The organism is Pararhizobium arenae, from assembly GCF_001931685.1.
GTDB classification, from domain to species: domain Bacteria; phylum Pseudomonadota; class Alphaproteobacteria; order Rhizobiales; family Rhizobiaceae; genus Pararhizobium; species Pararhizobium arenae.
Genome location: NZ_MOOY01000008.1, coordinates 1 through 57,671, shown reverse-complemented (window position 1 = coordinate 57,671; position 57,671 = coordinate 1). Strand labels below are relative to the sequence as shown.

The following is a 57,671-nucleotide window of genomic DNA, read 5'->3' as shown; positions in this document are numbered from 1 at the left end:
TACACACTGCACACCGCGGTCGGCGAATATATGTCGTCGGCCAACATGGCGCTCACCATGTATCCGGGCCTGACGCAGGGCGCGATCGCCGCGATCCTCGTTCACGGCACCGATGAGCAGAAGGCGACCTATCTGCCGAAGATGGTGGATGGCACCTGGACGGGCACGATGAACCTCACGGAGCCCCATTGCGGCACCGATCTCGGCCTGCTGCGCTCGAAGGCCGTGCCGCAGGGCGATGGTTCCTACAAGATTTCCGGCCAGAAGATTTTCATCTCCGCCGGCGAACACGATATGTCCGACAATATCGTGCATCTGGTTCTCGCCCGCATCGAAGGCGCACCGGAAGGTGTGAAGGGCATTTCGCTGTTCATCGTGCCGAAGTTCATGGTGGAAGCCGATGGCTCGCTCGGAAGCCGCAACGCCGTTACCTGCGGCGCGATCGAGCACAAGATGGGCATCCACGGCAACTCCACCTGCGTCATGAACTATGACGAGGCGACCGGCTATCTCATCGGCGCGGAGAACAAAGGCTTGAACGCCATGTTCGTGATGATGAACGAGGCCCGCCTGGGCGTCGGCCTGCAGGGTCTTTCGATCGCGGAAGTGGCCTATCAGAATGCCGCGAACTATGCCCGCGAGCGTATTCAGGGCCGTTCGCTGTCCGGCGCCAAGGCGCCGGACAAGAAGGCCGACCCGATCATCGTGCATCCCGACATCCGCCGGACGCTGATGACCATCAAGGCCTTCAACGAAGCCGGCCGCGCCTTCACCCTCTGGACCGCGCTGAAGTCCGATATCGCCCATCGCGGCGACAACGAGAAAGACCGGCAGGCAGCCGACGACATCCTCGGCCTGATGACGCCGATCCTCAAAGGCGTCCTGACCGACAAGGGCTTCGACCACGCCGTCATGGCGCAGCAGGTCTTCGGCGGCCACGGCTACATCGAAGAACACGGCATGAGCCAGTATGTGCGCGATGCGCGCATTGCGATGATCTACGAAGGCGCAAACGGCATCCAGGCGCTCGACCTCGTCGGCCGCAAGCTTGGCCTCAACGGCGGCCGTGCAATCATGGCGCTGTTCAAGGAAATCGGCGATTTCTGCGAGGAGAACCGTGGTGACGAGAAGCTGACGCTCTACACCAAGGCGCTGAAGAAGGGCCTGAACGACCTGCAGGCGGCGACCATGTGGTTCATGTCGAACGCGATGGCCAAGCCAGACAATGCCGGTGCCGGCTCGACCGACTACATGCACCTCTCGGGCCTCGTCGTTCTCGGCTATATGTGGGCGAAGATCGCCAAGGCGGCGGAAGATGCGCTCGCGGCTGGCGACACGGCGCGTGCGGACTACCTGCAGAACAAGCTGGTAACGGCAAAATTCTTCATGGAACGCATCCTGCCGGAAACGGCGCTGCGCAAGGCCCGCATCGAAGCTGGCGCCGATACGCTGATGGCACTGGACGCAGCTGCGTTCTAAGGCTGGTATAATCGGAGGGAAAGTTATATTTTGGTATAACTTTCCCATGGAGGCGTACATGCCCGTATCCACTTTGCGCAATGTCGGCGGCTCGGTGATGATGACCGTTCCGAAGCCCGTTCTGGATGAACTCGGTCTCAGCGCCAACACCAAGCTCGAGGTTACCGTCGAGGACGGCAAGCTCGTGGCGGTGCCGAGGAGCCGGCCGAAGTACACGCTGGAGGAACTTTTGGCACAGTGCGATCTCAGCGTGCCGATGTCCGATGAAGAGCGCGAATGGATGGATTCTCCCCCTGTCGGGCGAGAAATTATCTGATGGAACGAGGCGACATCTGGCATGTCGATCTGGAGCCGACCAGAGGGCGTGAGCAGGGCAAGGCGCGTTATGTGCTGATCCTGACCGCACGCTCTTTCAACCGGCTCGGCACGCCGATTGTCGCGCCGATCACCAGCGGCGGCGAGTTTATGCGGATGCAGGGCTTCACCGTATCGCTTTCCGGGGCCGGCACGAAAGCGACCGGCGTCGTTCTCTGCAATCAGGTTCGGGCGCTCGACCTGAGCGTTCGGGGTGCAAAATTTTCCGAAACCGTTCCCGACTTCATCGTCGATGAAGTTCTGGCGCGGGTTTCGACACTGTTTGAATAGATCGTGAACGGGAAGGTGCCGGAGAGCGCATTCCCAAGGGAGATGTAACAATGACCGAAGTCTTCATTTACGACCACGTGCGCACGCCGCGCGGGCGCGGCAAGAAGGATGGGGCGCTGCACGAAGTGCCCACACCTCGCCTCGCCGCAAAGGTGCTGGAAGCCCTGCGTGACCGCAACGGGCTCGACACATCGACCGTTGACGACATCATCATGGGCTGCGTCGATCCGGTGTTCGAAGCCGGTGCCGTCATTCCGAAGGCAGCTGCCTTTGAAGCGGGCTATTCCAACAAGGCGCCGGGCATGCAGATTTCGCGTTTCTGCGCCTCGGGCCTCGATGCCGTCAACTTCGCGGCCGGCAAGATCGCTCAGGGCGCCGATGACATCGTCATTGCCGGTGGCGTCGAAAGCATGTCGCGTGTCGGCATGGGCATGTCCGGCGGTGCCTGGTACATGGACCCGTCCGTCAACTTCCCCGGCTACTTCATGCCGCAGGGCGTTTCCGCCGACCTGATCGCCACGAAATACGGCTTCTCCCGCGATGATGTCGATGCCTATGCCGTCGAGAGCCAGAAGCGCGCCGGCCATTCCTGGGACAACGGCTATTTCGACCGCTCCGTCGTTCCGGTGAAGGACCAGAACGGTATCGTCATCCTCGCCAAGGACGAGCATATGCGTCCGACCACGACGATGCAGAACCTTGCCTCGCTCAACCCCTCCTTCCAGATGCCCGGCGAAATGGGCGGCTTCGAAGCCGTCGGCATTCAGGCGCATCCGGAAATCGAGCGCATCAACTACGTGCACCATGCCGGCAATTCCTCCGGCATCGTCGATGGCGCGGCCGGCGTGCTGCTCGGCTCCAAGGCTGGCGGTGAAAGCATGGGGCTGAAGCCGCGTGCCCGCATCAAGGCTTTTGCCAATATCGGCTCCGATCCGGCGCTGATGCTGACCGGTCCGGTCGATGTCACCGAAAAGCTTCTGAAGCGTTCGGGCATGTCGCTTGCCGATATCGATCTCTTCGAACTCAACGAAGCCTTCGCCGCCGTCGTGCTGCGCTACATGCAGGCCTTCGACATTCCGCATGACAAGATCAACGTCAATGGCGGCGCGATCGCGCTTGGCCATCCGCTCGGCGCGACCGGTGCGATGATCCTCGGCACGGTGCTCGACGAACTGGAGCGGCGCGACCTCAACACCGCGCTCGTCACGCTCTGCATCGGCGCCGGCATGGGCACCGCAACGATTATTGAGCGGGTTTAAGCCGAATGCGGCCTGAAGATGAACTCCAGCGCCTCTCGCACAATGAGATCGACCAGCAATTCGCGTTCCACAACATGGAGCGAAATATGGCCGAAGCTCATCGCAACTGGATGCGCCCGATCAGCGCCAAGGAGATGCGCGCCAAAAGGCAGGAAACTCTTTTTGGCTTGGCAGCAATACTCGTTGTCCTGACGGGTCTGGGTTTCATGCTCGCAGCCGCTTTCGGCCTCATCTGACAGATTGAAGAATTCAAGGGAGAGGAATTCCCACATGAGCAACTACACCAACTTCACCGTTGAAACCGACGCGGACGGCATTGCGCTCGTCACCTGGAACATGCCGGACAAGTCGATGAACGTGTTCACGGCCGATGTCCTGCGCGAACTTGATGCGATCGTCGACCAGACCGTTGCCGATGCCTCCATCAAGGGCGTGGTCGTGACATCCGGCAAGTCCACCTTCTCGGGCGGTGCAGACCTCTCGATGATTAAGGGCATGTTCACCTTCTACAACGAAGAGAAGGCCCGCGACCCGGACGGCGCTGCGCAGAAGCTGTTCGAACTCTGCGGCCAGATGACCGGTCTTTTCCGCAAGCTGGAAACCTCCGGCAAGCCGTGGGTTTCGGCGATCAACGGCACCTGCATGGGCGGCGCGTTCGAACTGTCGCTTGCCTGCCACGGCCGCGTGGCTTCCAACTCCAAGTCGGTCAAGATCGCCCTGCCGGAAGTCAAGGTCGGCATCTTCCCCGGTGCCGGCGGCACGCAGCGCGTTCCGCGCCTCACCAATGCACAGGATGCCCTGCAGATGATGACGACAGGCTCATCGCTGACGCCGCAGCGCGCCAAGGCGCTGGGCCTCGTGCATGAGCTTGCCGATCCCGACAAGCTGATCGATGCCGCCAAGACCATGCTGAAGAACGGCCTGAAGCCGGTCCAACCCTGGGATGAAAAGGGCTTCAAGGTGCCGGGCGGCGGTATCTGGACGCCGGCAGCGGCCCAGCTGTGGCCGGCCGCTTCCGCTATCCTGCGCCGCGAGACCAACGGCAATTTCCCCGGTGCGCTCGCAATTGTGAAATGCGTCTATGAAGGTCTGCAACTGCCGATCGATCTCGCGCTCAAGGTCGAGCAGCGCTACTTCACCGAAGTCCTGCAGACCACCGAAGCCTTCTCGATGATCCGCTCGCTGTTCATCTCGATGCAGGAACTCGGCAAGGGTGCCCGCCGCCCGGCTGGAGTGCCGAAGAGCGATCTGAAGACCGTCGGCGTTGTCGGCGCCGGTTTCATGGGTGCATCGATTGCCTATGTCACGGCCGCAGCCGGTATCCCCGTCACTCTCATCGACCGCGATATCGAAGCCGCCACCAAGGGCAAGACCCACTCCGAGGGTCTGGTCAAGGATTCGATCGGCAAGGGCAGGATGACGCAGGAACAGGGCGAAGCCCTGCTCGCCCTGATCACCCCGTCTGCCGACTACAACGACCTGAAGGACGTGAAGCTCGTCGTGGAGGCCGTGTTTGAAGACCGTCAGGTCAAGAAGGATGTGATCGAGAAGGTCGAGGCCGTGATCGGCGAAGACGCGATCTTCGCCTCCAACACCTCGACGCTGCCGATCACCGGTCTTGCGAAGAACTCCGAGCGCCCGAACCAGTTCATCGGCATCCACTTCTTCTCGCCGGTCGAGAAGATGATGCTGACGGAAGTGATCCTCGGCAAGGAAAGCGGCGACAAGGCGCTGGCGACCGCGCTCGATTTCGTCGCCGCGATCAAGAAGACGCCGATCGTCGTGAACGATACCCGCGGCTTCTACGTCAACCGCTGCGTCTTCCGCTACATCCACGAAGCCTATGACATGCTGATCGAAGGCGTGCCGGCGGCGATGATCGAAAATGCCGCCAAGATGGCCGGCATGCCCGTCGGCCCGCTGTCGCTCAACGACGAAGTGGCGATCGACCTCAGCCAGAAAATCCTCAAGGCCTCGATCGCCGATCTCGGCGAAGCGTCGGTCAACCCGGAGCACATGGCGCTGATCAACAAGCTGGTGGACGATCTCGATCGTCGCGGCCGCAAGAATGGCAAAGGCTTCTACGAGTATCCGGCAAAGCCCGCCAAGAAGTTCCTGTGGCCGGGCCTGAAGGATCTCTTCCCGCAGAAGCCGGCCGAAAACTTCGACGTCGAGACGCTGAAGCAGCGCTTCCTCGTCACCATCGCGCTGGAAGCAGCGCGCACAGTGGAGGAAGGCATCGTCACCGATCCGCGCGAGGCCGACGTCGGCTCGATCCTCGGCTTCGGTTTCGCACCATACACGGGCGGCACGTTGTCCTATATCGATGGCATGGGCGCGAAGGCCTTCGTCGAGCTTTGCGAGACGCTGGCCGCTTCCTATGGCGATCACTTCAAGCCGACGGCGCTGCTCAAGGACATGGCCGCCAAGGGCCAGACCTTCTACGGCCGCTTCGATCCTTACGCGACACAGGCTGCCGCCTAAACGCCACAAATATTACCAAATCGAAAAGCGGGCTTTCGCGGCCCGCTTTTTTTTGACGATTCCACAGCGGCGTGGCGATTCAGTCACTCTGTAAAGATTGCATTCAGTCTTTTTCGGTAAAACTCCGTTAGCAATTCGCGCCGAGGGAGCCTTCCGTGTCGCAAGTTGCCTCTCGGTTCTTGTTTTGCGTACGGGTTTGTCATGCGTTTATCGGCTGCCACAGCACTCCTTCTCTGCTGCGTTGCTCTGTCGGGCTGCACCTCAAGCTCAGGTCCCGAAAGCCTTTCGGCCGGCCTGACCACCTCCAAGGAAACGACAAGCTCCATCGTGCCGGCTGTCATTCCGTCGGCAGCTGTCGGCCAAACTGCCGAGGCCGCGCAGTCGGAAACCCATCAGGAAGTTCTCGCCTGGGCCGGCAAGATGCCCGAGCCGCAGCCTTTCGCCGACGTCGATCGGACCGCCGGTATGCCGATGCCCGAAAACCGCCCGGTCGCGATGCTGAGGCCAAACGTGCCTGACCTCGAAGCCGAACCCGCTATTCTCAAACCGCGCCGCGGTACGCGCATGCAGGTCTATGGCCAGAATTTCCGCGATGCGCACCCTATCAATTTCGGCAAGACATCGCCGCGCAAGCACGCCGTTCATGGCGTCGACGTCTCGCGCTGGCAGGGCAATATCGATTGGGTAAAGCTGCGCACCCAGGGCGCCAATTTCGCGTTCATCAAGGCAACGGACGGCGGCGATCACCTCGACCCGATGTTCAAGACCAACTGGCGCAAGGCCCGGGAAGCCGGCGTCCGGCGCGGCGCCTATCACTTCTTCTACTGGTGCCGTACTGCTGGCGAGCAGGCAGACTGGTTCATCCGCAACGTGCCGCGCGAAGCGGGCGCCCTGCCCCCGGTCATTGACGTGGAATATAACGGCGAATCCAAATGCCAGCGTCGCCTGTCGCGCGCCAAGGTGCTGGAAAAGATGCAGGTGTTCATGGACAAGCTGGAGGCCCATTACGGCCAGCGTCCGATCATCTACACCGCTCCGGATTTCTACGAGGACAATCTGAGCGGCGAGTTCCCGAACCATCCGTTCTGGCTGCGCTCGGTTGCTGCCCATCCGTCCGTTCGGTATCCGAACCGCAAGTGGGTCTTCTGGCAGTATTCGGGCTCGGGCCTTTCCCACGGTGTCGAGGGTCGCATCGACCTCAACGTCTTCCGCGGCAGCGAAGACGACTGGCACAAGTGGGTGGCCGCAAAGGCGGGCTGAGGCAGCGCCTCAGTTCCTGTTGATCCTGTAGAGCTTGGCGAAGCCCTCGTCGGCAATAAGCGTCAATTGGGGCAATTCCGGCATCGGACCCGTCATGTTCGGCAGGTCGGCATTCGAGACCAGAATATAGTCGAAGCGCGTGTTCCAGTCCTTGAGGTAAGGGTAGTCCGGCTGGTTTGCCGGATCGGCCAGCATGTCCACTGTCGGCGGGAGACCCTCCGGCACGGCAATCTCGTTCCAGGGCGGCAGAATCTTGATCGGCTGTTTTCCGGGCGCTGAGAACAGCGTCGGAATGAAGGCTTTCTGCCGGACGACGGCAAGGCTGCCGTAGTGCCAGTGGATCGGCATGTTGTTGCCGAGGAAGCGGCCGACAGGGGCCGTCCGGTTCAGCGCCGGATCAAGATGATGCTGCATCGGCAACAGCGCCGCACCTGCGGGAACCTGGGCAATCGCCCGCTCCACCGCCGCGATATTCTCCTCCCCGGCGATCCAGACCTTTTCGATCACCGCCACGCGGGACGCAACGACGACGCAGGCGAGGCAGCCGGCCACAACGGCAAGCATGCGCGTCGCGGTGAGGTTGGGACGCACGCCCGCAGCAAAGGCCAGCGCCATCATCGACGGCAGGCGTGTATCGATGCCGCCGGTCGCCATGAACTGGCGCGGCATGAACAGCGAGAGGATGCCGAGGACGACGGCGACCAGAAACAGGCCCCAGTGCACTTCAAGCTTTCGCCACACGGCCGCGGCGATCACCGGTACAGCGAAGGCCAGAACATAAAGAGCATCGATCTTCAGATTGTAGGTCTTGAAATAGGTCATCAGAACCGAGGCGAAATTATAAAGCGAAACCTCGTTCCAGACGATGCCGGAAAGATTGGCGGGAGCGGCCGTGCCCGGCAGGGACGGGCCGAACAATAACAGAGCGACGAGCGGCAGAAGGCAGGGAATGACATCAACAATGATGCGACCGATCAGCCGCGGCCAGACCGAGGGCTTGAGCAATGGATCGATTTCCCGCCCGAAGGCGAAAGCCGCCAGCAGGACCGTAAAGAACAGAAGCGCGAAAGGATGGGCAACCAGGATGACGGTCGCGGCAATGGCGCGGTAGAGAAAGAGCACCCCATAGGCCTGCGACCGCAGCTTGAGATCGCCGGCCACGAACAGAAGCGCCAGCCCCAGCCCGATCTCGAAGTTGAGGAAACCGGCGAGATAGACGAAATTCCAGCCCAGGATAAAACAAAGGGCATGCCACCAATGAAACCCGCCGAAGATCTCTCGGTTGAGAACGGCAATCCCGGTCGCCGGCAGCAGCAACGCCAGGGATAGAACCAGCGGACCGATCACCGCCATGGACAGAAACGGCCCCGTCAAAGCGGCGATCACGTCGATTATCACGTTGGTCCAGGCCGTCCCCCAATCCACCTGATAGATCGGTGCGATCATCGGGTCTTGGGTTCCACCCGCCAACAGCCAGAGGCGGGCATAATGGTTCGGATAATCCGGCATCGGCGGGATGTCGATCGTCAGGACGGGTATGAGCGAAATGGCGGCGGCGATCAGGATGAACAGCAACGACACGCGGCTGGCAGACTTTTCCATGGCGATCAGGGCCTGAAGGTAAGGTATTTGTTGAAAAGGAAACTGACGACGAATGTGAAAATGACGGATGCGAGTTTTGCCGCGAGCTCGGGCAATCCCAGTTGAAGCAGGCCATACAGCGAGGCTTGGGACACAGCCAGAGACAGAAGCGTGACCATTGAAAACGTAAGTATCAACTTACGCGAAAACGGCACACCGGCATCGCGGAATGTCAGGGTCTTGTTGAGGATCAGGCTGTTTGCCGCTCCCAGGCTGAAGCTGAAGACATTGGCGACCAGCGGGTGAAGCCCCAGCCATATGAGACCCATGAAGGCCAGGATATCGACGAGGGTATTTGCGACCCCCACGAGGGCGAAGGCAAAGGCCTGGACGATGCCTCCCATCCGCATGGCTTTGTCCACATGAAGCATACCGTGGCCTTCCGCGGTGTCCGGCCGCGTGCTCATCGACCCGGCATCTGCGCATGAAGGACGGCGTTCTGCTCCGCCACGCCGAGGCTATAATAGTTCGGCGGCAGAAGAGTGGAGGTTCCGTCGCGGCGCAGCGCACTGATGGTGAAGAGCGGGCGACGCTTCACCTCCTGCACGACACGACCGAGATACTCACCGAACACGCCCATGACAATGAGCTGGGTCCCGGAAAAGAAAGAGATCGCCACCAGCGAACTTGCCCAGCCGGGAACGACATTGCCTGTCGACCACTGGTGCAGCGCATAGATGAGAATGAGAAAGGCAAAGCCTGCCGCCAGCATACCGAGCCAGACGGCGAGCCGAAGCGGAACGGTGGAAAAACTGGTGATCGCGTCCGTCGCGAAGGCCAGCATCTTGCGCAGCGGATATTTTGTCTCGCCCGCGAAACGCGGTTCGCGGGCATAGGGCAAGGCGATCTGCTTGCCGCCGATCCAGCTGACCATGCCCCGGATGAAACGGTGCTGCTCGGGCATACCGCGCAGGATTTCGACCACCGTTCGCGTCATCAGCCGGAAATCGCCGGTATCCCGCGGGATCGGCACCGAGGAAAGGCCGTTCAGGATCTTGTAGAAGGCTGCGGCCGTTGCCAGCTTGAACTTGGTTTCGCCAGAGCGCGATGCACGCTTGCCATAAACGACGTCGGCACCGCCATCCATGATGGCCATCATCTGCTGCAGAAGTTCGGGCGGGTCCTGCAGGTCTGCATCGATGAGAAGCACGCGCTGCCCGGAAGCGATGGAAAGGCCGGCGGTCACAGCCAACTGGTGACCGTGGTTGCGAAAAAGCTGGACGCCGACGACATGCCTGTCCTGATCCGCCAGCTTTTCGATGATCGACCAAGTGGCATCCGAAGAGCCGTCGTCGATGAGAATGATCTCATGGTTCTCGCCGGCAGCGGCAAGACACGCCTTCGACATGCGTGTGTAAAACTCGGTGAGAACGGCTTCTTCGTTGTAACACGGCGCAACAACTGACAGTTCAATCTCGCTCATGAGACGATCCACCCCTGATATCAGATGTCTTCAGGAATAGGCGCTCAAAACTTTCAGGCAGGTTACGATGAAAAACAACCTGTTAACGAGGATAACCCCGCGAAAACGCAGTCGATAAAACTTTATATTTTTGAAAAGGAAAAGCCGGCGGTGAGTGGCCGCCGGCTCCAGAGAATGATTGCGGGCGCCTTGACTATGCCGCGCCCTGAATGGCCGAAACCTGCCATTCGCCGCCCGGACGGCGAACGAAAGTCCAGAGTTCGGCCGTCTCTGTCAGATTGTCCGGATCGCCTTCGACCACGCGGCCGGTGTTGCGGTCACGCATGACATCAATGCTTTCATAGCGCATCGCAACGGTTGCGTAGTCGCGGCCTTCCTCATGCCAAGCCTCTGCAACGTCGCCCTGTACGAGTTGCACATCGCGCACTTCGTTGCGCACGCCGCTCGTGGCGTTGTCGCTCAATTCTTCAGCCAGATAGGACATGGCTTCCGGCGTCGTCAGCTTGCGAAGAGCCGCATAATCCTCAGCCGCATAGGCAGCCTGTACCTCTTTCAACATCGCCTCGAAATGGTTGAGGTCGTCTTCGCCGATGCCGATTTCATCGGTATCCGCACCCGCGACAGCCTGCTTCGGGGCAGTCGAACCCCCACCGATCTGCGGGATCTTGAAGGACGGTTTAGCCGGAGAAGCATCGCCATGGGCCTGCTCACGATAAAGCGGACCATTCCCGGACGCTGCGCCGGCGGGACCCGAATAGGCAGGTTGCTGGCGACGACCGAAGAAGCGCATGGCAAGCATGATGGCGCCGAATATCAAGGCAACCTGCAACAGCATGCCCAGGAAGCCGATACCACCGCCGAGACCGTTGCCGAGCATCATGCCGATCAGGCCGCCCATCATCAGGCCACCGAGCATGGAGCCGCCAAAGCCGCCGAAGAATCCGCCCGGACGCTGGGCACCGGGACGGGTTTGCGTCATTCCCGGCTGGTTGATACCCGGCTGCGTGGCCGACTGGCCCTCGGGGCGCGGCGTCATGGTACGGTCGATGGAATTGGCATTATTGGGTGCGGTGCGGGTTACCGGCGGAGCGGAAAACGTGCGTGTGCCCCGGCTACCGAAACCGCTGCCGGCCCGGCGGGCTTCAGCCAGATCCACCACCGTCAGTGTGGTGATCATGGCAAGCGCCAGCATCGCAAGAGTTCTTCCAAAACGTCGCATCACAATCAATACCCCTTTGTTCCTGTGCGTGCGCGCGAGCGCCACGCCGTATGGAGGATATAGAGATGCAAGGCCACGACTTTAAGGCTTGCAAGCCGCTTTTCACGGTAAAGCATCTGCTTGCTGCCTGCACATCTCTTCATGGAGAGGAAAGCGTCAGCACTTTGTATTAGCGTTTTATCTTTTTCCTTCGAGTACACATTTTTCTTCGGAACCAATTATTGTAAGCGGCGTTTGGTAGTCTCGGTATGTTGCGGGGTTTTTATGGAGCAGGAATTGAGGCGCTGGCAAATGCGCGAGCGCACGGCAGAAGCGCACTCCCATGTGGATCAAGCAATTGGTGCTCTCGATACGATGGAAAGCTACCGCTCCTATCTCGCATCGCTCTATTGCTTTCGCAAATGCATCGAAGACCGTCTCACGGAATCACCGCTGCCTTCCGGACTAGGCTCGTGGCGTCCCCGGCTGATCGCGGATGCCATCGCGCAGGATCTGGACGATCTCGGCGTTCCGCGTCCGGGTGTTCCTGGTTTTCCCTTTCCACTGGAAGGCGATGCGCTTTTCGGGACACTTTACGTGCTGGAGGGCTCTTCGCTCGGTGCGCGTGTTCTGTTCAAACGCGCCCAAGCCCTGGGCTTGAGCGCATATTTCGGCGCCCGCCATCTGGCGCTTCAAAGCGATGATATCGAGGGCTGGCGGGGGTTTCTCTCTGTGCTCGAGGCTGTAGAGCCCTTCAACATTTCAAATGCCGTGACCGCAAGCAATACCGCCTTTGCCACAGCTCATAGTGCCTTCTCGAAAGCCGTTTGATGACGCAGCCCTATAAAGTCGATCTCACAAACTGCGATCAAGAACCTATTCATATCCCCGGCAGCATTCAGCCTTATGGCGCTCTGCTCGCCTTCGACATCAACCTGTCGGTTCTTCAACGCCATTCCGTCAATGCGTCGGAAATGCTCAGGCTGCAGATATCCAACGAAACCGCAGCGGATATCCTGCTCGGCGGCGAACTGGTTCACACATTGCGCAATGCCCTCGCTTCCATGACCGATGCGGGGCGGCCGGTTCTGGTTTTCAACGAGGTCCTGAGTTCCGGACGGGCCTTCGATATCTCGATCCACCGTCACCGCTCGAACGTGATCGTGGAATTCGAGCCCACCCATACAGATCTGGAATCGCCGCTGCGCCTCACGCGCTCGCTGATCAGCCGCATAAGGCGTATTGAAAGTACGGAAGCGCTGGTGCAACAGGCAGCCAGGCTTGTCCGCGGCATGCTGGGCTATGATCGCGTGATGATCTACCAGTTCGAGCGTGACGGCTCCGGCAAGGTGATCAGCGAGATGAAGCGCGCCGATCTCGAAAGCTTCCTAGGCCAGTATTTTCCCGCCACGGATATCCCGCAACAGGCGCGCACGCTTTATCTTCGCAACACCATCCGGGTCATTTCCGACGCAAACTACCAGAGCGTTCCGCTCGAACCGGTGTTCGATCTCTCCGGCGAAGCGCTCGATCTCACCTACAGTCACCTGCGCAGCGTCTCGCCGATCCATTGCGAATATTTGCGCAACATGGGTGTTGCAGCTTCGATGTCCATTTCGATCATCATCGATGGCGAACTTTGGGGACTGATTGCCTGTCACCACTACTCCCCGCGTGTGATGCCCATGTCGCTGCGGGTCGCTGCCGAGATGTTTGGCGAGTTTTTCTCGCTGCATCTTCACGCTCTGAAGCAGAAACGCAAACTGGATAACGCTGCGCGGGCCCGCTCCTACCTCGATGGCATGTTGCGGCTTGGAAGTAGCGGCGATGTCGGCGAATTCCTGCGCGACAACATGCTGGATCTCGGCCAGCTGTTGCCCAATGACGGCTTCGGCCTTTATGTCGACGGACACTGGCATGGCCACGGCGCCACGCCGCCGACCGCCGACATTCCAGCCCTCGCCCGTTTCGTGGCATCGATATCCGAAGGGCGAATCTGGGCCACCCATTCGCTACCGCGCGCTTTTCCCGAGGCGGAGAACTACTACCAGATATCCGCTGGTTTGCTTGCCATACCGCTTTCGCAGTTGCCACGGGATTATCTCTTCTTCTTCCGCAAGGAGCTCGTGCAAACGTTGAACTGGGCAGGCAACCCGGAAAAATCCTACGAAACCGGCTCTTTCGGCGAACGTCTGACGCCGCGCAAGAGCTTTGCGATCTGGAAGGAATCCGTACACCGCCAGGCAATGCCATGGACGGAAGACGAACGGGAAGTGGCGGAGGCAATCCGGTCTTCTCTGGTGGAAGTCGTGCTGCGTCACAGCGAGATCATGGCCGAGGAGCGCGCCAAGTCGGACGTTCGCCAACGCATGCTCAACGAGGAACTCAATCACCGCGTCAAGAACATCCTTGCCGTCATCAAGTCGCTGGTGGGCCAGCCGATCAAGGAGGGACGCAGCCTCAAGGATTACGTTGCGAGCCTGAAAGGACGCATCCAGGCACTTTCCTTTGCCCACGATCAGGTTATTCGTGGAGATGGCGGCGGTGCGCTGGTCGACCTCCTGAACGCGGAACTGACCCCGTATCGCGATAACGGCGCCACCATCACGTTCGACGGATATGGCCTCTGGCTCGATACGCGGGCCTTTTCGGTCATGGCGCTGGTCTTGCACGAACTGGCGACCAATGCCGCCAAATACGGCTCGCTCTCCACCTCCGGCGCCCGGCTATCGATAAGCTGGAAGATGACGACCAGCGGCGACTGCGTCATCGACTGGCGCGAAAGCGGTGGGCCCATCGTTCATGCCCCGAAACGCACGGGCTTCGGAACGGCGCTGCTCGACCGCAGCATTCCCTATGATCTGGGAGGACAAAGCGAGGTGACCTACGCAAGCGAGGGTCTTCAGGCGCGCTTCCTTCTGCCGGCAAAACACGTACGCCTGACACCCGACGCCACCGCTGCCTACGCGGCAACAAACGCAGGAGGACCGCAGCCTACTGCCGCGCCCCTGCCGATCGACAGCCGGATTCTCCTTCTTGAAGACCAGATGCTGATCGCGATGGATGTGGAAGGCATGCTGAGCGACCGGGGCTTTGCCAACGTCACGGTGACCAATTCGACCGATGAAGCCCTGATTTTCATGCGCGGGGTGACCCCTGATGCGGCAATCCTCGATATCAACCTCGGCAGGGACACCTCCATTCCTGTTGCGGAGGAACTGTTGAAGCGGGGCGTGCCCTTCATATTCGCGACCGGATACGGCGAAGGCTCCATCATTCCCGAAGCTCTGGGCTCGGCTCCCATCGTCCGTAAGCCCTACGAAGCGGAGACGCTGATCGCCGCACTATCGCGAGCGATGGCTGAAAAGCGATAGCTCCCGCCGATCATAAGACCCCGCCTGTCATCAGGCGAGGAATGTTTCGAACAGAAGCTTCAGGTTCAGCACGACGATGATCGAGGCAATCAGCCAGGCCGTGCGCGTCGGCCGAAGCGCTCCCCGGCCAGCACGATCATGCCTGCGGAGAAGATCAGCGCCGCGCCCATGACGACGCCGCTGCTCGGAATATCGCCCCAGATCAGGAAGCCGAAGATGAAGGCCCAGACAAGCGAGGAATATTCAAACGGCGCTAGCACTGAAACCGGCGCCCGGCGCATGCCTTCGAACATGGCGTACTGGCCGAGACCGGCAATCACACCGGTTCCGGCCATGAGAGCGAGATCGGTCCATGATGGCTCGACCCAGTAGACTGTCATTGCCATGCCGGTGAAGAGGATGAAGAAGCCGCTCGAAAGCGTCATCTGCACCAGCGTTCGCTCCTGCAGTGCCGTCTTGCGCAGCAGCACCGTGGAAATCGCCCAGAAAACCGCTGCCTGCAAGGCCAGCATGACCGGCAGGCTGAGCTTCATGCCGGTTCCCATCGGGTCGCAGGCGATAAGCACCCCGACGAAGCCGATGAAAACCGCGAACCACCGCAACAGCGGCACGTCTTCCTTGAGCATCGGCACTGCCAGAATGGTGATGAGGATGGGGGAGGCATAATAAAGCGTCGTCAACTCGGCGAGGCCGAGGTCCCGAGCCGCGCTATAGTAGGAAAGCCAGGCCGCAAGCAGCAGAAGATTACGGATAAACATCGGCTTCAGCACCGGCGAGCGCCATGCATCCGTAATGACGCGCCAGCGGCCGACCGCAAGGCAAAGACCGAAAATGGTGACGCTGCGGACAAACAGGATTTGCCATACCGGCAAGGCGACGACCAGCCATTTCACCGAGGCATCCTGCACGGAAAACAGGAAGTACGACAACATCGTCAGCAGGATGCCGGAAAGGACGGATCTGTTCATGGAAGCCTCTCGACGCGGGCGCGCGCCTCCCTGCTGATAGCGCGCCTTCAACGCGTGCGAAAGTGGGCGTACTGTGGCGAAAAATAGCGAGGCTTCAGAGGCCAAGTACCGACAGCATGACGAAGGTCGCAAACAGCACGAAATGGGTCATGCCTTCGATGGCATTGGTCTCGCCGTCGTTGAGGTTGATCGCAGCCACGATCAATGTGATGGCGATCATGACCGTCTGAACCGGGCTCATCGCCATGATGAAAGGCTGGCCCGTGTAGAGCGCGATCGCTTCCATGACAGGCACGGTCAGAATGACCGTTGACAGGGACGCTCCGAGCGCGATGTTGACAACCGCCTGCATGCGGTTTGCAAGTGCTGCCCGCATCGCCGTCATGATCTCGGGCGATGCCGAGATCGCCGCGACCACGATCGCGGCTATGGCTGGCGGTGCCTCGCTGCCTTTCAAGCCTTCCGTCAACAGTGCCGACATGACCTCCGCCAAAACGCCGATCACGATGACACCGAGCACCAGCGTTACGATCGAAGCCGTGAGAGGCTCATCTTCGGGATCGGCATCGGCGTTTTCCCGCGGCATGCTGCGTTTCGGATAACTGTAGCTGAAGAAGTAGCTGTGCACGCCCACCTGCATGCGCAGAAACAGGGTGTAGAGCATGATCATCGCGACGATGGTGAAGGCGGAATAGAGATGCCACTTCGCCTCGGGCACGAACTCGGGCACCACCATCGATATGCCCATCGCCGTCAGGATCATGACGCAGTAGGTGCGGCTGGAATCGTCGTTGTAGGCTTGCTCGCCATGCTTCAACCCACCCAGCAGGGCCGCAAGGCCGAGAATGCCGTTCACGTCCAGCATGACCGCCGAATAGATCGTGTCGCGCACCAGTGTCGGCGAGGACTCCTTGCCCATCATGATCGCCAGAATGATCACTTCCACCACGACGGCAGACAATGTGAGGATCATCGTGCCATAGGGATCCCCCACCTTGGCCGCCAGAATTTCGGCGTGATGGGCAACCCGCATCGAGGCGAACACTATGGCAAGGATCAGGCCTGCCGCCCCCAGCAGCGCCGCCGCCTGCCCAGCCGCAAGCAAACTCTGCTTGAAAACCAGCCCGGCAATGGCCGCTACGATGGCGACAAGCAGCAATAATTCGGTTCTGACGGAAGCGGGCAACGGATATTTCCAGACAAACACGACAAAACAGCGCCGGATACGAACGAGTATAGGAAGCATAAGCTTCATTTCAATCAGCATGGCGGCAGCCCGGAACAAAAGAGGATTATTTTCCTGTCCGCCTTTACTCGCCCACGCCCTTTCGCTAGACTGCAACAGTCCCAAGGAGAGCGTCCGGCTTAACGATTGCGGGAGGCACACCGATGTTTTCACATGACCGTATCTGGAGCGCGATAGACGCGCTGGCCGAACGGCACCAATTGTCGCCGTCGGGTCTCGCCCGTCGCGCCGGCCTCGACCCTACATCCTTCAACAAGTCCAAACGACATTCGGCAGACGGCCGCGAACGCTGGCCGTCAACGGAATCCATCGCCAAGGTTCTCGACGCCACCGGCTCGACGATCAATCAGTTCATGGAGTTCCTGCGTCCCGAGGTTCGAAGCAGCGGCATGCCGGAGGGCGCCTTTCCGCCGCAGGCCAGCACCATTCCCCTGCTGGGCTTCGCGCAAGCCGGAGCCGGCGGCTTTTTCGATGATGGCGGCTTTCCTGCCGGACAAGGCTGGGATGTCGTGGAATTTCCCGCAGGTCCGGATAGCCGCGCCGGCGTTTATGCGCTCGAAATCCAGGGGGACAGCATGCTCCCCCTCTACAGGGATGGCGATGTGCTGATCGTCGAGCCGGGGGCGCAGATCAGGCGCGGCGACCGTGTGGTGGTGAAGACAAGTGAAGGGGAGGTCATGGCCAAGGTCCTGATGCGCCAGACAGCCCGCAGCATAGAGCTTCTCTCCCTTAATCCCGAACATCCCAACCGAACCTTCGACATGAGCGAAATCGAGTGGATTGCGCGGATCATCTGGGCCAGCCAATAGGACAGTTTTCCTGCATGAAGCGACACCTGCTGACATCGGCCGGCGGTATTGGCGCCATTGGCCTTACTGCCCTCATCCTCCTTGCAGGCAATGCCGCCATCCGCGGCGTGGAAGACACGGCAACACCCGAGTTTACGCTCGATACGCCGACGATGGAGGAACTCGCCCCGGACGATGCGCAGCAGGATGACGCGGCGGCCGATCCGGTCCTGCCTGACCCTGAAGGTGGTATCGAAAGTCCGGCTGTCGAGGCGAAACCCTTGCGGAGCATCGAGCCTGACGCCTTTGCGGCTCCGGATACGCAGACGGGAGAACCGCTTGAGCGGGTCGAGGCACGGGCACCGCTGTCTCAGCCTGCATCAAGGCCCGAACCCAAGCCGCAGGTGTTGCGCCATCCGATCGCGATTTCGGCCGGGTCTATCCGTTTCGACAACGGCGTCGTGCAGTTGGAGGGCATCGAACCCCAATCCGCGGATCGCCAGTGTGGCACGGGCGCGGCCATGTGGCCATGCGGCATCGTCGCGCGGACTGCCTTTCGCAACTATTTGAGGGCCCGGGCCCTGACCTGCACCGTGCCGGGGACCACATGGCAGGGCACGGTGAATGCCCGGTGCAGCATCGGCAACGACGATCCGGCACGATGGCTTGCCGACAACGGATGGGCGGAGGCGACGGCAAACTCTCCCCTGTCGAGAAATATCGAGGTGGCCAAGGCCGGAAATCGCGGCTTCTACGGCAACGACCCCCGGCAACAGAAAATCGAACCGGGTGAACGAGCAGAGCCGTTTGACATGGCGCCCGAAACGGCACAATGACGCCGATATTGTCCATCCCCACCATTGCAATCGCCTGACGGGCGACTTACGTGCCAGCCGGTTGAACGGAAAGAGCAAGATGAACACGAGCCTCACGCAGCACGAAGCCCTCATTCATGTCATGGTAATGATGTCGGCCGTCGACAGGGTCATGACCGATGGCGAACTTGAGCGGATCGGGCGGCTGTCACGCTTCCTTCCCGTCTTTGAAGGCTTCGATGACGAGGCTCTCGTGGATATTGCCCGCGACTGCGCCCAGCTGCTTTCCGGCCCGGAAGGACTGGATATCGCGCTGGAGCTGGTCCGCGAAGCCTTGCCGAGCCGCCTCCACGATACGGCTTATGCGCTGGCCGTGGAAATCGCGGCCGCCGACCTGGCGCTGCGGCAGGAAGAAATCAGGCTGCTGCAATTGCTGCGCGACCGGCTGCAACTCGACAAGCTCACCTGTGCCGCGATCGAAAGGGCCGCAATCGCGCGTTTCCGCAGGTAAGGTTTTTGCAAAGCGCTCAATAGATGCCGGTGGGGAAATATCGGGTGTAGATCTCGTTCAGCCGGCCATTGCGGGACAGATCCAGCAGCGCATGATTGATCGCCTGGGTCAGGGCGGTATCGTCCCTGCGATTGAGAATGGCGAGCCCTTCGCCAAGATAGCGCTGGGAAAAATAGGCCCCATCCATAAGGGTGCAGCAACCGGCCGCATCGCTTCCGGCCACCCAGAACGCCAGTTGCACGCCATCTGAAAACACGCCCGCCGCATCGCCTTTCTTCAGCGCATCCAGCATCGCCTGCCTGCTTTCAAAGGGTTTGAACGCCATTTCAGGAAAGAAAGCCCGCGCCATCGCTTCATGGGTCGTTCCGGCGACGACCCCGACCGGCTTGCGGTCGAAAGCCGATAATGTCGTGCCATGACCAACAAGCTTGCGGTTGCCGACGAAGCGGGCGGGCAACGGCATATAAACCCGCGAAAACGAAAACCGCTGTCGCAGTTCCGGCGTGATGCCCAGACCGGCAATCACGGCCTCTCCCTGATCGCCCTCAAGCGCCGTCAGAAGATCCTTGTAGGCGACTGCTTGTATCTGACATTTGTCATCGATCTCGAGGGTACGGCAGATTTCGCGTACGAGATCGACGTGGAAGCCCGACAACCGTCCGGATTGATCGATGAAATTGAAGGGCGGAAAATCGACCGTCGTCAGGAAGCGCAGTCTCGCCAGCCCGCTCAGATCAGGCTTGGCGATCCGTTCGCGCGCGTCGAAAAGCAGCGGCATGCCGGCCGGCGTATTGCCTGCCCCATCCGTCGAAGCCGGCAACGATTGCGCTCGCGCAAAAGATGCAACCAAAAACACGCAAAGAGCGAAAATCCCATAAAATTTTAAGGATGCGAAACGGGCATGCCGCATTCATATTCTTCCCGGGGTCACAATCCACAACGACATAAAACGCGCCGGGTCCGGCCACGGGGGTTCATGCGCTTCGCAGAATATCCGGACAATTCGAGAATGGCTACCGCAAAGCGCGAGGATACGCTTGCGGTGGAAAAGCCGGGCGTGGAAAGGCGCTACTCAGCCGCCCTCATGGCGGAAGGCCGGCTGCTGCTGAAGATGGGTATCGGCAAGCCGACCATCGCCAAAGCCCTGCGTCACGCCGTGGCGAACAACACCTCGATCGAAGACGAGCTTTTGGCGAACAACCTTGTCGATGAAACGACGTATTTCGAGGCGCTCGCGGAGGAATTGGGGCTTGCCTTCCTGCAGCGGATCGACGGGACGCATGTCCACGACCTGCCAGGTCTGGACGCACAGCTCAGCCGACCGGAAGTGCTTCTGCTGCAACCACCGCTGGCTCGCCCTGTGCGGGCAATAGCTCCGAAAATTTCGCAGGTAGCTGGCCTGAAAAACCGATTGGAGCAAAGCCCGACGCTTCGCTCCCGGCTGGTCGTCACGTTACCCTCCGAAATCAAGCGCGCAGCCTGGCAGAGCGGGCGCCTGCGCCGTGTTGTCGAAACAACCCGCAGGCTTTCCGATCACATGCCGCTTTACAGCGCCCGCGTCACATTCTGGGGCAGACAAGGGTTTTACGGCGGCTTGCTGGCCGCAGGCCTGATCGCCTGCTTGCTTACGATGCCGATTTTGACGTTTATCGCTGTCCACATCCTCGTAACCTTGCTGTTTCTGGCGAATTTCGGTCTTCGTTTTGTGGCCCTCCTGTCGGCACAGGCGCGCGAACGGCGCCATCGATTTCGACGCCCGAGAAGCCCGCTGAAGGAGACGCCGCTGCCGATCTATTCCGTTCTGGTTGCGCTCTACCGGGAAGAGAGCGTCGTTCCACAACTGATCGCGGCCCTTGACCGTCTCGACTGGCCGCGATCCCGGCTGGATATCAAGCTGATCTGCGAGGACGATGACGAGGGCACGATAAGGCTCCTCGAAACGCTGAAACTGCCGGCCGAGTACGAAATCATCCGGGTTCCGGTACGCAACCCCAGGACAAAGCCGAAAGCCTTGACCTACGCCCTCAATGGAGCGCGCGGGAGCCTGCTCACGGTCTACGATGCCGAGGATCGTCCGTCTCCAGGGCAGTTGAAGCAGGCACACGCCGCCTTCTGCCGCATGAGCAGCCGCACGGTCTGCCTCCAGGCGCCTTTATCCATCACCAATGGCGAGCAATCCTGGTTGAGCGGCCTCTTTTCATTGGAGTACGCCGCCCTGTTTCGCGGCCTTCTGCCGATGCTTTCGGCAGCACGATTACCCCTGCCGCTGGGCGGCACGTCCAATCACTTCAGGACGGCGGCCTTGAAACAGGTCGGCGGCTGGGATCCCTACAATGTCACCGAGGATGCCGATCTCGGCATGCGCCTCTACCGTATGGGATATCGCTCCCGCGTTATCTCTATGCCCACCCTGGAGGATGCCCCGACCGATTTTGACGTCTGGTTGAAACAGCGCACGCGCTGGTACAAAGGTTGGCTGCAGACCTGGCTGGTACAGATGCGCAAACCTCGACGACTGCTGAGGGAACTTGGCTGGAGCGGCTTCCTCACCTTTCAGGTGCTGATTGGCGGCATGCTGCTCTCGTCGCTCTGCCACCCCGCCGTGATTGCCTTTGCCATCTATCTCGGCTGGCTGATGATGCAGGACGACAGCCATACGGTGGGCGCACTCTCCTTCTGGCTTTTCATTGCCGATATCATCAACATCTTCGGCAGTTACGTGATCTTCATCGCCCTTGGCCGTGTCCGGATGGAAGACAGAGAACGTCGCGCCGTCGGCTGGCGCTGGGTCCTAACCCCGGTCTACTGGCTCGCCCTCTCCTTCGCAGCGTGGCGAGCGATCCTGGAATTGCGCTTCAAGCCGTTCGTCTGGAACAAGACGCCGCACAAGCCTGCCAGAAATTTGTGAAAGAGTGGAGCGGGTAGCGGGAATCGAACCCGCGCGATCAGCTTGGGAAGCTGACAAGCTACCATTACATCATACCCGCGACAGGGCGGAGGTTTCCATTATGCGCGGCCGGGTGTCAAGGCAAAACACGTCCTGTAGGTCAGATGTAGAACTCCACAGCGAGTTGATTGGCGGTGATCGTCGGTGCTCCCTCCAGCAAGGCAATTGACACTATACCGCCAGCCGTCGAGCCATTCTTGTCCAGTTTGAGACCGCCAGTACCGGGATCGTACAGAAACTGTGCCAGGCCCGGGCGTGAGCCCTCGTCGGCATCACCGACGATCAGCTTGGTCGAATTGAATGTCAGATCGAGGCCTGTGTTTTCAAGCTGCTCGTAGATGATCATGTCGGCACTGGTAAAATCCTTGATCACCATGCTTCCGGCCATTTCGTAGGTGAACACCTGATCGGAGCCCTTCCCCAGCGTGATGAAGTCGCTGCCGGAATTGCGAATGATGTCGTCTCCGTCGCCACCGTTGAGCCGGTCGGAATAGGCCGACCCTGAGAGGTAGTCATTCCCACCGCGGCCGAAAATCGATCCTCCGTCCCCTTTGCTGTCGACGAGCGGCCCGCCCGTGGTCGGCGTAACTCCCAGCTGTAGCCTGTCGTCGCCGGATGTGCCGGAAAGCGATGAGCCTGGCTTCAGGCCGAAAAGAAAGACATCGACATTTTCAAACTGTCCCGCCGAGGTCGTGTCCATGCCGAATTGCAGCGCCTTGCTTCCGGTCACCTGGGCAAAATCGAGCTTGAGCAGCGGCGGTTCGCCCTTGTCAGAAAGGCGAGACTGGATCACCATCGTATCCATCCCGCTTCCACCGAGGGCAGTATCGCCCGTATCGATCACGACGCGATCGTTGCCCGCACCCGCGTCAACCGTATCTTTCGTCGTTTCGGCATAAAGATCGTAGTTATCCAGCCCGGCGACGCCCGTGCGAATAAAGTCGTTGCCCTTTCCGCCGATCAGCTTATCGCTGCCATACCCCCCGATCAGGCGGTCATCGCCATCGCCGCCATCGAGTGTGTCGTTGCCGTATCCGCCAAACAACAGGTCGCGGCCGCCCAGCCCCTTGAGCGTGTCGTTGCCGAGATTGCCAAAGAACTTGTTGGCAGCCGCCGTGCCGGTCACCGTATCGTTGCCGCTGGTGCCGGATTTCAACGTCGCGGCCGACGTGTCCGAGCTGATTTGTCCCGCAAGGCGCGGCAAGGTAAGGTAAGCGTCGGCCACCAGATTGGCAGCCGTCAGCACCGGCTTGGTGGTCAACGTGGCGATGTGGTAGATGCCGCCCTCAAGCTTGCCGTTCTTGTCGAAGGACAGTTTTCCGGTATCGGTCTCATACAGAAACTGACCGCCGGTTGCCGAGCTCGCGACAGGATTTTTGTTCGCAACAAGGGTGATCTTGTCGGTGGGCATCATCGTCGGACCAAGGGACCGCAGATTGAGCAGGAGAACATCCTGCTTCGGATTGAAATCGGTGATGTTGTCCGGGGTCGTTCCCCCTCCGCCGAGTGGATCGGTAGGGGTTATCTGCGTGATGAAAATATCCGCGCCCGTGCCTCCCTTGACGCTGTCGGTGCCAAGCCCGCTGCTGATCTCGTCATCGCCTGCACCACCATCGATCTTGTCGTCCTTGCTGAAGGAGCCGGTAATAACGTCATCGCCGCTGCCACCGTTGATCGTGACGCCGTACCGATAGGATTGCGGACCGACTTGCACGGCAGTGATGGCGGAAGCGCTCAGAACATCGTCCCCGGAACTGCCGATAATTTTCGACCCCGCAGAGATGAAGGACACACTTACCTCGACGCGCTCGAACTGCAGCGCCCGAGTGGTTCCCCATCCGAGAGATACCGCCGTGCTACCCCCGACCTTGGAAAAATCCAGCGTCAGGAGGACTTCCACTTTGGGAAGGACGGACCAGAAGAGCGTATCATAACCGCCGGCTCCACCATCGGCCTTGTCGTTCCTGCCGATATAAACCTTGTCGTTGCCGGCACCGGCGGTCAATGTGTCGCTGCTGCTATCGTCCCAGCTGCCTGCACTCGTCTGGGAAAAGAGTGCGACACTGCTGCCGTTGTAGAGCGTATCGTTGCCGTTGCCGCCTAAGATCGTATCGCTTCCTTCCCCACCCAGAAGCAGATCATTGCCATCGCCGCCATTGAGCTGGTCGTTGCCGAAACCGCCTGAGAGCAGGTCATTGCCGATTAGGCCTGTCAGAACGTCGTTCCCGCCCTGACCGAGCAGCGTGTCCGCGGCCCCCGTTCCAAGAAGACGATCGACAGAAGTCCATCCGAACTTGAATACCATTTCCAGCCCCCGCCGGCGAACTGCCGCCCATCCTACCGTTGATTAACGATTGGTAAAATGAGGCTACCGGACGGTTTTTACGCCCTCAACCCCCTATTCAGAGGGGGCAGAAATATGGGGCGAACGGCTTGTGACACGCACTCCGGGACGGTGATCATTGCGGCACGGGGCCTGATCTACTCAGACCGAAAATGCTTGGAGAGTTTCAGGCCCTGAGCCTGATAATTCGACGTGCCAAGCAGGCCGTAAAGGCCTTCGGGCCGCTCCATCATGTGCTCATAGACCAGCCGGCCGACGATCTGCCCGTGTTCCAGAATGAAAGGAACCTCATGGCTCCTGACTTCGAGAACCGCGCGGCTGCCGGTGCCGCCGGCAGAGGCGTGGCCGAAACCGGGGTCGAAGAAACCCGCGTAATGCACCCGGAACTCGCCGACCAGGGGATCGAACGGCGTCATCTCGGCGGCGTAGAGCGGCGGCACATGAACCGCTTCCCGCGAGACCAGAATATAGAATTCATCCGGATCGAGGATCAGTTCGTCGCGGCCACGGCTGTAGAGCGGCTCCCAGAAATCGAAAATGCCGTGTTCGGCCTTCTTGTCGACATCGACGACCGCCGTATGGTGCTTGCCGCGGTACCCGATGAGACCGTCGGCCCCCGTGCCCTTGAGGTCGATCGACAGCGCGATCCCGCCTCCCGAAACATTGGGCGTTTCGCTGGCGACGAGCACATCGCTCTCGTGCAGCGCCATCACTTCAGCTTCTGTCAGAAGCGCGTGGCCGATGCGGAAGCGTATCTGCGAGAGGCGCGAGCCGCGGCGCACGATGACCGGGAACGTGCGCGGGCTGATCTCGAGATAGAGCGGCCCCCGGTAACCAGCGGGGATCTTGTCGAATTCCTGGGCGCGGTCTGTGATGACGCGGGTGAAGATATCGAGACGGCCGGTAGAGCTCTTCGGGTTGGCGGATGCCGACATGATCGCCGGCAGATCGAGGCTCTCCATCAGCGGCACGATGTAGACGCAGCCCGTTTCCAGCACAGCGCCTTCGGTCAGGTCAATGACATGCAGCTTCAGCCGGTCCAGCTTGTCGGCAACCAGATGGCCGGGGCCTGGCATGAAGCTCGCCCGCACACGGAAAGCCCTGGACCCCAGACGCAGGTCGAGACTGGCCGGTTGGATCTGATCGACATCCAGCTCAGCCTCGCTTGCAAGGCGCCCCTCTTCGAAGAGAGCGGCGATCGCCCGATCCGCCAATATTCCAGTTTCGCGCGCCATAGACATTCCATCAGGTTTCCCTTCAGAGAAACCAAAACTCAGGAATTGACGCAAGTCGGGAACGGCAGTATTGCAATTTTATCCCGTGGTGATTTGGCCGGTCGGCTTGCAGCCACGTTAAACAAGTAGCTAAAAAGGCCGGGTTTCGAACCGGCCTGCTTTTGCGGCCGGTTTTTTTGTTTTGAAAGAGACAGACGATGAGCAAGAACTGGCGCCCGGCAACGCAGCTCGTACATGGCGGAACCACCCGCTCCAACCATGGTGAAACCTCCGAAGCGATCTTCCTCACCCAGGGCTTCGTCTATGACTCCTCCGAGGCCGCCGAGGCGCGCTTCAAGGGCGAGACCGACGGCTTCATCTATGCGCGTTACGGCAGCCCGACCAACGATATGTTCGAAAAGCGCATGTGCCTGCTGGAAGGCGCCGAGGATGCCCGTGCTACTGCATCGGGCATGGCCGCGGTCACCGCCGCCATCCTCTGCCAGGTCAAGGCCGGCGATCATATTGTCGCCGCCCGCGCGCTGTTTGGCTCCTGCCGCTACGTGGTCGAAACGCTGGCGCCCCGCTACGGCGTCGAATGCACCCTGGTCGATGGCCGTGATCTCAAGAACTGGGAAGCCGCCGTCCGTCCGAACACCAAGGTCTTTTTCCTGGAAAGCCCGACCAATCCGACACTCGAGGTCGTGGATATCGAAGGCGTCGCCAAGATCGCCAATGCAATCGGTGCGACCGTCGTCGTCGACAATGTCTTTGCCACTCCCCTCTTCCAGAAGCCACTGGAGCTTGGCGCGCATGTCGTCGTCTATTCCGCAACCAAGCATATCGACGGTCAGGGTCGCTGCCTTGGCGGCGTCGTTTTGTCGAGCAAGGACTGGATCAATGAAAACCTGCACGACTATTTCCGCCACACCGGTCCGGCACTGTCCCCGTTCAATGCGTGGACGCTGCTGAAGGGCATCGAGACGCTGCCGTTGCGCGTTCGCCAGCAGACGGAGAACGCCGCCCGCATCGCCGATTTCCTCTCCGAGCAGCCTCAGGTCGCCAAGGTGATCTATCCCGGCCGCAAGGATCATCCGCAGGCGGACATCATCGCCCGCCAGATGACCGGTGGCTCGACGCTCGTCTGCTTTGAACTGAAGGGCGGCAAGGAAGCGGCGTTTGCGTTGCAGAACGCGCTCGATGTCGTCGTGATCTCCAACAATCTTGGCGATTCCAAGAGCCTGATCACGCACCCCGCGACAACGACGCACAAGAACCTCTCGGACGAGGCCCGCACCGAACTCGGCATTTCGCCCGGCACCGTGCGCTTCTCCGCCGGTATCGAGGATGGCGCCGATCTTCTGGATGACTTCGCCCGGGCGCTGCGCTCCGTCAAAGCCTGATCCGTTCCTTCACAGCCTTGCCGAACGCCCGCCTTTCCCGGCGGGCGTTTTTCGTTTCCGGCGAGCGCAAGGGGGAACCAAGCGTACCATCTCCCGTTTCTCCCACAGATATATCTATAACAGGAGATCTCCATGCAGGTGGTTGGCACACAGGTTATTCCGGAACAGGGCGGTAAAGCAGGGTTCACAGTCGAGTTCGTCGGCGACCATGGAGAGGTGGTCTCCGTGACGCTGCCAAACGATGCGGAAGAAAACCTCAACCGGCTGAACGCGATTGAAAAGGCGAAGTCCGTCCTGAAGGACGCTGCAGGCTCCGCAGGAGACAGCGAAACGGACGCCGAGACATTCAGGACGTTGCGTAGCGCTCGCGCGGCCGGCGACACGGCGACGATGGAGGAGCAGCTTGACGAAGGATTGGAAGGCACGTTTCCGGCCAGCGATCCCGTTTCGATCACCACGTCGGCCATTCCCACGGATCGGCGCCAGTAACGGCGCTCGGTTTACGGTAAGCGGGTTGCATATTGACCAGTTACCGACAAACTCGTCAGGCTCGTTGAATTCGAACGCTCCGGGCAAATTTAAGGCCCCATCCCTTCGCGGTTGGGGCCTTTCTCATGCCAGGGATCATACCAAAACCTGCGAACTCGGTCAGAGCGTGGTCGCCGCATTCTCCGGCGTTGCCATCGGCACGTCGTTGGCGAGCGTATTGTTCGCATATTTGACGGCGAGGATGCTCAGGACCGAACCGAGCAGGACTATAAAAATCGAACGCATGTTGCATATCCTGTTGCTTCGTCAATCAAACGCTCAAGCACCTGCGAAGTTCCTGAAATAAGATCGACGGGGCGGCTTAACATCGGGAGGTGACAATGGCCTGCAGAGGGGTCATGATCTGTTACGCCGCATGCTCGCATGCCCTATCGAACCCAAGGGCTCACCTTTGACAGCTTCTCAAACAGTGTTGCCGGGTTCGGCGACGGGACCGGTCATAAACTCCGCGGAGGGTCTGAGTTTCTGGGGCGGGGTCGATCCCGAAACGGGCGGCGTCATCGATGTGCATCACCCTTTGCACGGTGTTTGCCTGTCGGGCAGCATTCTGTTCATGCCGACCAGCCGCGGTTCCTGTTCGGGCTCGGGTGTGCTGCTCGACCTGATCCTCACGGGACGGGCGCCCGCAGCCCTTGTCTTCCGTGAAGCAGAAGACGTCTTGACGCTTGGCGCCCTCGTGGCAATGGAAATGTTCGGCAAGAACCTTCCGGTCATCCGGCTGGCACAGCGCGATTTCGAGATGCTTTCGGCAGCGGGCACGATTACCATCACCACCAAGGCGATCACGTCGGGCACGATCAACCTTCCGCTGTTGCCGCCTGGCGTCAACAGCCTGAGCCTGACGGATCAGGATCGGGCGATGCTCGCGGGACAAGAGGGCAAGGCGGTCGCTCAGGCGATGCGGATCATCTGCGCCATGGCCGCTCAACAGGGCGCGACGTCCCTGATCGATGTCACCCAGGGGCATATCGATGGCTGCATCTATGCAAGCCCGGCCAACCTGACGTTCGCCGAAGCCATGGCGGCAAACGGCGCGCGGGTGCGTATTCCCACGACCATGAACGCCATTTCGGTGGATTATGGCAACTGGCAGCAGCAAGGGGTCGCGCCAAGCTTTGGCGCACCGGCAGCGCGGCTTGCGGATGCCTATGTGCGCATGGGCTGTCGCCCGACCTTTACGTGTTCGCCCTATCTGCTCGACAGCGCCCCGCACCAGGGCGATGCCATCGCCTGGGCGGAATCGAATGCCGTGGTTTTTGCAAACAGCGTCCTGGGGGCCCGAACGGCAAAACATCCTGATTTTCTCGATCTCTGCATAGCACTGACCGGCCGCGCACCGCGGACCGGCGTCTATCTCGATGAAAACCGTGTGGCGACACGGATTATAAAGATCGAAATGCCGGATGCCATCGACGATGCTTTTTGGCCGCTGCTCGGCTACCTCGCCGGCAAGGCTGCGCCGGATCGGATCGGCATTATCGTCGGCCTTTGCGGCAATCCGCCCTCGCGCACCGATCTGAAGGCCCTGTGCGCCGCATTCGGCACCACATCCGCAGCGCCGATGCTGCATATCGAGGGCGTCACACCCGAAGCCGCAACAGCGATTGCACCTGACGCCGATACGGTGACAATTTCGCGGGATGACATGATTTCAGCCTGGAATATCCTCAACGACGGACCCGAAGACATCCAGCTCGTCGCCATCGGCAGTCCTCACGCATCGCTTGAAGAGTGCTGCTTGCTTGCTAATGCCCTTGATGGCCGGCAGCTTCATCCTGACGTCGGGCTTATCGTAACGGCCGGTCAGCACATCATCGACGAAGCTCGTAAAGACGGTACGCTCGCTCGCCTCCATACGTCCGGCGTTCAGGTTCTTCCCGATCTGTGCTGGTGCTCGATTTCCGAGCCCGTCTTTCCGACACGCACCCGTTCCGTCATGACGAACTCAGCGAAATACGCACATTACGGACCAGGCCTGTCCGGCCGCACAGTTCGTTTCGGCAACATTGCTGCCTGCGCCGAAGCGGCCTTGACTGGAAGGGCCGAGACCGGATTGCCCTTATGGCTCTCATGACCCGAGACATTTGGTTCTGGCTGGCGGAATCGAAAGGCTCGTTTGGATCAAGGCTGTAACGCCAATTTGTCATCAGAACGCCAGTTCTGCGAAAATCTCGCATTTTCTTCGACATCGCGAAACCGATCGGTTTCCTCCTGCGTATACCCGCAGGATGCTTCACCTTTGGCCTGCGCCGAGAGTTCTTTGCGTGGACCCTGCAGAGGTGACAAAGACTTAGAGGAGATCGCCATGCCGCTACATAGAAGCACACGCCTTCTGCTAGCCCTGATGTTTGCTCTGATAATCGGCGCCGCAAGCGGAGCGCACGCCGCACCGAAAGTCGTCCAGGTTGGACCCGATCATTATACGGGAACCTGGCTGGAGATCGGGCGGACGCCAATGTGGCTCACCGATGGCTGCGTGGCGGGTTACTCGACATACCGGAAGGGCAAGACACCTGACCAGGTTTTGGTCGAGGACGGCTGCCGTGTCGGCACTCCGGAAGGCCGTTTGAAGACCGTCGAAGGTACGGGAAAGATTTTGGACTTCGGTGCGACCAACGCAAAAATGCGTGTGCGATATCCTCTGCTGATCACGTTCAATTACTGGGTTCTCTACAAGTCCCCGGACAAAAGCTGGTTCATCAGTGCCAATCCATCGATGACGGATCTTTGGATATATTCGAGGACGGTGCCTTCGAAGGCACAATTGAGACGGATGGTACGCAAGGCGAGCGAGCTTGGCTACGACGTGCGGAAACTTGAGTTTCCGGAGGCTCGCTAGCAGAGTTAGCGACGCGACAGCGTCGTATCTCGCGATCATCATTCGAAAACGGGAGAGGATCGGTGAAGGCACTGGTGATCGGATCGTCGGGCGGCATCGGCGCAGCCCTTGTTGAGCGTTTGCACGCGGATCCCGGCTTCGAAACAATCGCAACGCTCTCGCGAAGCGAGCACGGCTTCGACATCGGTGACGAAAAGTCGATTGCGGACGCTGCGCAGGCGTTTCGTGTCGAGCATGGCGCGTTCGATCTGATCATCAACGCAGCGGGTGCGCTCGTGATAGACGGCAAATCCCCTGAAAAGACGATCAAGACGCTCGACGCCGACGGTATGATGGCGCAGTTTCGAGTGAACGCCGTTGGTCCAGCGCTTCTGCTCAAACATTTCCACCATCTGCTGCCTCGTCAGACACGCGGCGTATTCGCATCCTTGTCCGCCCGTGTGGGCTCGATCGGCGACAATCGTCTGGGCGGATGGATTTCCTATCGGGCTGCTAAAGCGGCGCAGAACCAGATCGTCAGGACGGCGGCGATCGAGATCGCGCGAACGCATCCGGAGGCAATCGTGCTCACACTTCATCCCGGAACGGTCGCGACCCGGTTGTCACAACCATATTCCAAAGGTCATGAAACCTTTACACCGGACTTTGCGGCGGCAAGCCTTCTCAAGGTCATCGCGAACCTTCAGCCTTCACAAACGGGCGGGTTCTTTTCGTACAGCGGGCAGTCGATCGACTGGTAGCATGACATCTCGCCAGCCGTCATGACACGCCCTCCAACGGTTTCTATGAGACGTGACTGATGCGGTGATAGCCGCGCTGGTAATAGATCAGCGCCTCGCCGGGGCCGCCTTCGTGGATGGCCACCACCCGGCAGAACAGGACCTTGTGGGTACCGACATCGACGCTGTCATTGACGACGCAATCGAAGGAGACCACGGAATCGGTCAGCCGGGGCGCACCCGTCAAACCACGTTCCCAACGTGCGGCGGCAAAGCGTTCCTCGACAGGCGTCTTGCCGCCGAAAAGGCCGGAGAGCTTTTCATGATCGCCGCTCAGCGTGTTGACGCAGAGCGCCTTGTTGGTCTCAAAGGTTTCGAACACGGAACTGGAACGGTTCAGGCAGATCAGCAGGGTCGGCGGCGTGTCCGTGACGCTGCAGACGGCGGAGGCGGCAAAGCCCGCCCTACCGCCCGCTCCGTCCGTCGTGATGATGTTGACCGCAGCCCCCATCTTGGCCATGGCATTGCGAAAATCGGCCTGGCTGAGTTCGTCGGCGATGTCGGTCTCTGCGGTGATGGCGGTCATGGCGTTCATGGATCACTCCTTAGCAAATAACGGCTGCATCATGCGGCCGGGCGGATGGTTTCAAGGGGTTGGAAACGGCCAACGGCCAGCACGGTTTCGAGCTTGCGGGCGACGGAGGCGGCGATGTCCTCGCGCCAGGGCCGCGCTACGATCTGGATCGCAACCGGCAGGCCGTTGCTGTTCTTGACCGGCAGCGTCACGACCGGCAGCCCGAGAAACGAGAACGGCCGGGTAAACACCGTCATGCCCGCCAGCACCGCATTCATGCGCGGACCGGCGCCGACATTCACCTCGGCATCGAGCGGCGCAACGAACGGCATGACGGGAACGACGATCGCATCGCAGGCGGCGAAAGCGACTTGCAGAAACTCCTCCAGCATGCGCGCCCGGATTTGCAACGCCCTGAGATAGATCGGCGCCGGCACGGCAAGCGCCTGCGCAAGGCGCGACTGCAGCTGCGGGCCATAATCGTCAGGCCGCTCCCGCATCCAGTCGAAATGCACCGCCGCCGCCTCGCTCATCGCGACGACATTGGCAAGTTCAGCGATGCCACCGAAGTCGGGCATGTCGATGTCGGAGACCGATGAGACATGCGGACCAAGCGCTGCGATCGTTTCGTCCATTGCAGCGCCGACCTCTGCCGTCAGGCCGTCGAGGAACATGCCGCCACCGAGGCCGATCCGGATCGCGGAGACATCCTCCGAGAGGGGCGAGAGGCCTGCGTCGACACAGGTGCCATCCTTGCCATCTGGGCCGCTGATCACCTTGAGGATCGTGAACGCATCCTCGACCGTGCGGGCAAGGGGGCCAACGCAATCCTGCGAGAAGGACAGCGGCATGACGCCGGTGCGGGGCACGCGGCCTTGCGTGGGCTTGATGCCGACGACACCGCAGCAGGCCGCTGGCAGGCGGATGGAACCGCCTGTATCCGACCCAAGCGCCGCAAGCACCACGCCGCCACCCACCGCGGCACCCGATCCACTCGACGAGCCACCGGTGATGCGGGTGGAATCGATCGGGTTGATCGCGCGACCATGATGGTGGTTGTGGCCCGTCGGGCCCATGGCGAATTCGGACATGTTCAGTCGGCCAATGGAAAACGTGCCGGCCGCCTGAAGACGATCGATGACCGAGGCATTTGCTGTGGCGACGTGACCTGCCCGGATTTTCGAGCCGCAGCCGGTGATCTTGCCTGCGTGGTCGTACATATCCTTGTGCGCCAGCGGCACGCCATGCAGCGATCCGAGCGGCCGCCCTTCGGCAACGGCCGTGTCCGCAGCCCGAGCAGCCATGAGTACCCGGTCCCGGTCGATCTCGATGAAGGCATTGAGGCGGGCATGGGTGGCCTCGGCCCGCTCCAGCGCTGCCAGCGTCAGATCGACGGAGGAGACTTTGCCGCTTCGCACGAGGCTTGCCGCCTCGACAAGCGTTGCCGGATCGAGATCGCTCATTCCGGCACCTCCGCATTCAGGATGGCGTAAAAGCTGTTCGTCTCCAGATGAAACATCCCGCCATCACGACCAAAGGCATGGGGCGCGATCCACGCGGCGTCCCGCGCCATTTCCTGCCCCATGGCCGAGAGTTCCTCTTCGCTTGCCTCGCGGCCGAGATAGGTTCGGGCGAGAAGACCCATGGCTTCGCGTATCTTGTCCATCAGCTGAAATCCTGTGGCTGGCGATTGCGAACAAGCTGGCTGAGCGACACAGCGATCACCAGTGCGCCCCCGTAAAACAGGTTCTGCACATAGGCCTGCGCGCCCAGCATGGTGAGGCCGGTAATGCCGGTGACAAGGAAGTAGACGCTGATGATCGCGCCGAAGGAATTGAAACGGCCGGGCGAGATCGTGGTGGCGCCGAGGAAAGCCGCGGCGAAGGCCGGCAGCAGCAGGTTGAGGCCGGAAAGCGGATCGGCAGAGCCTGTCATGCCGGAATAAAACACACCGGCAAGGGCGGCGATCAGGCCGGAGACTATGAAGGACACCGCCCGCACCTTGTCGACATTGATGCCGTTGAGCCGCGAGACTTCACGACCGCGCCCGACGAACAGAAGCTTGCGGCCAGGGATCGTATATTCGAGCACGTACCAGATCACTGCCGCCAGGATCAGCGCATAAAAGAACGCCAGCGGAATGCCGAAGAGACGGTTGATGATCACCCATTCGACCAGCGTCATCGAGACGCCCGAAATGGTCTGCGACTGGCTGACCCAGAGGATCATGCCATTGACGAAGGTGCCGACGCCCAGCGTCACGATCAGCGAATGAATGCGGAAATAGAGCACGAAGAACGCATTGATCGCTCCGATGACCGCGCCCGAGACCAGCGCCACGATGATCACGGGGCCGATCGACCAGCCATGCTTGACGTTGAGCACCGCGATCAGCATCGAGCTCATGGTGAGGATGGATGCGCCGGAAAGATCGAAGTCGCCTGAGGTCAGCGGAATGATAATCGCCAGCGTCAGCACCACGAGCACCGCCTGCGAGCCGAACATGGTGGAGAAATTGCGCCAGCTCAGAAACGAATCCGGCATCAGGGTGCCGAAGATAACGATCAGCAGCAGCCAGGCCGCGACGAGGGCGAAACGCTCGCCTTCACGCTTGATGTTGAAGGCGGGTCGCGACGCCTTTGCGGGCATATCGATCGTCGTCATTCTGCGGCCTCCGCTTGATGGGTGTCAGAATAGAAGCAGGCTTCTGTGATAGCCTTGCGCGTGATGTCGTCGCCCTTGAGCTCCATGACCGGCCGCCCCTTGGAAAAGACGATGATGCGGTCGCAGATCTGTTCGAGCTGTTCGTTGTCGGTGGAGGCGCAGAGGATGGACGTGCCTTGTGCCGTCGCCCGGTCCAGCGCCTTGAAAATCTGCTGGCGGGCGCCGAAATCGACGCCCTGCGTCGGCTCATCAAGCATCAGCAGCTTCGGCTTGATCTGTAGCCATTTTGCCAGCAGCACCTTCTGCTGGTTGCCGCCCGAGAGCGAACCCAGCATCATTTCCGGACGCGGCGGGCGCACGTCGTAGATTTCGGAAAGCCGCGCGGCCTCCCGCGCCATGCTGCCGCGATCAAGGCCCAGCGGCTTGAGATGCTGTCCGAGCACCGGCAACGTGATGTTGTCGGTGACGGAAAGACTGCCGACACCGGCTGCACCCAGCCGGTCTCCCGGAAGGAAGGCGATCCCCATCATCTGGGCCTTTGCGGGCGTTATCTTCGCCAGATCGACAACCTGCCCACTGAGCGTGATCCGCCCTGCCCCCTTGCGGGCGCCACAGAGCAGGTAAGGCAGGGCCGCGAAGCCGGAGCCGATCAGGCCCGTGACCCCCAGCGTTTCGCCCTCGGCGATATCGAGATCGAACGCCGGGCTTGCGCCATCCGTCACGCCCCGCACAGTGACCGCCGCCGGCCGCGCCTCGGCCTTCCGGGTCTTCACAAAAGCATCGATGCGGCTGCCGACGATCGTATCGAGGATTGTCTGGCGTTCCGAGGTTTTGGTGTCGAGAATATCGACGAGTTCCCCGTCGCGCAGAATGGCGACACGATCGGTGATCTCGCGAACCTCGTCGATATCATGGGTGACGATGACCACGGACGCGCCAGTCTTGACGATCGAGCGGATGAGCGAGAACAGTCGTTTGACATCTTCTGCCGGCAGGAAGGGAGTGGGCTCGTCCAATACGAGAATGCCTTCACCGCCATAGCCTGCATCCGAGGCGCGCAGATCTTCAAAGGCACGAATGATCGCGACAAAGGCGCGTTCCACCGGCGGCAGCTCCGCAATCGTTGCGAAGGGATCGATCGCAAGATCGAACTCGGCAAACAGCCGGGCAACCCGCTGCCCCTCGCTTTTCCAGGAAACGAACCAGGGATTTTTCCGACCAAGGGCCGTGACCCGCATGTTCTCGACCACCGTCAGCGAAGGCACGAGGCCGAGATGCTGGTGGACGAAGGCGACACCGCGCGTCTTGATGTCCATCTGGTTTAAGGGGAGCGGCATCTTCTGCCCCCACAGGATGACTTCGCTGCCCTCTTCGGGCTGGTGAAACCCGGCAAGCACCTTGATCATGGTGGACTTGCCGGATCCGTTCTGGCCAAGGAGCCCGAACACCTCGCCACGCCGGATCGAGAGCGACACGCCCTTCAGCGCATAATGGCTACCGAAGCGCATGCGGATGTTGTTCATCTGAAGCACGGCGTTGTCGGACATGGCGGGCTCCTGTCGGCGGCCGGTTACTGCAGTTTCCAGAGCTTGCGGAAGCCTTCGAGATGGGCGTCGCCATAACCATCATCAAATGTGGCCGGCACGCCCGCCGTCTCGATGTTCTTTTCATCGAAGACCAGAAGCGGCGAGTTGAGTTTCTTGACGGAAGGCAGGCCGCAGAGCATGCGCATCATGTTGTCGACGGCGGCATAACCGGACCAGCCGAGGCTTTCGCCGATATCCATGTGCACCTGCCCCTCGCGCACCATATCCAGCACGAAGGGCGTGCCGTTGTAGCTGGCGATCTTGACGGTGCCTTCAGCGCCGGTGATACGCAGCGCCGGCACGACGAACTGCGACATGGAATCGTAGATCGGCAGGACGAAGTTAATGCCGGGATCGGCGAGGATGGCGGACTGCACACCGGGCTGGATTTTCGTTGCCCATTCCGACACCGGAACGTCGAGATGCTTCTGGGTGCATTCCGGGCACAGCGCCGTCAGCTGGTCCTGGATTGATTTCACGAAGGGGATCGATGGCAGGACGTCGGAGGAGCCGACGATCAGCACATTCGGCTTGCCTTCGGTCTTGGCGAAGGCCCAGGCGGCTAAGAGCTTGCCAGCGCCGGTATAGTCGACAGCGCCGGAGTAATCGACGCTCGCATGCTGCTCCTGCGTCACGTCGTAGAAATGGGTCGTGGTGATCTTCAGGCCCTCGGCGCGGGCTTCGGCGAGCTGCGGGCCGAGCCATTCGGGATTGAGGCCGCCGGCGATGTCGAGCACATCGTATTTCTGGCTGATCGCCTGCGAAACGCCCTGAATCCACTGGTCGCTTTTCAGCTGGTTGTCCCAGGTGGTGTAGGTGAAGCCAACTTCAGCGGCCGCCTTGGCCATGGCCTTCTGCAATTCGACATTGAAGGGGATCGTCATCGAGATCGGGATCGACAGGACCTTCTTGCCGGCCATGCAGGCCTTGGCATCAAAGGCTTCGCCCGGCGGGTCGAAGACCGGCATTTTTTCGTGTTCGGCAATGATCGCATTGGCATCGGCCATCGGATCGGCCTGAGCCGCCGCAGAAAACGCTGCAGTGGCAGCCAGGGTCATGAGGGAGGTGAGCAGGAGCTTGCGCATTCGGAAACGTTCCCCTTCGTGATCCTCCGTCGTCGGAGGCACCGTCGTTAACGCGGTCTTTTTCGCCAACCGCTGACGGTAATGTACGTACATAAACAAAAACTCGTCAACGGGTTCTTGCCTATTTTTTTGCACTGCACATTAATGCGGCAAACGCTGAAAAGCCTGATATTCCGGTGATTGTTTATTGTTCAAAGATCAACGTACGGCGCACAACCCGAGCGGGAACACCGCATAATTTCCGCAATGCGAAATAATTTATGCGTTAGTATGTATGTACATAAGTAATGGAACAAATGGCCGAACAGCCTCAGTTTTTCGCCCAGTGCATCCGCCACGCACTCACCATACCGGCAAAACCGAAGAGCGAAAAAACAAGAAAGCTCGCGCCGTATTGACCGGCAAACGCATAGATCATGGCGAAGGTGGATGGCCCGACTATTACGCCGATAAACGTATAGACCAGCGCGCCGCCGGTGATGGCGCCGACCCGCGCCTCGGGCGCATTGTGGGCGACCTCGGCCAGCAGCACGCCGTTCCAGCCGATCGAGACGCAACCCAGAACGATAAAGAGGCCCGCCTGCAGAAAGGTCGGCAAATCGGGCAACCAGTAGAGGGCGGTAAAGCCGAGCCCGCTGATCAGACCGAGCAGGCCGAGCGTCAGGAAGCCACCGCCAATCCGGTCCGCGACTGCGCCCCAGAAGATGCGGCCGAACGCACCACCAAACTGCATTACCGCCGCCACCGTGCCGGCGGACAGCAGCGACCATCCGGCATCATGGACCAGCGCTACGACGGCAAAGGCGGAGACGGAGAGTTGCATGGCGGAATAGGCAAAACCGAGCCCGCTCAAAACCCTCAGCTTGCGGCTTTTCCAGATGATGGATTGTTCATCGATGAAACCCTTGCGCAGGGAGGGAAGCTTGCGAACCGTTGCCGGTTCCGCCGCATGGGTCATGGCCAGCAGTCCCATGGCCAGGAGCGGCGCCACCGCACCGGTGAGCAGCGCCATATGCCAGCCGAATTGCCCAGACAGGAACGGAAAGGCGAAACTGGCGAGGATGCCGCCGAGCGGAACGCCGGTCTGCTTCAGCGAAAAGACGATGTTGCGCTTGTTGTGGGGCGTGATGCGGCTCAGCATTTCCGAGGAGGCTGGATTGTTCAAACCGTAACCGATGCCGATCAGCAGGGACGCGAGAATGATGAGAGGGATCAGCGCCGTGGCGATCCCGGCAAAACCCAATGTAAAGCAGACGAGCGCGATCTGCTCGATCTTCACCGGACCGAAGCGCTGCACCAGCGTGCCAGCGACAGCCGACGAGAACATGCCGGACGCATAGATCAGACTGATCTGGTAGCCGATCCAATGGGCGCCGATACCGAGATCCGCCGCGACCGCGGGCGCGATTGCCGTCAGCGCCAGCACGCTGGCCGTCGCAACGATCTGGATCAATGTTGCAGCCGTCAAAGTCTGGGGAAGCGAGGACGCGCGCGCGGCGCGCGACCCTCCAGCCGTTGCATCCGACATCTGAAAGGGAACCTTGGAAAGAAACCAATATCTAGTATTTGTACGTACTAATTGATTTGATCTCACGACGCAATATCAGCGGGAGCAAAACGGCACGGCACCGATTTTGTTTGCTTCATCGAGAGAAAATCTGTTCATAGAGTAACGAGAATGGGAAATATAATGAGCGCACCTCAGTCAGCCATTGACGACACCCGAAGCGAACAGGAAGAGACGACCTGGAAGCCCGAGCTTGCGACGGCGCCGCTCTATCTGCAGGTAGCCCACCATCTCGAAGCCCGTATTCGCAGCGGCGAGTTTCCCGTAGGTTCGTTGCTGCCGACGGAAAACGAACTCGCGGCATCGCTCAGCGTCAGCCGCCAAACGGTTCGGCAGGCGATCGCAACGATGCGAAGCGGCGGGAGGCTTTCAGCCCGCAAGGGCGTCGGCACCCGCGTCGAGGCCGGGCCGGACATTGCCCGACGCCACTTCATCGCCCACTCCCGCTCGGAACTGTTCGAGGTCGCAAGCGAGACCGAATTCGTCATTTCCCATAAAGAAGAGATTTCGGCACAGGGGAAACTCGCCGTCGAGCTCGGCTGCAGACCTGGGCGCCGCTTCTATCATATCAGCGGCATTCGCTACCCGGCCACGCGCCAGAAGGCGTTTTCGTGGAACGAGGTCTACATCGACGCCCGCGTCGCGGCGGCGGTGCGCGACGTCACCGTCGCCAAGTCGGCGATCTTTCACCTCATCGAGGAATATACCGGCGAAAAGATCCATGAGATCCAGCAGGACATCAAGCCCGTCACGCTGACGCCGGAGATCGCCGAGAAGATCGGATGCCAGGGCGGCGATCTCGCCCTGCAGGTGACCCGCCGTTACTACGGCTCCGGTAGGCGCCTCATCGAATACGCCTTCCAGATTCTGCCTGCGGATCGCTTCACCTACACGACGACGCTGCGCGCCGGCAGCTAAACCCGCTCCCTTCAGCATATTGACCATGACCGATCGGTAGCCGCCCCGGCTGCCGATTTTTTTGTGCTTTCGCCAGCTATTTCATCACCCCGGATGCATCGAAATCGATGAATTGCCCAACGTTTAGGCAAGCTCAAAAATAGGTCATTTTCCGTCTGGACAGCTTTTTCAAAATTTGCATTAGTTCGTACATACTGACTTCGCATCCTCCCAAAACCAAGCATAGGGGAACTCAAAAATGGATATCGGCGTCTTCATTCCCATCGGAAACAATGGCTGGCTGATCTCGACCGCGTCGCCGCAGTACAAGCCCAGTTTCGAACTCAACAAGCAGATCGTTCAGAAGGCGGAGAAATACGGCCTCGACTTCGCGCTCTCGATGATCAAGTTGCGCGGCTTCGGCGGCAAGGCGGAGTTCTGGGATTACAATCTCGAATCCTTCACGCTGATGGCGAGCCTTGCGGCCGTTACCGAGAAGATCAAACTGTTTGCCTCCACAGCCGTCCTCACACTGCCTCCGGCGATCGTCGCGCGTATGGCCACCACCATCGACAGCGTTGCGCCAGGCCGTTTCGGCGTGAACATCGTCTCCGGCTGGCAGATGGCCGAATACGACCAGATGGGCATCTGGCCCGGCGACGCCTATTTCGGCTACCGCTACGACTATTCGAGCGAATACGTTCACATCATGAAGGAACTCTGGGCGAACGGCGAATGCACCTTCGAAGGCAAGCACTTCACCATGAAGGACTGCATGATGAAGCCGATGCCGGAGAACAAGATCGAGATCGTCGCCGCTGGTCAGAGCCCGCGCGGCGTCGAGTTCGCAGCCGAGTATGCCGACTACAACTTCGTCATGGGTTCCGGCATCAACACGCCGTCCGCCTATGCGCCCAACAACAAGCCGCTGATCGAGGCCTCCGCCAGGACCGGCCGTGACGTCGGCGCCTATGTGCTGTTCATGGTCATCGCCGATGAAACCGACGAACTCGCCATGGCCAAGTGGCAGAAGTATCGCGAAGGCGCCGATGTCGATGCGCTGGCGTGGATGGCCGATCAGGGCAGCAAGGACCAGTCGGCGGCCGATAACTCCACGGCGCGCCACATCAACCTTCCGGAAGGCGCCGTCAACTTCAACATGGGCACGCTCGTCGGCTCCTATGCTAAGGTTGCCGCCATGCTGGATGAAGCAGCCGACGTCGAAGGCACCAAGGGCATCATGCTGACCTTCGACGATTTCCTCGTCGGTCTCGACCAGTTCGGCGAGCGCATCCAGCCGCTGATGGCCTCGCGCAACAGCATTCAGATTGCTGCGGAATAACGCATGAACATGACGATGCCGCTCCCGGCTGGAGAGGTGCTGGACCCGCTGACTTTGGTGGACCCGGCCCTGGCGGACCTTCCATTCCGGCGGCGGCATAGTCCCGCACTTCTGCCCGGGCTTGCCCGGGTGGAAGCCCGGCCATTGCCGATGGACATACCCTTTGCCGGCATCGGCGACCTGCTCGCCGCCTACAGGCATGGAGCCGTCACCCCGATCGATGTGATCGCCCGGCTGCGGGACAGCATCTCGAAAAGTGTCGCTGGCGCGCAAGCCGTGCTCCGCTTCGTTCCCGATCTCGACAGGGCGGCGCAAGAGAGCGCCAGACGCTGGGCGGATGGCTCGGCGCGGCCGCTCGAAGGTATCCCTTTCGGTGTCAAGGACATCATCGATGTCGCCGGCACCCTCACCACCTCGGGCTCCTGGTTCACCGGCGATCGGGTGGCGCCTGCCGATGCCGATGTCGTCGGCAGGCTTCGCGCCGCTGGCGCGATCCCGTTTGCCATGCTCGCCACGACGGAATTTGCCAGCGGCTCGCCGCACAATCCGCGCTATGGCACGGTCACCAACCCCTGGGATGCCAGCCGCTGGACGGGAGGCTCCTCCACCGGGTCGGGCGCGGCCCTCGCCGCGCGCTTCATGCCCTTCGCCCTTGGCACCGACACTGGCGGCTCGATCCGCGTTCCCTCCTGCTGGTGCGGAACGACAGGCTTGAAGCCAAGCCGCGAACTGGTCTCCCGTCAGGGTGTTGCTCCCCTCTCCTGGACACTCGACCACATCGGACCGATGACCCGCAGCGCGAGCGATATCGCGCGGGTCCTGCCCTTCATGGCAGTCGAGCCGGACATCTCCCTGATTGCCGATTGCGAAACGGCCCTTTCGACGACCACACTCGCCGGCCTGCGCATCGGCGTGCCGGTCAACTGGTTTACTGAGGTGGTCGATACCACCGTGCTTACCAACTGGATGGCATCGGTGGATGTCCTGCGGTCGCTCGGATGTGTGGTGACGCCCCTGCCCGCCCTCGATATCGCTCCGTTCCATGCCGATGGCTGGACGGTTTTGTTGTCGGAGCTTACAGCCCACCAGTCGGAGCGCCTTGACCGCGCTTCTCTTTTCGACCGTGGCCTGCTCGCCCGGCTGGAGCAGGGTTTGGCGATCTCGGCAGGCGATTACGGCCGCGCGTTGCAGCGACGCAAGGCGGCACAGGACATGATGCTGTCGGCGATGGGCGATGTCGACCTGATCGTCACCCCCGGCCTCGGCGGCGAGGCAGGCTCGCTCAAGACCCTGACGGTCGATGTCGACGGGCAGGCTTATGCCTTCGGCGAGATCATTTCGCGCAACACCATGATCTTCGACTACACCGGTTTTCCTGCCCTGATGCTGCCCTCGGGCCTCGGCCGGTCGGGCCTGCCGACGGGCATGCAGATCGTCGGGCGTCCAGGCGCGGACGCGCTCTGCCTCAAGGCAGGCGTCGCTTTCCAGACGGCCACCACGCATCATCTCAATGCACCCGCGGGAATTCCGGCATGAAGGGTATTGCCCCCAACCAGTTGACGGCATCGCAAGCCCGCACACTGCTTGCCGAGGATCGCCTCACGGCGCGCGCGCTTGTTGCAACATACCTCAGCCGCATTCGCGAACGTGATCCCGATATCCGGGCGTGGCTTGCGATCAATGAAAACGCACTTTCCGAAGCCGAGCGCCTCGACGCCCTGCCGAAAGACCAGCGCGGCCGGCTGCATGGCCTGCCGATTGCCGTCAAGGATGTGTTCGACACGTTCGACCTGCCGACGACGCACAACTCGCCGCTCTATCGTGGCTTTCAGCCGGCTTCGGATGCGCCCGCCGTCGAGCTTCTGCGGCTGGAAGGCGCCATCATCCTCGGCAAGACAGACACCACGGAATTTGCCGCCTGCGGCAACGATGCGGCGACCGCCAATCCGCATGATGTCGCGCGAACGCCCGGCGGTTCCTCGGCCGGCTCCGCCGCAGCGGTCGCCGATTTTCAGGCGCCTCTTGCGCTTGCCACCCAGACCGGCGGCTCGACGATCCGCCCCGCCTCCTTCTGCGGCATCTATGGCATGAAGCCGAGCGCCGGGCTTGTCAGCCGCGAGGGCGTCAAGCTCTATTCCGTGAGCTTCGATACGGTCGGCTGGTACGGCCGCTCCGTCGAGGATCTGGCCCTGGTGGCCGATGTCTACGGCATCACCGAAAGGCTCGAAGCGAGCCGGGAAAGCACCGACAGCCTGAAAATCGGCATCACCTTCGGCCCTTACCGCGACCGGCTTGAGCCGGAATCGGTTGTCGCGCTCGAAACCGCCGCGACGCGACTGCGTGAGGGCGGCCACGACGTGACACTCCTCGACCTTCCCGATGAATTCGAAGCGCTCGACCTCTATCATCGCACGATCCTGCACCGCGAGGGCGCGGCCGCATTTCGCAATCTCGCCCGCCGCGCCGGCAGCGACCTGCACGACGAGTTCCATCACCGCGTCGAAAACCGCGACGACAGGACGCTCGCCGACTGGACGGCCGCACAGGATGGCGCGGCACGAGCGCAGGTGGCTTTTGACGCCATCGCATCCGGCTTCGACATGATCGTCGCACCGAGCGCCCCCGGCATCGCGCCGCTCGGCCGCAAGCCCGGAGATCCGGTTTTCAACGCGATGTGGACCCTGCTGCGCGTGCCGTGCATCAACGTTCCCGTCCCCATGGCTGGTGTGGCGATGCCCATCGGCGTGACGCTGACTTCCATGCGCTACAATGACGTGGCGCTCCTTATGGCCGCGGCAAAGGTCGCGCCTCTCCTCGATCCCCGAATGGACAATGCATGGCAGATCCCGCTCTGAAGACGGCGCTTGCGAACGGCGACTTTATCCTCGCCCCCGGCGTCTACGACCTCATCTCGGCGCTGATCGCCGACCGCATGGATTTCAAGGCGCTCTACGTCACCGGCTACGGCACCATCGCCTCCTATCTCGGCATTCCCGATGCCGGCATCGCCACCTATCGCGACATGATCGAGCGCATCGCCCAGATCGTGAAGATGACGAAAACGCCTGTGATCGCCGATGCCGATACCGGCTATGGCGGCCTGCTCAATGCGCGCCACACCGTGCGTGGCTATGAGGATGCCGGCGTCAGCGCCATCCAGATCGAAGACCAGGAGTTTCCGAAGAAATGCGGCCACACGCCCAATCGCCGGGCCGTGCCGATGGAAGACATGGTCCGCAAGATCGCGGTTGCGGTCGACAGCCGCAAGAGCGACGATTTCCTCGTCATCGCCCGCACCGATGCGCGCACGGGGCTTGGCCTTGACGAAGCCATCCGGCGGGGCAAGGCTTATGCACAGGCCGGCGCCGACATCATCTTCGTCGAATCCCCGGAAAGCGCCGACGAAGTGCGCCGGATCGCGGCGGAAATCGACCGGCCGCTGCTCGCCAACATGGTCAATGGCGGGCGGACGCCCCTTGTCCAGGCGAGTGAACTGGCGTCGCTCGGCTACAACATCGCCATCTATCCGGCACTCGGCTTCCTCGCCCATGGCCATGCCGTTCGCCATGCCTATCAGGACTTGAAGGACAATGGCGTCACCACCGATGCCGTGCCGCTTTACCCGTTCAAGGATTTCAACAGCCTGCTGGGCTTCGAGGATGTCTGGTCCTTCGAGCGCAAATTCGCGGAAAACTGAGGCAAGAGATGACTGAAGCCGATCTTCTGGAAAACTACAAGAAAGCCTACGACAACCGCGTAGGGTACGGGAAACGCCCGGCGCTGCTGCTGGTCGATTTCGTGCAGGCCTATTTCGAGCCCGGCAATGCGCTCTATGCCGGCGTCGATGACGCACTAGCAAGCGCGCTCCGCATTCGCCAAGTCGCGCGAGAGAAAGACATCCCGGTCATCCTCACGGGAATGCAACTGCACAAAAGCGGCAAGGATGGCGGGCGCTTTTTCCAGAAGGCCAAGCCGCTTGAGAATTTCACGATCGGCAATCCCATGGCCGCTTGGCCCAAGGGGCTGACACCGGAGGATGACGAGTTCATTGTCACCAAGCAGTATCCGAGCGCCTTTTTCGGCACTTCGCTCGCACCGCTGCTGACCTCGATGGGCATCGACAATGTGATCATCACCGGGCTCACCACGAGCGGCTGCATCCGTGCGACCTGCGTGGATTCTATGTCGCATGGGTTCATCACGACGGTAGTTCGCGATGCCTGCGGCGATCGCCATCCGGCGCCGCACGAGGCCAACCTCTTCGACATGAATGCCAAATATGCCGATGTGGTCTCCGAAGACGAAATCATCGCCCATATCGCAACACTCTGACTTTGGAGGACCAGCCAATGCTTGCCGAAAAGATCGAACAGGGCCTGTCGATGGAGCAAATTCTTTTTACCGAGGCGAGAAGCTTCAACAAATGGCAGGACCGCCCGGTCAGCGATGCCCAGATCGAAAAGCTCTACGACCTGACCCGGCTTGGCCCGACCTCCGGCAACTGCTGCCCGGCCCGTTTCGTTTTCGTCCGCTCCGTGGAGGGCAAGGAAAAGCTGAAACCGGCTTTGTCGCGCGGCAATCTGGAAAAGACGATGACAGCGCCGGTCACGGTGATCGTCGGCTATGACGAGGAATTCTACGAGAAACTTCCCTATCTCTTTCCGCACAACGACGCGCGCGCATGGTTTACCTCGAGCCCGGCGCTTGCCCATGAAACCGCGTTTCGCAACAGCTCGCTGCAGGGCGCCTACCTGATCATGGCGGCGCGATCCATGGGGCTCGACTGCGGGCCGATGTCGGGTTTCAAGAACGATATCGTCGATGAAGCGTTCTTCGCCGGCACGAAGATCAAATCGAACTTCCTCGTCAATATCGGCTACGGCGATGCGTCGGGCAATTTCGACCGCCTGCCCCGGCTGAGCTTCGCCGATGCCGCACGGTTGGCTTGAGCCTTTGACGTGACATGAACTGGGGTTTTGGAAGCCATTCGGTCATTCATTTTCTCTGCGTTAACCCTGAGATTTCGAACACGGTATAAATGTCTGAAAAATCCTCAGCAGCCGGTTGAAAACGGGAAGCCGCACACCATCTGACAGGCAACCCGCTGGTCCGGGCCCCTCTGGCGAGTGCCCGGCGCGCTTGCGATGTCGGACCGTTTTCCGACAATGCACGCCGGTGGAGAGCTCCCAGTGGAAGTGTCTTTTCTCTTTTTTGAATGGATGGGTAAACCCGTCTGGATGTGGGCCAGCTTCTTGACGCTGGTCATTGCGATCCTGTCCTTCGATCTCGGCGTCCTGCACAAGGAAAACAAGGAGATCGAGGTCGGCGAGAGCATCAAACTCTCAGCGCTCTACATTACCCTCGGCCTCGCGTTCGGCGGCTGGGTCTGGTGGTATCTCGGCGCCGATGCAGGCCTTGCCTATTTGACAGGCTTCGTCGTCGAAAAGACGCTCGCGCTCGACAACGTCTTCGTTACCGCCCTGATATTCTCCTTTTTTGCGGTTCCCCGCGTATACCAGCACCGCGTGCTGTTCTGGGGCATTCTGGGCGTCATCGTGCTGCGCGCCATCATGATTGGCGTTGGCGCAACGCTGGTCGCAGAATTCGGGTGGCTGCTCTACATCTTTGCCGCGTTTCTGATCGTCACCGGCCTGAAGATGCTGGTAATGAAGGAAGCCGAGCCGGATATTTCCAACAATGCGCTGGTGCGGTTCATGCGCCGCCGGTTCAACGTGACGGAAACCCACCATGGCGAACGCTTCTTCGTGCGGCAGCCCGATCCGAAATCCGGCAAGCTTGTCTGGTTCATCACCCCGCTCTTCATGGCGCTCGTGCTGATCGAGGTTGCCGACGTCATCTTCGCCGTCGATTCCGTTCCCGCTATTTTCGCGATCACCACCGACCCGTTCCTGGTCTACACGTCCAACATCTTCGCGATCCTTGGCCTCCGGGCGCTTTATTTCGCGCTTGCCGCCATGATCCATCGCTTCCGATATCTGAAGCCTGCGCTGGCCATCGTCCTGGTCTTCATCGGCTCGAAGATTTTCGTCGCCGATATGCTGGGCCTGGAAAAATTCCCCGCCGCCCTGTCGCTGGGCGTTACCTTCGCGATCATCACCGGCGGCGTGGTGTGGAGCCTGCTTAAAACCCGCGATGAGGCCAAGGCATGACGCAAGACACTGCAGACGCATGCGAAGGCGGCGCGACCACGTCGGTCCATCTGCAGCAAATGAACGAGGAGGCTGCCCGAAAGGGCGGCCTCTCCGTCGCCGAGATGGTCGAGACGATGGGTTCATCCAGCATAGCCTTCGCAATTCTGGTGCTCTCCCTGCCCGCCCTGACGCCCATTCCGGGTCCCTTCGGCATGGTGTTCGGCAGTTGCCTGGCTGTTGTGTCCCTGCAGATCATGGCGGGCGCCCGTCACCTCAACCTTCCCGACTTTGTCGGTAATCGCCGCATGTCGGCCGAGACGATCGCGCTGATCGTTCGCTATACGGCCCCTGTCGTGAGCAAGGTGGAAAAACTTCTTCGTCCGGGCCGGATGCCGCAATTGGCGGGACCGGCCGCTCAGAGGCTTCTCGGCTTTCCCGTGCTCCTGCTCGCCGTCGCCGTCGCGCTGCCCATTCCTTTCGGCAATCTGCTGCCGGTCATCGCGCTGATCATTATCGCAATGGCGCTGCTGGAACGGGATGGCCTGGCCGTCCTTATGGGCCTCGCCGCAGCGGTGCTGGCGCTGGGGGTCACCGTCGGCCTGCTTTACGGCGTGTTTTCCGCCTCGACCTGGGTCCTGGGATAACAGCTGATTTTGGTTCTGAAGGGATCAAATCATCGCCGTGATCAACAGGAGCGACACCAAGCCCGGTAACGTCACGCGTCTCAAAGCTTCTTCTCTTGGCCCCAGGCAACCCGACTACAAGCAAATAAACAGCGCCCAGATGCCGCCGCTCTACTTTCCATATGCGGATTTATGATCATATTCGTCGCAACGTGTTTGCGGATTTGTTTTATGAGCCTTCCTTCGATACCCAACAGCGAAATGAGCCGACTTGTTTCGGCGTTTGATTGGAAAACCCACGGGTTTGACGAGCCATCCCAATGGCCACCGGAACTGCGGATGGCCCTCAATCTCTGTCTCAATACATCCCTCCCGACCGCTATTTATTGGGGAAACGACCTTCGGCTTCTCTACAACGACGCCTGGGCGCCGATTGCCGGGGAGAAACATCCCTGGGCTCTGGGCCGGCCGGCGCGTGAGGTGTGGGCTGATATCTGGCATGTCATAGAGCCGCAACTCAGTGCGGTCATGGCAACCGGAGAGGGCTTTTCGGTGACCGATCAGGTGCTTCCGATGAAGCGAGGCGGGCGCGTCCAGCAGACCCATTGGGACTACAGCTTTGCGCCTATTTTCGATGCCAACGATCGGGTTCTGGGTATCTTCAATCAGGGAAACGAGACAACCGCACGTCTTTCAGCCGAACGCGCCTTGCGCGCCAGCGAGGAACGTCTCGAGTTTGCACTCGGCGCCTCCAACACCGTCGGGACGTGGGATTGGGACGTGCCGAACGACAAGATCATCGCCGATGCACGATTTGCCAACCTGTACGGGGTCTCCCGCGAAAAGGCGGCGGCAGGTGCGCCCATAGCCGAATTTTTTGCCGGCCTGCATCCCGACGATCTTCCTGCGGTCCGTGACGCAATCGAAACGGCGATGCGGACCGGCAACACATTCTCGCAAGAGTACCGCCTCTTGCGACCGGACGGCTCGATCCGCTGGGTCATGGCGGAAGGCAGACCGACGCTGGCGCCGGATGGAACCGTGCTGCGTTTTCCCGGCGTGAGCTTTGACATCACCGAACGAAAGCAAGCCGAAGCAGCCCTGCGTGACAGCGAGGAACGGTTTCGCGCTATCACGAATTCCATTGATCAGATGCTCTGGTCCACCCTGCCGGACGGGCATCACGACTACTACAATCAACGTTGGTATGATTTCACCGGTGTTCCCGTCGGCTCCACCGACGGCGAGGGCTGGAACGGCATGTTCCATCCCGACGATCAGGAGCGCGCCTGGGCCGTGTGGCGACATTGCCTCGCCACGGGCGAGCCCTATCACATCGAATACCGGCTTCGCCATCGAAGCGGGGTTTACCGCTGGGTGCTGGGTCGCGCGCAAGCCGTTCGCGATACCGAAGGCAACATCACCCGTTGGTTCGGATCATGCACCGACATCCAGGATATTGTCGATGCACGCGAAGTTCTTGCCCGCTCGCGGGAAGACTTGGAAAAGGCGGTGGAAGAGCGCACAGCCAAACTGATGGAGGCCGAAGCCCAACTGCGCCAGGCGCAGAAGATGGAAGCGGTCGGGCAGCTTACGGGCGGCGTGGCCCATGATTTCAACAACATGCTGGCGGTGATCATCAGCGCACTCAACCTGCTGGAACGGCGTCTTGCCCGCGGCGAGACGGATTTCAGCCGTTACATCGAGGCAGCGAAGGACGGGGCGAACCGGGCCGCCGCCCTCACCCAGCGTCTCCTTGCCTTTTCCCGCCGGCAGCCTCTCCAGCCGGAAGTGATCGAACCGAACCGCATGGTGACGGGCATGACGGAACTGCTGTCGCGAGCGCTCGGCGAGCAGGTTCAGATTGAAACCGTGATGGCTGCCGGGGTCTGGCGCATCAATGCCGACGCGAGCCAACTTGAAAACGCCATCCTCAATCTTGCCGTCAACGGTCGCGATGCGATGCCGCAGGGCGGCAAGATCACCGTGGAAACGGCCAATATGTTCATTTCCGAGGAGTATGGAAAAGAGCATTCCATGGCCGTCGGGCAATATGTGATGATTGCGGTCACCGACACCGGAACCGGTATGACGGCCGACACGCTTTCACGGGCGTTCGATCCGTTTTTCACGACAAAGGAAGTCGGCAAGGGATCGGGTCTCGGCCTCAGCCAGGTTTTTGGTTTTGTCCGGCAGTCGGGCGGACACGTCAAGATTTACTCGGAACTGGGCCATGGCACGAGCGTCAAGATCTATCTGCCCCGGCACTACGGCACGGGCGAGATCAAGGGCGCCCGGCCCCTCAGCAACGAACCGGCACGCGGCACGCGCGACGAACTGATCCTCGTGGTTGAGGACGACGCCCGCGTTCGCCACTTCTCGACGGAATCGCTGCGTGAACTCGGCTACGCCGTCGCAGAGGCGGCAAGCGGGCCCGCAGCTCTTGCCTTGCTGGATGCCGGCCTGAAGCCGACGCTTCTGTTCACCGACGTCGTGATGCCGGGAATGAGCGGCAGGGAACTCGCCGATCTCGCCGCATCCAAGATCGCCAATCTCAAGATCCTCTACACGACGGGGTATACCCGCAATGCCGTCGTGCACAACGGCATACTCGATCCCGGCACCCATCTGCTGCAGAAGCCGTTCAGTCTTGACCAACTGGCCGAGAAAATCCGCCAGGTGATCGACGGCTAGAACGTTTCGGAGCGCGCACCGATGCGCTCGCAGAGTTCCAAGAATGATACAGGCTGCCGTCTGATGAGCAGGAGCTAAAATGTCCAGGCTTGTTCTCATTCTGGGTGACCAACTGACACCAGATATCTCGTCCCTCGACGGTGCCGACAAAGAGCATGACACCGTGCTGATGTGCGAGGTCATGGCCGAGGCGACCTATGTCGGCCATCACAAGAAGAAGATCGCCTTCATTTTCTCGGCCATGCGCCACTTTGCGGAGGAGCTTCGCGCCGATGGATATCGCGTCCGTTACACCAAGATCGACGACCCCGACAATGGCGGCTCCTTCAGGGGCGAGGTGAAACGCGCCGTCGATGAGCTGAATGCGTCCATGATCTGCGTCACGGAAGCGGGCGAATGGCGCGTCAAGGCGGAAATCGAAAGCTGGGCATCCTCGCTCGGGATCAAGGTGGATGTGCGTCCCGACCGCCGCTTCATCGTCTCCCATGGCGAATTCAAGACCTGGGCCGATGGCCGAAAAGTGCTAACGATGGAGTATTTCTATCGCGACGTGCGGCGCAAGACCGGGTTGCTGATGAATGGGGACGAGCCCGTTGGCGGACGATGGAACTTTGACTCCGAGAACCGCCAACCGGCAAAGCCTGACCTGCTTCGGCCAAGGCACATGACGTTTCCACCCGATGATACGACGCAGGAGGTCATCGAGACGGTTGCCCGGCTGTTTCCGGATAACTTCGGCAAGCTTGAGAATTTCGGTTTTGCGGTTACGCGAACAGCCGCCGAGCAGGTTCGGGGAGCATTCGTCGCGGATTTTCTGCCAAACTTCGGAGCGACGCAGGACGCGATGCTGCAGGACGATCCAAACCTGAACCACTCCCTCCTGTCGTTTTACATCAATATCGGTCTTCTCGATGCACTGTCCGTCTGTCGCGCCGCGGAGCGCGCCTATCTGGAAGGAAACGCACCGCTCAATGCCGTGGAAGGATTCATCCGCCAGATTATCGGCTGGCGAGAATACATGCGCGGGATCTATTGGCTGGCCGGACCTGAATATGTTGACAGCAACTTCTTCGAAAACACCCGCCCGCTACCCTCTTTCTACTGGTCTGGCGAGACGGAAATGAACTGTCTCGCAACGGTCCTCAACGAGACGATCGACAACGCCTACGCCCACCACATCCAGCGCCTCATGATCACCGGGAATTTCGCTCTGCTTGCAGGCATCGATCCCAAAGCCGTGCATCGGTGGCAACTGGAAGTCTATGCGGATGCGTATGAGTGGGTGGAACTCCCCAACGTGGTCGGCATGAGCCAGTTTGCCGATGGCGGCTTTCTCGGCACCAAGCCCTATGCCGCGAGCGGGAACTACATCAACCGGATGTCGGACTATTGCGCGGGCTGCCGATACGATCCGAAGCAGCGGGTTGGCGACAAGGCCTGCCCCTTCAACGCGCTATACTGGGATTTTCTGGATCGAAACCATGGGAAGCTGAAAACGAACCGCCGGTTAGCCCAGCCTTATGCCACATGGGGCAAAATGGACAAGGAAACCCGGCAAGGCGTCCGGCAGCACGCCGCAAAGTTCCTGGCCAGCCTTGGTTGATAAACCTGCGCACGAACGAAGAGGGTTGGACATTGATAGTATGGTGCTGGATGCAGTCAGCTGCGAACTCGTCTCGGTTTCCATTTCCATGATATCCGCCAGTTTACAGGGATTTTTATGTAATTTTCGGCTTTAGCTGCATATGCGGCGATTACTTTCAAACGCTTTCAATTACTTAATAAAAAATTCCCTACATTTCAAAACAGGGAATTTTGCATAGACATCAGGGAATGAAGGGCCTGTTCCTTACCCATTGGAGGCTAAGCTTGCTCTGCATGCTTAAACGTTGACCTTACAGGTAGGTAGCGCGACTCGCTCACACGGACGAACACGAAGACGGCTACCAGCCTTCGAACGGCCGCTATCGGCGCATTATCGATAGAATTGTTGCTCCCACTATTTCTACTTTCAGAAGCACAATTTAAGTAAAAAACTTAAAAGGGAAATTGGAAATCCGCGGGAAAGAGCGGAATGGCGATTCCAAAAGCCGCGCCGGATGTAGTAGCCCCCTAAAAATCCCCAGACACGATCTCCCACTTGTACGATCTCCCACTTGTTAAGTGTTAGGATTAATGTGCCCATTATGACCAGTCACATACCTCAAATAGAAGTGCTGTCCGGTCCTGAGCGCCGCCGTCGCTAGTAGACAGCGGAGAAGCTCGCGATAGTCCAAGAGACCTACGAGCCCGACGTCACGGTCGGCATCGTGGCGCGACGGCATAGGATTCAGCCGAACCATTTGTTCGCCTGGCGCAAATGGGCGGCGCAAGGTGCGCTTACGCCGACGGCATCGCAGAATGGGGTCGTTCCCGGCATCCGAGTACAGAGCGCTTCAGAACCACGTAAAAGAACTTCAGCGCCTACTCGGCAAGAAGACGATGGAAGGCGAAATCCTCAAAGAAGCGCTTGACATAGTATCAGGGTCAAAAAAACACCTGTTGCGCTCGCTCTCGTCGCCGAAGGACGGTTCGCGATGACGGCGGGGTGCGAGACCTTGGGTGTCGCCCGATCCAACATAGCGGAACGTGTGAGGCAACGTCCTCCCAGAGCCAGAGGGCGGCCGCCAATCGCTGAACCGGAACTGATGGATGAGATCAAGACGATCATTGATGACATGCCGACCTACGGATATCGCCGGGTCCACGCGATCCTGCGCCGCAAAGCCCGCAGCGAAAACCGTCCATGGCCAAATGCCAAACGCGTCTAAAGAGTGATGAAGGTTCACGGCATGCTTCTTCAGCGCCACACCGGTGCAACCGACACCCGTCGCCACGATGTCCACGTCGACGTCGAGCAATCCAAGCTGCGTTGGTGTTCAGACGCCTTCGAAATCGGCTGCGACAACAAGGAGAAAGTGCGCGTTGCCTTCGCCCCCGATTGCTGTGACCGCGAGGCCATCGCCCTTGAGGCCGCCGTGGACCAGGCAGAAAATCTCATCATCGACTTGTCTTTCTATCGCGGACGACCGACGCCAGGCGCGGCCAAGTCTCGCAGGACGTTATTTGGGCAACCTGTGGGGAGAAACGAAGTTCCGGGAACACGGGAATTACTGCCGCCGCCCGCGTTCATTGGCTGCAAGATTTACTTCATCAGCCCTGCGGCTCGCAATGCATCCTCGATGACCCCCTGAATTCCATCAGGCGTCCGTAGCCGGCGGGGCTGCGTTGGAGCAGTTGCACCGTTCGAAGGTGCAACAAGTGCGGCATTCCGCTCGAAGGACGGGGTCAGCCCCCAGCCGCGTGCGATGTGAACGGTCGACGAAATGCCGACTTCGAGCATGTGTGCGGCAGGTCGACCATATCCGGACGCCGCATCGACCGGCGTTCCGTGACCCATTCCGGCGATCCGGTAGTGTTCGATGGCGTCCCTGCCGGATGCATCTTGCCAAGTTTCGAGCCTGTGACCATCGACGACCTGTGCCTGGCTCAATACGGCTTCGGCGCCGTGAACGCCCCGCCACTGATCGACGATCGCCTGTGCATTTGCTTCCGCGACGGTGTTGTCGGTCGTTCCGTGCCATACCGAGACGGTTGGCCAGGGTCCTTCGTGTTGAGATGCACTTCTGAGCTTGGCGTCGAGCGTCGTCGAGGACGGCAAGCCATGTCCCCGCATCCGGTCAAATGCTTCAGGAACAGTGGAGGCAACGCCAAAGGGAAGGCCAGCGATGATCGCACCACCGGAGAAAACCTCCGGATAGGAGGCGAGAAGCGCATTGGCCATGGCGCCACCTGCCGAAAGGCCGGTAACGAAGACACGGCGCGGATCGACACCGTGAACGTCGATCATTGTGGCGATCATCTCACGGATCGACAGGACCTCGCCCTTGTCGCGGGTGATGTCATCGCTCTGGAACCAGTTGAAGCAGAGATTGGCATTGTTCTGGCGGTTCTGTTCCGGAAAGAGGACGGCAAAACCGTAGTCGTCGGCAAGACGCGACCAACCGGAGCCATGATCATAGGCGGCTGCTGTCTGCGTGCAGCCATGCAGGACGACCACGAGGGCGGGAGGAGAAGCCGGACTGTCCGGGCACTGATACCAGCCCGTGAGATTGCCGGGGTTTCGCGCGGGCTCGTCCAGTCTGGTCAGCGTGTTAGGTTGGCCGGTAGCGCCTGAGGTCTGTGCGCGGGCGCGGGCGAGCCGCTCGATCGTATCAGAAATGCTTCGCATGGATGACTTTCTGTGTTCCGGAAAGCCAAACGACATCCCTGGTATTAATGATTTTCTAAAATGAATTCGAGGACCGGCGTGAGCCGATCCTCGATGTGCACTCGTTAAAGAGTGCGAACCTTATAGCGTTCGCGCTCCTGCTCGACTTCGGCAGGGCCGTAAGGATCAGCGGAGTGATCGAACTTCGTCCAACCCTGCTCCGAATAGGCCTGACGGCGCGCCATCGGGTCGATGCGGTTGGACTGCTTGAGGATCATTTCGGCTTCGTTTTCCATGCCGTCATCCACGCGAGCGGTAACCAGCGTGCCGCCGCGGCGGACGCCTTCAGCATAGACATGAGCCTCGTCTTCGGGCACGCCGGAATCGGTCAGTGCGCCGATCAGGCCACCAGCAGCACCACCGGCAACCGCGCCAGCAAGTGCGCCGGCAGCAGTCGCGGCTAGCCAGCCGGCCGCAACGACCGGGCCGACACCGGGAATGGCCATGATGCCAAGGCCAGTGAGAAGACCGCCTGCGCCACCGACCACGGCGCCGATACCGGCACCGGTGCCGGCGCCTTCTGCAGCGCCGTTGTCGTTGTCTTCATGCTTGTGGCGGTTGTCGGCATTATTGGAAACGATGCTGATGTCGTCGGACGGGACACCACGGGCTTCCAGTGCGCTGACGGCTGCGCTTGCATCATTGTAGTTGTCAAAAAGTCCGGTAACAGTTTTCATGGAAATGACCTTTCTCTGCAGTTCCGCAGAATTATTTGGAAACGACGTTGCCCTGGTAATCCATGGCGACCGACATGGACTTGCCGTCCTTCATCGCCGTGGCCTGCCAGACACCCTGGTCGTCGAGCTTGAGGTCGGCAATTTCGGTGTAGCCGGCAGCTTCAATCCGCTGGCGCGTCTGTTCTTCGGTGAAGGAATTTGCGCCTTCCACCGGGGCGGCCGCACTCGGTGTGTCCGGGGTCGCTACGGCTGGCGTGTCGCCGTCCGTTGCCGGAACCGTCGTGGTCTGAGCATAGGCAGCCACGGCCGAGGCGCACACGAGCGCCGCCGCGAAAATCATCTTTTTCATGGGTTTTCCTTTTTGCAGACCTTGTTGCTAGGTCTCGCAGCAAGAACACGACGGCGTGAGTAAAGTTCCGCCATCGGCTCGCTTTCCATTGCTCGCTTTTCCGACCGACGCTGGGTTTCAGAAGATCAATGCGCATGGCGGAGATGTGCGACCAACGGAAACGACTGTCACTGTCGGACTTTTAGCGGTAGGGTCATCCACGGATTGTGGATGGATGAGCTGCACCGTTGCGCGGGAGAGCTTCTTTTGAACAACAATAGTCCAATTCATGCTGACTGGGATGCGCGCGCGCTCCGCAGTGCAATCGATTCTGCCGGGGTCGCTCTCTGGACGTGGATTGTTGACAACGACGAATTCATTATGGATGCCAGAGGCTTCGAGCTCTGGGACCTTCCCCCTGGAAGTGAGCTTACATTCGAACACCTGTCAGCCCAAGTGCATCCTGCCGACCGGGACCGCGTCAGGGCGGCCTTCGTTGCAACACGTGTTGTCGAAGGTCAGTTCGAGATCGATTTCAGAATATTGACGAGCGCATCAGAGGTGCGGTGGATTTCTGCGCGCGGCCTGGGGGGTAACGGCGATGCCACTGCCCGGAAGATGACGGGCATCTTTCTCGATGTCACAGGGCGAAAGCAAGCGGAAGAGGGTCACGAGCTGCTTGCCGGCGAAATGAGCCATCGGGTTAAGAATCTCCTTGCTCTGGCGGCCGGCCTGACGACGATCACGTCGCGGACGACCGAGACGAAAGAGGAAATGGCGAAGCAATTGACCCAGAGGCTGACGGCGCTGGGGCGGGCCCATGATCTGGTCAGGCCCCTCCCCAATGGCCAGGGAAGTGCCGCTCTGCTCGGAGATCTATTTTCGGTGCTTTTGGCGCCGTATGATGACATGAGCGCCTTTGCAGGTCGTATTCGTGTTGCCGTTCCTCGTATGGGGATCGGAGAGAAGGCGGCCACGAGCCTTGCCCTCGTGATCCACGAGCTGGCAACCAATTCGCTGAAATACGGTGCACTATCCGCCGAGCAAGGCTTGCTCGACATTTCCGGCTCTACCGTCGCGGAGGATGTGGAGATCCTGTGGAGCGAGCAAGGCTGCGCGGAAATCCCGAAAAATTCACCTGAGGGGTATGGCAGCAAGTTGCTCCAGCGAACCGTGGGCGGTCATCTCGGTGGGTCAATCGTATATGATTGGACCGCGGGCGGGGTCGTGGTGACCTTGAGAATGCGAGTGAGTGATTTGGCGCACTAATTGTCCCCTCGCATGACTGAAGATCAGGTATATATGGCAGACGAAGTGGACCGATCTTCGGGAAAGGTAACGGGACTGAGCGCCTCAACCTAAGGATGCGTTCTGATCGCCCCGAGCAGATCGTTCAGGGTTGGCCCTCTTCAAAGTAGTCCTTTTCGGGCTTGATAATTGGCACGATACCAGACAATTCAGGCTGTCTGAGGGAAGTTTCGGTAAATGATGCAAGGCGCCGGCACAACGTGTGGTACGGTAACGATGTTGAAGTTGACCTGATCGGTTATTTTGACGCTCCTGCCGAGTCATGACTTGCGCCGTGAGTCTCCGGCCCTTGAGGGCCCTACCATGTCACAGATACCGAAAGTGCATTTCGAAGCTGCCAGCACGCTGGCCGTGGTGATCTCTTCCAACGAACCACTACTGTTTCTGGCTGCTGATCTCAGCATCATCGCAGCGAGTGCATCCTTTTGCCGGGCTTTCGAGATCGACCCGGCCCCCGTCACAGGCAAGCACCTCGGCGAACTCGGACACGGGGAATGGGCCATGCCCAGGCTCGAGTCCCTGTTGATGGCGACCGTCACCGGCAGTGCGAGCATCGATGCCTATGAGATCGACCTGAAGCGATCGGACCAGAAAACGCGGCAGTTGATCATCAACGCGCGCAAGCTCGACGACGGCGATCTTGAGCATATTCGCCTGCTTGTCGCGATCACCGACGTGACCGACATGCGCGCTGAGGCTCGTCTGAAAGACGACCTGGTTCGCGACAAGGCCATCCTTCTGCAGGAAGTCCAGCACCGG

51 protein-coding genes, 1 tRNA gene, 1 pseudogene and 1 riboswitch (1 of these 54 running past the window's edge) are annotated in these 57,671 nt (G+C 60.3%); of the genes and pseudogenes, 32 read left to right on the top strand and 21 right to left on the bottom strand.

All coding sequences use genetic code 11. From position 1 onward, the window contains the following. From BLX89_RS17980 to BLX89_RS17950, 7 genes are all read left to right on the top strand, one after another. On the top strand, positions 1-1,479 hold the 3' portion of the coding sequence (locus BLX89_RS17980; protein ID WP_075292343.1) for an acyl-CoA dehydrogenase C-terminal domain-containing protein. It extends 318 nt beyond the left edge of the window; only the last 1,479 of its 1,797 coding nucleotides appear in the window; the start codon falls outside the window, past its left edge; the stop codon is at positions 1,477-1,479. Positions 1,480-1,537: 58 nt separating this feature from the next. Continuing rightward, the gene (locus BLX89_RS17975) at positions 1,538-1,795 is read left to right on the top strand and encodes an AbrB/MazE/SpoVT family DNA-binding domain-containing protein (protein WP_075292565.1); all 258 of its coding nucleotides are present in this window, start codon (positions 1,538-1,540) and stop codon (positions 1,793-1,795) included. Continuing rightward, a complete protein-coding gene (locus BLX89_RS17970; protein ID WP_075292342.1) occupies positions 1,795-2,124 on the top strand; it encodes a type II toxin-antitoxin system PemK/MazF family toxin in 330 nt (109 codons plus the stop codon). Before BLX89_RS17975 ends, BLX89_RS17970 begins: the two co-directional genes overlap by 1 nt. A gap of 50 nt (positions 2,125-2,174) precedes the next feature. After that, positions 2,175-3,383 (top strand): acetyl-CoA C-acetyltransferase, encoded by a 1,209-nt coding sequence (locus BLX89_RS17965; protein ID WP_075292341.1) that lies wholly within the window; start codon positions 2,175-2,177, stop codon positions 3,381-3,383. 86 nt (positions 3,384-3,469) lie between these two features. After that, on the top strand, positions 3,470-3,619 hold the full coding sequence (locus tag BLX89_RS24660) for a hypothetical protein (protein WP_158025967.1): 150 nt from the start codon (positions 3,470-3,472) through the stop codon (positions 3,617-3,619). Between the two features lie 34 nt (positions 3,620-3,653). Next, a complete protein-coding gene (locus tag BLX89_RS17955; RefSeq protein WP_075292339.1) occupies positions 3,654-5,867 on the top strand; it encodes a 3-hydroxyacyl-CoA dehydrogenase NAD-binding domain-containing protein in 2,214 nt (737 codons plus the stop codon). A gap of 201 nt (positions 5,868-6,068) precedes the next feature. Further along, positions 6,069-7,127, top strand: coding sequence for a glycoside hydrolase family 25 protein (locus tag BLX89_RS17950; protein ID WP_075292338.1), 1,059 nt, complete (start codon positions 6,069-6,071; stop codon positions 7,125-7,127). A gap of 9 nt (positions 7,128-7,136) precedes the next feature. Here the strand turns inward: BLX89_RS17950 and BLX89_RS17945 are convergent, their stop codons facing one another. The 4 genes from BLX89_RS17945 to BLX89_RS17930 all read right to left on the bottom strand — a co-directional run bounded on the left by BLX89_RS17945 (position 7,137) and on the right by BLX89_RS17930 (position 11,410). Then, on the bottom strand, positions 7,137-8,729 hold the full coding sequence (locus tag BLX89_RS17945; protein ID WP_075292337.1) for a hypothetical protein: 1,593 nt from the start codon (positions 8,727-8,729) through the stop codon (positions 7,137-7,139). A 5-nt stretch (positions 8,730-8,734) separates the two neighbouring features. Next, the gene (locus BLX89_RS17940) at positions 8,735-9,175 is read right to left on the bottom strand and encodes a GtrA family protein (RefSeq protein WP_075292336.1); all 441 of its coding nucleotides are present in this window, start codon (positions 9,173-9,175) and stop codon (positions 8,735-8,737) included. Then, positions 9,172-10,191 carry a glycosyltransferase family 2 protein gene (locus BLX89_RS17935; protein WP_075292335.1) on the bottom strand — a complete coding sequence of 340 codons (1,020 nt, stop codon included), beginning with the start codon at positions 10,189-10,191 and terminating at the stop codon, positions 9,172-9,174. Before BLX89_RS17935 ends, BLX89_RS17940 begins: the two co-directional genes overlap by 4 nt. 193 nt (positions 10,192-10,384) lie before the next feature. Further along, positions 10,385-11,410 carry a Tim44 domain-containing protein gene (locus tag BLX89_RS17930; RefSeq protein WP_075292334.1) on the bottom strand — a complete coding sequence of 342 codons (1,026 nt, stop codon included), beginning with the start codon at positions 11,408-11,410 and terminating at the stop codon, positions 10,385-10,387. Between the two features lie 291 nt (positions 11,411-11,701). Here BLX89_RS17930 and BLX89_RS17925 point away from each other — a divergent pair, with 291 nt between their 5' ends. Together BLX89_RS17925 and BLX89_RS17920 are read left to right on the top strand one after the other, a co-directional pair. After that, positions 11,702-12,220 (top strand): biliverdin-producing heme oxygenase, encoded by a 519-nt coding sequence (locus tag BLX89_RS17925; RefSeq protein ID WP_083637651.1) that lies wholly within the window; start codon positions 11,702-11,704, stop codon positions 12,218-12,220. Continuing rightward, on the top strand, positions 12,217-14,763 hold the full coding sequence (locus BLX89_RS17920; protein ID WP_198935170.1) for an HWE histidine kinase domain-containing protein: 2,547 nt from the start codon (positions 12,217-12,219) through the stop codon (positions 14,761-14,763). Before BLX89_RS17925 ends, BLX89_RS17920 begins: the two co-directional genes overlap by 4 nt. A gap of 89 nt (positions 14,764-14,852) precedes the next feature. Here the strand turns inward: BLX89_RS17920 and BLX89_RS17915 are convergent, their stop codons facing one another. Both BLX89_RS17915 and BLX89_RS17910 read right to left on the bottom strand, forming a co-directional pair. Beyond that, positions 14,853-15,731: a DMT family transporter gene (locus BLX89_RS17915; RefSeq protein ID WP_075292331.1), complete on the bottom strand. Its 879-nt coding sequence runs from the start codon at positions 15,729-15,731 to the stop codon at positions 14,853-14,855. A 94-nt stretch (positions 15,732-15,825) separates the two neighbouring features. Beyond that, positions 15,826-16,917, bottom strand: a complete 1,092-nt coding sequence (locus tag BLX89_RS17910) for a calcium:cation antiporter (protein ID WP_075292564.1) — start codon at positions 16,915-16,917, stop codon at positions 15,826-15,828. 203 nt (positions 16,918-17,120) lie between these two features. Between BLX89_RS17910 and BLX89_RS17905 the strand changes: the two genes are divergently transcribed. The 3 genes from BLX89_RS17905 (at position 17,121) to BLX89_RS17895 (ending at position 19,091) form a co-directional block, all read left to right on the top strand. Next, positions 17,121-17,786, top strand: coding sequence for a S24 family peptidase (locus BLX89_RS17905; protein ID WP_075292330.1), 666 nt, complete (start codon positions 17,121-17,123; stop codon positions 17,784-17,786). Positions 17,787-17,800: 14 nt separating this feature from the next. Beyond that, positions 17,801-18,601, top strand: a complete 801-nt coding sequence (locus tag BLX89_RS17900) for a hypothetical protein (protein WP_075292329.1) — start codon at positions 17,801-17,803, stop codon at positions 18,599-18,601. Positions 18,602-18,680: 79 nt separating this feature from the next. Then, a complete protein-coding gene (locus tag BLX89_RS17895; RefSeq protein ID WP_075292328.1) occupies positions 18,681-19,091 on the top strand; it encodes a tellurite resistance TerB family protein in 411 nt (136 codons plus the stop codon). Positions 19,092-19,107: 16 nt separating this feature from the next. Here the strand turns inward: BLX89_RS17895 and BLX89_RS17890 are convergent, their stop codons facing one another. Continuing rightward, positions 19,108-20,001, bottom strand: coding sequence for a transporter substrate-binding domain-containing protein (locus BLX89_RS17890; RefSeq protein ID WP_075292327.1), 894 nt, complete (start codon positions 19,999-20,001; stop codon positions 19,108-19,110). Between the two features lie 99 nt (positions 20,002-20,100). On the opposite strand from BLX89_RS17890, the gene BLX89_RS17885 reads away from it, so the two are divergent. Beyond that, positions 20,101-21,999, top strand: a complete 1,899-nt coding sequence (locus BLX89_RS17885) for a glycosyltransferase family 2 protein (protein ID WP_245292859.1) — start codon at positions 20,101-20,103, stop codon at positions 21,997-21,999. Positions 22,000-22,004: 5 nt separating this feature from the next. On the opposite strand, the gene BLX89_RS17880 is transcribed toward BLX89_RS17885, so the two are convergent. From BLX89_RS17880 to BLX89_RS17870, 3 genes are all read right to left on the bottom strand, one after another. Next, a tRNA-Gly gene (locus BLX89_RS17880) sits at positions 22,005-22,078 on the bottom strand. A gap of 60 nt (positions 22,079-22,138) precedes the next feature. Continuing rightward, positions 22,139-24,343: a calcium-binding protein gene (locus BLX89_RS25365; RefSeq protein ID WP_075292325.1), complete on the bottom strand. Its 2,205-nt coding sequence runs from the start codon at positions 24,341-24,343 to the stop codon at positions 22,139-22,141. A 176-nt stretch (positions 24,344-24,519) separates the two neighbouring features. Further along, positions 24,520-25,617 carry a 2'-deoxycytidine 5'-triphosphate deaminase gene (locus BLX89_RS17870; protein WP_075292324.1) on the bottom strand — a complete coding sequence of 366 codons (1,098 nt, stop codon included), beginning with the start codon at positions 25,615-25,617 and terminating at the stop codon, positions 24,520-24,522. Positions 25,618-25,692: 75 nt separating this feature from the next. Further along, positions 25,693-25,771: riboswitch (SAM riboswitch) on the top strand. A 43-nt stretch (positions 25,772-25,814) separates the two neighbouring features. Between BLX89_RS17870 and BLX89_RS17865 the strand changes: the two genes are divergently transcribed. After that, the gene (locus BLX89_RS17865; RefSeq protein WP_075292323.1) at positions 25,815-26,999 is read left to right on the top strand and encodes an O-succinylhomoserine sulfhydrylase; all 1,185 of its coding nucleotides are present in this window, start codon (positions 25,815-25,817) and stop codon (positions 26,997-26,999) included. A gap of 132 nt (positions 27,000-27,131) precedes the next feature. Continuing rightward, entirely contained in the window at positions 27,132-27,488 is a 357-nt protein-coding gene (locus BLX89_RS17860) for a hypothetical protein (protein ID WP_075292322.1), read from the top strand. A 159-nt stretch (positions 27,489-27,647) separates the two neighbouring features. Here BLX89_RS17860 and BLX89_RS25360 read toward each other — a convergent pair whose 3' ends face one another. Beyond that, complete coding sequence (locus tag BLX89_RS25360) at positions 27,648-27,773, bottom strand: hypothetical protein (RefSeq protein WP_280950591.1); 126 nt, start codon at positions 27,771-27,773, stop codon at positions 27,648-27,650. A gap of 130 nt (positions 27,774-27,903) precedes the next feature. Here BLX89_RS25360 and lhpI point away from each other — a divergent pair, with 130 nt between their 5' ends. From lhpI to BLX89_RS17845, 3 genes are all read left to right on the top strand, one after another. After that, positions 27,904-29,622, top strand: a complete 1,719-nt coding sequence (gene lhpI, locus BLX89_RS17855; protein WP_075292321.1) for a cis-3-hydroxy-L-proline dehydratase — start codon at positions 27,904-27,906, stop codon at positions 29,620-29,622. 231 nt (positions 29,623-29,853) lie between these two features. Next, positions 29,854-30,387: a lipocalin family protein gene (locus tag BLX89_RS17850; RefSeq protein ID WP_075292320.1), complete on the top strand. Its 534-nt coding sequence runs from the start codon at positions 29,854-29,856 to the stop codon at positions 30,385-30,387. Positions 30,388-30,449: 62 nt separating this feature from the next. Continuing rightward, complete coding sequence (locus BLX89_RS17845) at positions 30,450-31,127, top strand: SDR family NAD(P)-dependent oxidoreductase (protein ID WP_245292857.1); 678 nt, start codon at positions 30,450-30,452, stop codon at positions 31,125-31,127. A gap of 43 nt (positions 31,128-31,170) precedes the next feature. On the opposite strand, the gene BLX89_RS17840 is transcribed toward BLX89_RS17845, so the two are convergent. The 7 genes from BLX89_RS17840 to BLX89_RS17810 all read right to left on the bottom strand — a co-directional run bounded on the left by BLX89_RS17840 (position 31,171) and on the right by BLX89_RS17810 (position 38,543). Further along, positions 31,171-31,701 carry a flavin reductase gene (locus BLX89_RS17840; protein WP_075292318.1) on the bottom strand — a complete coding sequence of 177 codons (531 nt, stop codon included), beginning with the start codon at positions 31,699-31,701 and terminating at the stop codon, positions 31,171-31,173. A 29-nt stretch (positions 31,702-31,730) separates the two neighbouring features. Next, on the bottom strand, positions 31,731-33,143 hold the full coding sequence (locus BLX89_RS17835; RefSeq protein ID WP_075292317.1) for an amidase: 1,413 nt from the start codon (positions 33,141-33,143) through the stop codon (positions 31,731-31,733). After that, positions 33,140-33,346: a hypothetical protein gene (locus BLX89_RS17830; protein ID WP_075292316.1), complete on the bottom strand. Its 207-nt coding sequence runs from the start codon at positions 33,344-33,346 to the stop codon at positions 33,140-33,142. The genes BLX89_RS17835 and BLX89_RS17830 overlap by 4 nt, the downstream gene beginning before the upstream one ends. Next, on the bottom strand, positions 33,346-34,344 hold the full coding sequence (locus tag BLX89_RS17825; RefSeq protein WP_075292315.1) for an ABC transporter permease: 999 nt from the start codon (positions 34,342-34,344) through the stop codon (positions 33,346-33,348). The genes BLX89_RS17830 and BLX89_RS17825 overlap by 1 nt, the downstream gene beginning before the upstream one ends. Continuing rightward, on the bottom strand, positions 34,341-35,891 hold the full coding sequence (locus tag BLX89_RS17820; protein ID WP_075292314.1) for a sugar ABC transporter ATP-binding protein: 1,551 nt from the start codon (positions 35,889-35,891) through the stop codon (positions 34,341-34,343). The genes BLX89_RS17825 and BLX89_RS17820 overlap by 4 nt, the downstream gene beginning before the upstream one ends. A 23-nt stretch (positions 35,892-35,914) precedes the next feature. Continuing rightward, positions 35,915-37,015: a sugar ABC transporter substrate-binding protein gene (locus tag BLX89_RS17815; protein WP_075292313.1), complete on the bottom strand. Its 1,101-nt coding sequence runs from the start codon at positions 37,013-37,015 to the stop codon at positions 35,915-35,917. Positions 37,016-37,325: 310 nt separating this feature from the next. Beyond that, positions 37,326-38,543 carry an MFS transporter gene (locus BLX89_RS17810; RefSeq protein ID WP_075292312.1) on the bottom strand — a complete coding sequence of 406 codons (1,218 nt, stop codon included), beginning with the start codon at positions 38,541-38,543 and terminating at the stop codon, positions 37,326-37,328. Between the two features lie 162 nt (positions 38,544-38,705). On the opposite strand from BLX89_RS17810, the gene BLX89_RS17805 reads away from it, so the two are divergent. The 12 genes and pseudogenes from BLX89_RS17805 to BLX89_RS23945 form a co-directional block, all read left to right on the top strand. After that, positions 38,706-39,500, top strand: coding sequence for a GntR family transcriptional regulator (locus BLX89_RS17805; protein ID WP_158025966.1), 795 nt, complete (start codon positions 38,706-38,708; stop codon positions 39,498-39,500). A gap of 238 nt (positions 39,501-39,738) precedes the next feature. Then, entirely contained in the window at positions 39,739-40,821 is a 1,083-nt protein-coding gene (gene rutA, locus BLX89_RS17800; RefSeq protein WP_075292311.1) for a pyrimidine utilization protein A, read from the top strand. Positions 40,822-40,824: 3 nt separating this feature from the next. Next, positions 40,825-42,357 carry an amidase gene (locus tag BLX89_RS17795; RefSeq protein WP_083637641.1) on the top strand — a complete coding sequence of 511 codons (1,533 nt, stop codon included), beginning with the start codon at positions 40,825-40,827 and terminating at the stop codon, positions 42,355-42,357. Further along, positions 42,354-43,676: an amidase gene (locus BLX89_RS17790; protein WP_083637638.1), complete on the top strand. Its 1,323-nt coding sequence runs from the start codon at positions 42,354-42,356 to the stop codon at positions 43,674-43,676. The genes BLX89_RS17795 and BLX89_RS17790 overlap by 4 nt, the downstream gene beginning before the upstream one ends. Next, the gene (locus tag BLX89_RS17785; RefSeq protein WP_075292310.1) at positions 43,658-44,518 is read left to right on the top strand and encodes an isocitrate lyase/PEP mutase family protein; all 861 of its coding nucleotides are present in this window, start codon (positions 43,658-43,660) and stop codon (positions 44,516-44,518) included. The genes BLX89_RS17790 and BLX89_RS17785 overlap by 19 nt, the downstream gene beginning before the upstream one ends. 8 nt (positions 44,519-44,526) lie before the next feature. Further along, entirely contained in the window at positions 44,527-45,153 is a 627-nt protein-coding gene (locus BLX89_RS17780) for an isochorismatase family protein (RefSeq protein ID WP_075292309.1), read from the top strand. Positions 45,154-45,170: 17 nt separating this feature from the next. Further along, positions 45,171-45,770: a malonic semialdehyde reductase gene (locus BLX89_RS17775; protein ID WP_075292308.1), complete on the top strand. Its 600-nt coding sequence runs from the start codon at positions 45,171-45,173 to the stop codon at positions 45,768-45,770. 240 nt (positions 45,771-46,010) lie between these two features. Continuing rightward, positions 46,011-46,991, top strand: coding sequence for a TerC family protein (locus BLX89_RS17770; RefSeq protein WP_075292307.1), 981 nt, complete (start codon positions 46,011-46,013; stop codon positions 46,989-46,991). Further along, a complete protein-coding gene (locus BLX89_RS17765) occupies positions 46,988-47,617 on the top strand; it encodes an exopolysaccharide biosynthesis protein (protein WP_075292306.1) in 630 nt (209 codons plus the stop codon). The genes BLX89_RS17770 and BLX89_RS17765 overlap by 4 nt, the downstream gene beginning before the upstream one ends. Before the next feature lie 318 nt (positions 47,618-47,935). Then, positions 47,936-50,290, top strand: coding sequence for a hybrid sensor histidine kinase/response regulator (locus BLX89_RS17760; RefSeq protein WP_198935169.1), 2,355 nt, complete (start codon positions 47,936-47,938; stop codon positions 50,288-50,290). A 79-nt stretch (positions 50,291-50,369) separates the two neighbouring features. Next, positions 50,370-51,893 (top strand): (6-4)DNA photolyase, encoded by a 1,524-nt coding sequence (phrB, locus tag BLX89_RS17755; protein WP_075292305.1) that lies wholly within the window; start codon positions 50,370-50,372, stop codon positions 51,891-51,893. A gap of 583 nt (positions 51,894-52,476) precedes the next feature. Further along, positions 52,477-53,313 (top strand): annotated as a pseudogene (locus BLX89_RS23945) (transposase); the annotation flags it as partial. 161 nt (positions 53,314-53,474) lie between these two features. On the opposite strand, the gene BLX89_RS17740 reads toward BLX89_RS23945, so the two are convergent. The 3 genes from BLX89_RS17740 to BLX89_RS17730 all read right to left on the bottom strand — a co-directional run bounded on the left by BLX89_RS17740 (position 53,475) and on the right by BLX89_RS17730 (position 55,625). Beyond that, positions 53,475-54,560: an extracellular catalytic domain type 1 short-chain-length polyhydroxyalkanoate depolymerase gene (locus BLX89_RS17740; protein ID WP_075292304.1), complete on the bottom strand. Its 1,086-nt coding sequence runs from the start codon at positions 54,558-54,560 to the stop codon at positions 53,475-53,477. Between the two features lie 104 nt (positions 54,561-54,664). Then, positions 54,665-55,276, bottom strand: coding sequence for a general stress protein (locus BLX89_RS17735; protein WP_075292303.1), 612 nt, complete (start codon positions 55,274-55,276; stop codon positions 54,665-54,667). A 31-nt stretch (positions 55,277-55,307) separates the two neighbouring features. Continuing rightward, positions 55,308-55,625: a PepSY domain-containing protein gene (locus BLX89_RS17730; protein WP_075292302.1), complete on the bottom strand. Its 318-nt coding sequence runs from the start codon at positions 55,623-55,625 to the stop codon at positions 55,308-55,310. A gap of 210 nt (positions 55,626-55,835) precedes the next feature. Between BLX89_RS17730 and BLX89_RS17725 the strand changes: the two genes are divergently transcribed. Together BLX89_RS17725 and BLX89_RS17720 are read left to right on the top strand one after the other, a co-directional pair. After that, a complete protein-coding gene (locus BLX89_RS17725) occupies positions 55,836-56,873 on the top strand; it encodes a sensor histidine kinase (RefSeq protein ID WP_083637636.1) in 1,038 nt (345 codons plus the stop codon). Between the two features lie 342 nt (positions 56,874-57,215). After that, on the top strand, positions 57,216-57,671 hold a 456-nt coding region (locus BLX89_RS17720), incomplete at its 3' end, for a PAS domain-containing protein (protein WP_158025965.1).

Bases quoted from the DNA above. Each gene is read 5' to 3' on its own strand.
- BLX89_RS17850 (WP_075292320.1), top strand. From the start codon at position 29,854: ATGCCGCTACATAGAAGCACACGCCTTCTGCTAGCCCTGATGTTTGCT.
- BLX89_RS17870 (WP_075292324.1), bottom strand. From the start codon at position 25,617: ATGGCGCGCGAAACTGGAATATTGGCGGATCGGGCGATCGCCGCTCTC.
- BLX89_RS17805 (WP_158025966.1), top strand. From the start codon at position 38,706: ATGAGCGCACCTCAGTCAGCCATTGACGACACCCGAAGCGAACAGGAA.
- BLX89_RS25360 (WP_280950591.1), bottom strand. From the start codon at position 27,773: ATGCGTTCGATTTTTATAGTCCTGCTCGGTTCGGTCCTGAGCATCCTC.
- BLX89_RS17900 (WP_075292329.1), top strand. From the start codon at position 17,801: ATGAAGCGACACCTGCTGACATCGGCCGGCGGTATTGGCGCCATTGGC.
- BLX89_RS24660 (WP_158025967.1), top strand. From the start codon at position 3,470: ATGGCCGAAGCTCATCGCAACTGGATGCGCCCGATCAGCGCCAAGGAG.
- rutA (WP_075292311.1), top strand. From the start codon at position 39,739: ATGGATATCGGCGTCTTCATTCCCATCGGAAACAATGGCTGGCTGATC.
- BLX89_RS17815 (WP_075292313.1), bottom strand. From the start codon at position 37,015: ATGCGCAAGCTCCTGCTCACCTCCCTCATGACCCTGGCTGCCACTGCA.
- BLX89_RS17915 (WP_075292331.1), bottom strand. From the start codon at position 15,731: ATGAACAGATCCGTCCTTTCCGGCATCCTGCTGACGATGTTGTCGTAC.
- BLX89_RS25365 (WP_075292325.1), bottom strand. From the start codon at position 24,343: ATGGTATTCAAGTTCGGATGGACTTCTGTCGATCGTCTTCTTGGAACG.
- BLX89_RS17860 (WP_075292322.1), top strand. From the start codon at position 27,132: ATGCAGGTGGTTGGCACACAGGTTATTCCGGAACAGGGCGGTAAAGCA.
- BLX89_RS17940 (WP_075292336.1), bottom strand. From the start codon at position 9,175: ATGAGCACGCGGCCGGACACCGCGGAAGGCCACGGTATGCTTCATGTG.
- BLX89_RS17825 (WP_075292315.1), bottom strand. From the start codon at position 34,344: ATGACGACGATCGATATGCCCGCAAAGGCGTCGCGACCCGCCTTCAAC.
- BLX89_RS17930 (WP_075292334.1), bottom strand. From the start codon at position 11,410: ATGCGACGTTTTGGAAGAACTCTTGCGATGCTGGCGCTTGCCATGATC.
- BLX89_RS17725 (WP_083637636.1), top strand. From the start codon at position 55,836: ATGGATGAGCTGCACCGTTGCGCGGGAGAGCTTCTTTTGAACAACAAT.
- BLX89_RS17740 (WP_075292304.1), bottom strand. From the start codon at position 54,560: ATGCGAAGCATTTCTGATACGATCGAGCGGCTCGCCCGCGCCCGCGCA.
- BLX89_RS17895 (WP_075292328.1), top strand. From the start codon at position 18,681: ATGAACACGAGCCTCACGCAGCACGAAGCCCTCATTCATGTCATGGTA.
- BLX89_RS17970 (WP_075292342.1), top strand. From the start codon at position 1,795: ATGGAACGAGGCGACATCTGGCATGTCGATCTGGAGCCGACCAGAGGG.
- BLX89_RS17905 (WP_075292330.1), top strand. From the start codon at position 17,121: ATGTTTTCACATGACCGTATCTGGAGCGCGATAGACGCGCTGGCCGAA.
- BLX89_RS17730 (WP_075292302.1), bottom strand. From the start codon at position 55,625: ATGAAAAAGATGATTTTCGCGGCGGCGCTCGTGTGCGCCTCGGCCGTG.
- phrB (WP_075292305.1), top strand. From the start codon at position 50,370: ATGTCCAGGCTTGTTCTCATTCTGGGTGACCAACTGACACCAGATATC.
- BLX89_RS17790 (WP_083637638.1), top strand. From the start codon at position 42,354: ATGAAGGGTATTGCCCCCAACCAGTTGACGGCATCGCAAGCCCGCACA.
- lhpI (WP_075292321.1), top strand. From the start codon at position 27,904: ATGCTCGCATGCCCTATCGAACCCAAGGGCTCACCTTTGACAGCTTCT.
- BLX89_RS17785 (WP_075292310.1), top strand. From the start codon at position 43,658: ATGGCAGATCCCGCTCTGAAGACGGCGCTTGCGAACGGCGACTTTATC.
- BLX89_RS17830 (WP_075292316.1), bottom strand. From the start codon at position 33,346: ATGGACAAGATACGCGAAGCCATGGGTCTTCTCGCCCGAACCTATCTC.
- BLX89_RS17840 (WP_075292318.1), bottom strand. From the start codon at position 31,701: ATGAACGCCATGACCGCCATCACCGCAGAGACCGACATCGCCGACGAA.
- BLX89_RS17760 (WP_198935169.1), top strand. From the start codon at position 47,936: ATGGCCCTCAATCTCTGTCTCAATACATCCCTCCCGACCGCTATTTAT.
- BLX89_RS17955 (WP_075292339.1), top strand. From the start codon at position 3,654: ATGAGCAACTACACCAACTTCACCGTTGAAACCGACGCGGACGGCATT.
- BLX89_RS17945 (WP_075292337.1), bottom strand. From the start codon at position 8,729: ATGGAAAAGTCTGCCAGCCGCGTGTCGTTGCTGTTCATCCTGATCGCC.
- BLX89_RS17935 (WP_075292335.1), bottom strand. From the start codon at position 10,191: ATGAGCGAGATTGAACTGTCAGTTGTTGCGCCGTGTTACAACGAAGAA.
- BLX89_RS17810 (WP_075292312.1), bottom strand. From the start codon at position 38,543: ATGTCGGATGCAACGGCTGGAGGGTCGCGCGCCGCGCGCGCGTCCTCG.
- BLX89_RS17950 (WP_075292338.1), top strand. From the start codon at position 6,069: ATGCGTTTATCGGCTGCCACAGCACTCCTTCTCTGCTGCGTTGCTCTG.
- BLX89_RS17965 (WP_075292341.1), top strand. From the start codon at position 2,175: ATGACCGAAGTCTTCATTTACGACCACGTGCGCACGCCGCGCGGGCGC.
- BLX89_RS17780 (WP_075292309.1), top strand. From the start codon at position 44,527: ATGACTGAAGCCGATCTTCTGGAAAACTACAAGAAAGCCTACGACAAC.
- BLX89_RS17765 (WP_075292306.1), top strand. From the start codon at position 46,988: ATGACGCAAGACACTGCAGACGCATGCGAAGGCGGCGCGACCACGTCG.
- BLX89_RS17885 (WP_245292859.1), top strand. From the start codon at position 20,101: ATGGCTACCGCAAAGCGCGAGGATACGCTTGCGGTGGAAAAGCCGGGC.
- BLX89_RS17820 (WP_075292314.1), bottom strand. From the start codon at position 35,891: ATGTCCGACAACGCCGTGCTTCAGATGAACAACATCCGCATGCGCTTC.
- BLX89_RS17865 (WP_075292323.1), top strand. From the start codon at position 25,815: ATGAGCAAGAACTGGCGCCCGGCAACGCAGCTCGTACATGGCGGAACC.
- BLX89_RS17975 (WP_075292565.1), top strand. From the start codon at position 1,538: ATGCCCGTATCCACTTTGCGCAATGTCGGCGGCTCGGTGATGATGACC.
- BLX89_RS17890 (WP_075292327.1), bottom strand. From the start codon at position 20,001: ATGCGGCATGCCCGTTTCGCATCCTTAAAATTTTATGGGATTTTCGCT.
- BLX89_RS17925 (WP_083637651.1), top strand. From the start codon at position 11,702: ATGCGCGAGCGCACGGCAGAAGCGCACTCCCATGTGGATCAAGCAATT.
- BLX89_RS17735 (WP_075292303.1), bottom strand. From the start codon at position 55,276: ATGAAAACTGTTACCGGACTTTTTGACAACTACAATGATGCAAGCGCA.
- BLX89_RS17835 (WP_075292317.1), bottom strand. From the start codon at position 33,143: ATGAGCGATCTCGATCCGGCAACGCTTGTCGAGGCGGCAAGCCTCGTG.
- BLX89_RS17795 (WP_083637641.1), top strand. From the start codon at position 40,825: ATGAACATGACGATGCCGCTCCCGGCTGGAGAGGTGCTGGACCCGCTG.
- BLX89_RS17775 (WP_075292308.1), top strand. From the start codon at position 45,171: ATGCTTGCCGAAAAGATCGAACAGGGCCTGTCGATGGAGCAAATTCTT.